Origin of the sequence: Bartonella sp. MU37NMGALS (assembly GCF_042194015.1) — a bacterium.
Lineage (GTDB): Bacteria > Pseudomonadota > Alphaproteobacteria > Rhizobiales > Rhizobiaceae > Bartonella > Bartonella grahamii.
In genome coordinates this window covers 1-57,671 of the sequence record NZ_JBHIML010000009.1, presented here as the reverse complement: position 1 = coordinate 57,671, position 57,671 = coordinate 1, and the positions used below count along the sequence as shown (strand labels likewise).

47 protein-coding genes and 2 pseudogenes (1 of these 49 running past the window's edge) are annotated in these 57,671 nt (G+C 38.5%); 30 read left to right on the top strand and 19 right to left on the bottom strand.

Annotated features, from left to right (window positions below; translation table 11 throughout):
- Positions 1-287 carry the 5' portion of a TlpA disulfide reductase family protein gene (locus ACFIJP_RS06325; protein ID WP_375626344.1) on the bottom strand. It extends 409 nt beyond the left edge of the window, so 287 of the gene's 696 nt are visible here — the first part of the coding sequence; its start codon is at positions 285-287; its stop codon lies off the left edge, out of view.
- A 32-nt stretch (positions 288-319) separates the two neighbouring features.
- On the opposite strand from ACFIJP_RS06325, the gene argH reads away from it, so the two are divergent.
- The 5 genes from argH to ACFIJP_RS06300 all read left to right on the top strand — a co-directional run bounded on the left by argH (position 320) and on the right by ACFIJP_RS06300 (position 6,773).
- Positions 320-1,720: an argininosuccinate lyase gene (gene argH, locus ACFIJP_RS06320; protein ID WP_375626050.1), complete on the top strand. Its 1,401-nt coding sequence runs from the start codon at positions 320-322 to the stop codon at positions 1,718-1,720.
- A 51-nt stretch (positions 1,721-1,771) separates the two neighbouring features.
- The gene (locus tag ACFIJP_RS06315) at positions 1,772-1,951 is read left to right on the top strand and encodes an LPS translocon maturation chaperone LptM (protein WP_375626049.1); all 180 of its coding nucleotides are present in this window, start codon (positions 1,772-1,774) and stop codon (positions 1,949-1,951) included.
- Positions 1,952-1,960: 9 nt separating this feature from the next.
- Positions 1,961-3,235: a diaminopimelate decarboxylase gene (gene lysA, locus ACFIJP_RS06310; RefSeq protein WP_375626342.1), complete on the top strand. Its 1,275-nt coding sequence runs from the start codon at positions 1,961-1,963 to the stop codon at positions 3,233-3,235.
- A gap of 116 nt (positions 3,236-3,351) precedes the next feature.
- A complete protein-coding gene (locus ACFIJP_RS06305) occupies positions 3,352-5,781 on the top strand; it encodes a TIGR02302 family protein (protein ID WP_375626045.1) in 2,430 nt (809 codons plus the stop codon).
- A 221-nt stretch (positions 5,782-6,002) separates the two neighbouring features.
- A complete protein-coding gene (locus tag ACFIJP_RS06300) occupies positions 6,003-6,773 on the top strand; it encodes a class I SAM-dependent methyltransferase (protein ID WP_375626352.1) in 771 nt (256 codons plus the stop codon).
- 144 nt (positions 6,774-6,917) lie between these two features.
- Here the strand turns inward: ACFIJP_RS06300 and ACFIJP_RS06295 are convergent, their stop codons facing one another.
- The 3 genes from ACFIJP_RS06295 to tsaD all read right to left on the bottom strand — a co-directional run bounded on the left by ACFIJP_RS06295 (position 6,918) and on the right by tsaD (position 10,529).
- Complete coding sequence (locus tag ACFIJP_RS06295) at positions 6,918-7,598, bottom strand: response regulator transcription factor (protein ID WP_375626340.1); 681 nt, start codon at positions 7,596-7,598, stop codon at positions 6,918-6,920.
- 787 nt (positions 7,599-8,385) lie between these two features.
- Positions 8,386-8,820 carry an EVE domain-containing protein gene (locus ACFIJP_RS06290; protein ID WP_375626338.1) on the bottom strand — a complete coding sequence of 145 codons (435 nt, stop codon included), beginning with the start codon at positions 8,818-8,820 and terminating at the stop codon, positions 8,386-8,388.
- A gap of 614 nt (positions 8,821-9,434) precedes the next feature.
- Entirely contained in the window at positions 9,435-10,529 is a 1,095-nt protein-coding gene (tsaD, locus tag ACFIJP_RS06285) for a tRNA (adenosine(37)-N6)-threonylcarbamoyltransferase complex transferase subunit TsaD (protein ID WP_375626336.1), read from the bottom strand.
- A 384-nt stretch (positions 10,530-10,913) separates the two neighbouring features.
- Between tsaD and ACFIJP_RS06280 the strand changes: the two genes are divergently transcribed.
- The 4 genes from ACFIJP_RS06280 to ACFIJP_RS06265 all read left to right on the top strand — a co-directional run bounded on the left by ACFIJP_RS06280 (position 10,914) and on the right by ACFIJP_RS06265 (position 16,040).
- Positions 10,914-12,098 (top strand): COG4223 family protein, encoded by a 1,185-nt coding sequence (locus tag ACFIJP_RS06280; protein ID WP_375626334.1) that lies wholly within the window; start codon positions 10,914-10,916, stop codon positions 12,096-12,098.
- A gap of 11 nt (positions 12,099-12,109) precedes the next feature.
- Positions 12,110-13,669 (top strand): heme biosynthesis protein HemY, encoded by a 1,560-nt coding sequence (locus tag ACFIJP_RS06275; protein ID WP_375626332.1) that lies wholly within the window; start codon positions 12,110-12,112, stop codon positions 13,667-13,669.
- A 146-nt stretch (positions 13,670-13,815) separates the two neighbouring features.
- On the top strand, positions 13,816-14,562 hold the full coding sequence (locus tag ACFIJP_RS06270; protein WP_375626031.1) for a glutamine amidotransferase: 747 nt from the start codon (positions 13,816-13,818) through the stop codon (positions 14,560-14,562).
- Positions 14,563-14,984: 422 nt separating this feature from the next.
- Positions 14,985-16,040: a DUF2125 domain-containing protein gene (locus ACFIJP_RS06265; protein WP_375626293.1), complete on the top strand. Its 1,056-nt coding sequence runs from the start codon at positions 14,985-14,987 to the stop codon at positions 16,038-16,040.
- Positions 16,041-17,079: 1,039 nt separating this feature from the next.
- Here the strand turns inward: ACFIJP_RS06265 and ACFIJP_RS06260 are convergent.
- Positions 17,080-21,789 carry an NAD-glutamate dehydrogenase gene (locus ACFIJP_RS06260; RefSeq protein WP_375626029.1) on the bottom strand — a complete coding sequence of 1,570 codons (4,710 nt, stop codon included), beginning with the start codon at positions 21,787-21,789 and terminating at the stop codon, positions 17,080-17,082.
- A gap of 273 nt (positions 21,790-22,062) precedes the next feature.
- On the opposite strand from ACFIJP_RS06260, the gene ACFIJP_RS06255 reads away from it, so the two are divergent.
- From ACFIJP_RS06255 to rpsP, 4 genes and pseudogenes are all read left to right on the top strand, one after another.
- Complete coding sequence (locus tag ACFIJP_RS06255; protein ID WP_375626027.1) at positions 22,063-22,719, top strand: carbonic anhydrase; 657 nt, start codon at positions 22,063-22,065, stop codon at positions 22,717-22,719.
- A gap of 230 nt (positions 22,720-22,949) precedes the next feature.
- Entirely contained in the window at positions 22,950-24,518 is a 1,569-nt protein-coding gene (gene ffh / locus ACFIJP_RS06250) for a signal recognition particle protein (RefSeq protein WP_375626291.1), read from the top strand.
- Positions 24,519-24,542: 24 nt separating this feature from the next.
- Positions 24,543-24,871 (top strand): annotated as a pseudogene (locus ACFIJP_RS06245) (chorismate mutase).
- 16 nt (positions 24,872-24,887) lie between these two features.
- Positions 24,888-25,262: a 30S ribosomal protein S16 gene (gene rpsP, locus ACFIJP_RS06240; protein ID WP_273787601.1), complete on the top strand. Its 375-nt coding sequence runs from the start codon at positions 24,888-24,890 to the stop codon at positions 25,260-25,262.
- Positions 25,263-25,397: 135 nt separating this feature from the next.
- Here the strand turns inward: rpsP and ACFIJP_RS06235 are convergent, their stop codons facing one another.
- Positions 25,398-25,613, bottom strand: coding sequence for a DUF1674 domain-containing protein (locus ACFIJP_RS06235; RefSeq protein WP_375626329.1), 216 nt, complete (start codon positions 25,611-25,613; stop codon positions 25,398-25,400).
- A gap of 83 nt (positions 25,614-25,696) precedes the next feature.
- Between ACFIJP_RS06235 and htpX the strand changes: the two genes are divergently transcribed.
- From htpX to ACFIJP_RS06220, 3 genes are all read left to right on the top strand, one after another.
- Complete coding sequence (gene htpX / locus ACFIJP_RS06230) at positions 25,697-26,743, top strand: zinc metalloprotease HtpX (RefSeq protein WP_375626328.1); 1,047 nt, start codon at positions 25,697-25,699, stop codon at positions 26,741-26,743.
- 47 nt (positions 26,744-26,790) lie between these two features.
- Entirely contained in the window at positions 26,791-28,155 is a 1,365-nt protein-coding gene (locus ACFIJP_RS06225; protein ID WP_375626326.1) for an RsmB/NOP family class I SAM-dependent RNA methyltransferase, read from the top strand.
- 64 nt (positions 28,156-28,219) lie between these two features.
- Complete coding sequence (locus ACFIJP_RS06220) at positions 28,220-29,965, top strand: heparinase II/III family protein (RefSeq protein WP_375626324.1); 1,746 nt, start codon at positions 28,220-28,222, stop codon at positions 29,963-29,965.
- A gap of 914 nt (positions 29,966-30,879) precedes the next feature.
- On the opposite strand, the gene ACFIJP_RS06215 is transcribed toward ACFIJP_RS06220, so the two are convergent.
- From ACFIJP_RS06215 to ACFIJP_RS06205, 3 genes are all read right to left on the bottom strand, one after another.
- A complete protein-coding gene (locus ACFIJP_RS06215; protein ID WP_273787606.1) occupies positions 30,880-31,032 on the bottom strand; it encodes a DUF1127 domain-containing protein in 153 nt (50 codons plus the stop codon).
- A gap of 350 nt (positions 31,033-31,382) precedes the next feature.
- On the bottom strand, positions 31,383-33,002 hold the full coding sequence (purH, locus tag ACFIJP_RS06210) for a bifunctional phosphoribosylaminoimidazolecarboxamide formyltransferase/IMP cyclohydrolase (protein ID WP_375626018.1): 1,620 nt from the start codon (positions 33,000-33,002) through the stop codon (positions 31,383-31,385).
- A gap of 715 nt (positions 33,003-33,717) precedes the next feature.
- On the bottom strand, positions 33,718-34,500 hold the full coding sequence (locus ACFIJP_RS06205; RefSeq protein WP_375626322.1) for an SURF1 family protein: 783 nt from the start codon (positions 34,498-34,500) through the stop codon (positions 33,718-33,720).
- Positions 34,501-34,798: 298 nt separating this feature from the next.
- Here ACFIJP_RS06205 and rpmB point away from each other — a divergent pair, with 298 nt between their 5' ends.
- The 6 genes from rpmB (at position 34,799) to ACFIJP_RS06175 (ending at position 38,232) form a co-directional block, all read left to right on the top strand.
- Positions 34,799-35,116 (top strand): 50S ribosomal protein L28, encoded by a 318-nt coding sequence (gene rpmB / locus ACFIJP_RS06200; protein ID WP_273787609.1) that lies wholly within the window; start codon positions 34,799-34,801, stop codon positions 35,114-35,116.
- 121 nt (positions 35,117-35,237) lie between these two features.
- Positions 35,238-35,921 carry a VUT family protein gene (locus tag ACFIJP_RS06195; RefSeq protein WP_375626320.1) on the top strand — a complete coding sequence of 228 codons (684 nt, stop codon included), beginning with the start codon at positions 35,238-35,240 and terminating at the stop codon, positions 35,919-35,921.
- A 336-nt stretch (positions 35,922-36,257) separates the two neighbouring features.
- Positions 36,258-36,437: a transposase gene (locus ACFIJP_RS06190; RefSeq protein WP_375626350.1), complete on the top strand. Its 180-nt coding sequence runs from the start codon at positions 36,258-36,260 to the stop codon at positions 36,435-36,437.
- A gap of 41 nt (positions 36,438-36,478) precedes the next feature.
- Positions 36,479-36,916: a DNA adenine methylase gene (locus tag ACFIJP_RS06185; RefSeq protein ID WP_375626318.1), complete on the top strand. Its 438-nt coding sequence runs from the start codon at positions 36,479-36,481 to the stop codon at positions 36,914-36,916.
- 35 nt (positions 36,917-36,951) lie between these two features.
- On the top strand, positions 36,952-37,329 hold the full coding sequence (locus tag ACFIJP_RS06180) for a DNA adenine methylase (RefSeq protein ID WP_375626317.1): 378 nt from the start codon (positions 36,952-36,954) through the stop codon (positions 37,327-37,329).
- Positions 37,330-37,353: 24 nt separating this feature from the next.
- Positions 37,354-38,232, top strand: coding sequence for a HaeIII family restriction endonuclease (locus ACFIJP_RS06175; RefSeq protein ID WP_375626315.1), 879 nt, complete (start codon positions 37,354-37,356; stop codon positions 38,230-38,232).
- Between the two features lie 64 nt (positions 38,233-38,296).
- On the opposite strand, the gene cobT is transcribed toward ACFIJP_RS06175, so the two are convergent.
- From cobT to ACFIJP_RS06160, 3 genes are all read right to left on the bottom strand, one after another.
- Positions 38,297-40,192 (bottom strand): cobaltochelatase subunit CobT, encoded by a 1,896-nt coding sequence (gene cobT / locus ACFIJP_RS06170; protein ID WP_375626313.1) that lies wholly within the window; start codon positions 40,190-40,192, stop codon positions 38,297-38,299.
- A gap of 14 nt (positions 40,193-40,206) precedes the next feature.
- Positions 40,207-41,187, bottom strand: coding sequence for a cobaltochelatase subunit CobS (cobS, locus tag ACFIJP_RS06165; RefSeq protein WP_375626311.1), 981 nt, complete (start codon positions 41,185-41,187; stop codon positions 40,207-40,209).
- Positions 41,188-41,387: 200 nt separating this feature from the next.
- Positions 41,388-42,008: a J domain-containing protein gene (locus ACFIJP_RS06160; RefSeq protein ID WP_375626002.1), complete on the bottom strand. Its 621-nt coding sequence runs from the start codon at positions 42,006-42,008 to the stop codon at positions 41,388-41,390.
- Between the two features lie 125 nt (positions 42,009-42,133).
- Here ACFIJP_RS06160 and ACFIJP_RS06155 point away from each other — a divergent pair, with 125 nt between their 5' ends.
- Positions 42,134-42,406, top strand: a complete 273-nt coding sequence (locus ACFIJP_RS06155) for a BolA family transcriptional regulator (protein ID WP_015857043.1) — start codon at positions 42,134-42,136, stop codon at positions 42,404-42,406.
- 18 nt (positions 42,407-42,424) lie between these two features.
- Here ACFIJP_RS06155 and ACFIJP_RS06150 read toward each other — a convergent pair whose 3' ends face one another.
- Positions 42,425-43,393 carry a tyrosine recombinase XerC gene (locus ACFIJP_RS06150; RefSeq protein WP_375626309.1) on the bottom strand — a complete coding sequence of 323 codons (969 nt, stop codon included), beginning with the start codon at positions 43,391-43,393 and terminating at the stop codon, positions 42,425-42,427.
- Positions 43,394-43,396: 3 nt separating this feature from the next.
- Positions 43,397-44,218, bottom strand: coding sequence for a SapC family protein (locus ACFIJP_RS06145; RefSeq protein WP_015857041.1), 822 nt, complete (start codon positions 44,216-44,218; stop codon positions 43,397-43,399).
- Positions 44,219-44,349: 131 nt separating this feature from the next.
- On the opposite strand from ACFIJP_RS06145, the gene rimM reads away from it, so the two are divergent.
- The 7 genes from rimM (at position 44,350) to ACFIJP_RS06110 (ending at position 50,467) form a co-directional block, all read left to right on the top strand.
- A complete protein-coding gene (gene rimM / locus ACFIJP_RS06140; protein WP_375626308.1) occupies positions 44,350-44,907 on the top strand; it encodes a ribosome maturation factor RimM in 558 nt (185 codons plus the stop codon).
- Between the two features lie 285 nt (positions 44,908-45,192).
- The gene (trmD, locus tag ACFIJP_RS06135) at positions 45,193-45,891 is read left to right on the top strand and encodes a tRNA (guanosine(37)-N1)-methyltransferase TrmD (protein ID WP_375626287.1); all 699 of its coding nucleotides are present in this window, start codon (positions 45,193-45,195) and stop codon (positions 45,889-45,891) included.
- A gap of 209 nt (positions 45,892-46,100) precedes the next feature.
- Positions 46,101-46,541 (top strand): 50S ribosomal protein L19, encoded by a 441-nt coding sequence (gene rplS, locus ACFIJP_RS06130; protein ID WP_375626306.1) that lies wholly within the window; start codon positions 46,101-46,103, stop codon positions 46,539-46,541.
- Between the two features lie 473 nt (positions 46,542-47,014).
- Positions 47,015-47,416: a succinate dehydrogenase, cytochrome b556 subunit gene (sdhC, locus tag ACFIJP_RS06125; protein WP_375626305.1), complete on the top strand. Its 402-nt coding sequence runs from the start codon at positions 47,015-47,017 to the stop codon at positions 47,414-47,416.
- Between the two features lie 18 nt (positions 47,417-47,434).
- The gene (gene sdhD, locus ACFIJP_RS06120) at positions 47,435-47,821 is read left to right on the top strand and encodes a succinate dehydrogenase, hydrophobic membrane anchor protein (RefSeq protein WP_375625992.1); all 387 of its coding nucleotides are present in this window, start codon (positions 47,435-47,437) and stop codon (positions 47,819-47,821) included.
- Between the two features lie 6 nt (positions 47,822-47,827).
- Positions 47,828-49,672 (top strand): succinate dehydrogenase flavoprotein subunit, encoded by a 1,845-nt coding sequence (gene sdhA, locus ACFIJP_RS06115; RefSeq protein ID WP_375626304.1) that lies wholly within the window; start codon positions 47,828-47,830, stop codon positions 49,670-49,672.
- Positions 49,673-49,687: 15 nt separating this feature from the next.
- Positions 49,688-50,467: a succinate dehydrogenase iron-sulfur subunit gene (locus ACFIJP_RS06110; RefSeq protein WP_375626303.1), complete on the top strand. Its 780-nt coding sequence runs from the start codon at positions 49,688-49,690 to the stop codon at positions 50,465-50,467.
- Positions 50,468-53,619: 3,152 nt separating this feature from the next.
- Here ACFIJP_RS06110 and virB11 read toward each other — a convergent pair.
- The 5 genes and pseudogenes from virB11 to ACFIJP_RS06085 all read right to left on the bottom strand — a co-directional run bounded on the left by virB11 (position 53,620) and on the right by ACFIJP_RS06085 (position 57,475).
- Positions 53,620-54,681, bottom strand: coding sequence for a P-type DNA transfer ATPase VirB11 (gene virB11, locus ACFIJP_RS06105; protein WP_375625987.1), 1,062 nt, complete (start codon positions 54,679-54,681; stop codon positions 53,620-53,622).
- On the bottom strand, positions 54,656-55,813 hold the full coding sequence (gene virB10 / locus ACFIJP_RS06100; RefSeq protein ID WP_375626301.1) for a type IV secretion system protein VirB10: 1,158 nt from the start codon (positions 55,811-55,813) through the stop codon (positions 54,656-54,658). Before virB10 ends, virB11 begins: the two co-directional genes overlap by 26 nt.
- Positions 55,813-56,619 carry a P-type conjugative transfer protein VirB9 gene (virB9, locus tag ACFIJP_RS06095; protein WP_375626299.1) on the bottom strand — a complete coding sequence of 269 codons (807 nt, stop codon included), beginning with the start codon at positions 56,617-56,619 and terminating at the stop codon, positions 55,813-55,815. Before virB9 ends, virB10 begins: the two co-directional genes overlap by 1 nt.
- Before the next feature lie 13 nt (positions 56,620-56,632).
- On the bottom strand, positions 56,633-57,334 hold the full coding sequence (locus tag ACFIJP_RS06090) for a virB8 family protein (RefSeq protein WP_375626297.1): 702 nt from the start codon (positions 57,332-57,334) through the stop codon (positions 56,633-56,635).
- Positions 57,331-57,475: pseudogene (locus ACFIJP_RS06085) on the bottom strand (TrwH protein). Before ACFIJP_RS06085 ends, ACFIJP_RS06090 begins: the two are co-directional and overlap by 4 nt.
- Between the last annotated feature and the right edge of the window lie 196 nt (positions 57,476-57,671).

The window sequence follows — 57,671 nt, the reverse complement described above, 5'->3', positions numbered from 1 at the left end:
CGAATGTCCTTGAAAGAGAGTTTCTTCATATCTGAGGGCGTATCAGCAAATCTTATGTGGCTAAAAAAGCCTTTTGCTGCTTTTCGGATCGCCACCATTTTTTCTGCTCGTGCTTTATCAATGTTTATTTTTTGTGCTTGTGCTGCTGAAATGAAATTGAAAAGAAAAGACTCTCTTTTGGTATCGTAGTTTATGGTTGCGTATAAACTCAATGCAATGATAAAGAAAGCAAGGGAGAATTGCCTTTTTTTATTGTTTTTTTCGCTGATGAAAATTTGAAAAATCATAATTTTGTCCTTTAAATAGGTGTTTTCAGAATATGACAGATGAGAAGTTAAAGAACCAAATGTGGGGTGGTCGGTTTGCGGCAGGTCCTGCTGCAATTATGGAAGAAATTAATGCCTCTATTGATTTTGATCAAAAACTTTATCGACAAGATATTGAAGGTTCCCTTTCTCATGCGGCTATGTTAGCGCAAACGAAAATCATTTCACAATCAGATTATGAAAAAATTGTTCATGGTTTGAAACTTATTCGCCAAGAAATTGAAGACGGTAAATTTGTTTTTTCACGAAAGCTTGAAGATATTCATATGAATATTGAAGCGCGGCTGAGCGAATTGATTGGTCCTGTAGCAGGGCGTTTGCATACGGCTCGCTCACGCAATGATCAAGTTGCTGTTGATTTTCGCTTGTGGGTGCGTGAAGCAACGCAAAAGATAGCACAAGCTTTAAAAGGATTGATAGAGCAATTGCTTATTCGAGCAGAACAACATGTTGATACCTTTATGCCAGGCTTTACGCATTTACAATCAGCACAACCGGTAACATTTGGCCATTATATGATGGCTTATGTTGAAATGTTTGGTCGCGATTTATCGCGGATGCGTGATGCGATTGAGCGCATGAATGAATCGCCTTTAGGGGCGGCTGCTTTAGCAGGTACAGGCTTTCCAATTGACCGTTTTATGACAGCAAAAGCGTTAGGCTTTCGAGAACCTACACGCAATTCGATTGATAGTGTTTCGGATCGTGATTTTGCCTTAGAATTTTTAAGCGCTGGCGCTCTTTGTGCAACGCATCTTTCACGTTTAGCAGAAGAAATAATTCTTTGGTCAAGTGAACAGTTTTATTTTATTCGTTTATCAGATGCTTTTTCAACGGGTTCGTCTATTATGCCGCAAAAGCGAAATCCTGATGCTGCCGAACTTGTGCGGGCTAAAGTGGGACGGTTGAATGGCGCATTGATGGGGTTGTTAACGGTGATGAAAGGGTTACCCCTTGCTTATTCAAAGGATATGCAAGAAGATAAGGAATATGTGTTTGATGGGGCTTTGAGTTTGGAATTATCACTAGCAGCAATGACAGGGATGATTGCTGATTTGAAAGTTAATAAAGAAGTTATGAAACAAGCCGCTGATTCTGGCTATGCAACAGCTACAGATTTTGCTGATTGGCTTGTACGCAATTTAGGGATTCCTTTTCGCGAAGCACATCATATCACAGGGTGTGCTGTGGCATTGGCAGAAAAAAAACAGTGTCGCCTTCAGGATTTATCATTAGATGAACTTCAAGCAATTTGTCCTGATATCAATGCGACACTTTTTGATGTTTTGACCGTTGAAAAATCTGTTGAAAGTCGCAAAAGCTTTGGGGGAACAGCACCTTCAGAGGTTCTTCGGCAAATTGCGTATTGGAAAAAGTGTCTTGTGAACGCTTGAGTGATTGTATTTTAAAGGTAAAAAAGAGATCGAGATGAGGAAAGAGGACAGATGAAAATTATATTAAAGGGGTTGATGATTGTCCTTTTAGGAGGCGTTTGTGTTGCTGGGTGTGGGCGTAAAGGGTCATTGGAAATGCCTCTTACAAGTGTGGAAAAGTCTGTGCAAGGAACATCTGTTGCTCAAAGTGAAGATGATAAACCTTTTATTCTTGATCGTTTGATAAAGTAGGAGGAAAGTGTGGATTTTTTCTCTTACTATCAAGGTATGCTTCATGCTGAGGGTTGTTCACTTGCTGTTCTTGCGCAGGAGGTGGGGACTCCTTTTTATTGTTATTCCGCCAATGCATTGGTTACACGTTTTAAAGACTATAAAAAGGCTTTTCAAGGGATGCCTAGTCTGCTTGCTTATGCGGTTAAAGCCAATTCTAATCAAGCAGTTTTACGGCTTTTAGCGAACAATGGAGCGGGAGCTGATGTGGTCTCAGAAGGGGAATTACGGCGTGCCCTTGCTGTTGGTATTCCGGCACATCGTATTGTTTATTCTGGTGTTGGTAAAACCATGAGAGAGATAGATTTTGCTCTTGCACAGGATATTTATTGTTTTAACGTTGAATCAGAGCCGGAACTTGAACAGTTATCTCAACGTGCTGTTGCGCTTTCAAAGATAGCACGTGTTTCATTGCGCATTAATCCAGATGTTGATGCAAAGACCCATAAGAAAATTACAACAGGAAAATCTGAAAATAAATTTGGTATTCCATTGTTGTTGGCAAGAGAGGCTTATAAAAAAGCGGACTCTTTACCTGGATTGCAGGTTTGCGGTATTGATATGCATATTGGCAGTCAGATTTGTGATTTAAAGCCATTTGAAGAAGCATTCCTTCTTATTGCAGATTGTGTGCGTCAATTGTGGAGCGATGGCTATGCAATAACGCATATAGATATTGGTGGTGGGCTTGGTATTGCCTATGGTTGTGAACAACATACTGTACCTTCTCCTTTTGATTATGCTGCGCTGGTAAAGAAATATATTGCTCCTTTAGGGATTAATATTGTTGTGGAGCCGGGGCGGAGCATTGTGGGACAAGCTGGTGTACTGATGACATCTGTTCTCTATTTAAAAAGGGGACAAGGGCGGAATTTTGTTATTGTAGATGCGGCGATGAATGATCTGATGCGTCCAACGCTTTATGATGCTTGGCAGAATGTCGTCCTTGTGAAGCAAGCAGCAAAAGATGCTCCCCTTATTCGTGCAGATATTGTTGGTTCTGTTTGTGAGACTGGCGATTATTTAGCACTAGATCGTTACTTGCCGATTTTGGCACCCGGTGATCTTTTAGCAATTACGCAAGCTGGAGCTTATGGTGCTGTGATGGCGAGTACTTATAATAGCCGACTTTTGATCCCAGAAGTTCTTGTTCAAGATACGTGTTATGCGGTTATTCGTCCACGTCTTGATTATGCTCAATTGATGGGATGTGATCATATTCCTGATTGGGTTGAGAATTCTTAAGTGTTTTTGGTCTTATTTTTACTAAACTTTGATGAAACAATTTATTTTCTAGAAATTGTCTTGTATGGGGTTTATGATCTTAATGCACCACGATAAAAGGGGATAAATGCTTGTTTATGAAAAATAAAAACATCAAAGGCTTTGCAATGAAGCTTTTGTGTGTGCGCATTTTGATGTGGGGAATCCTTTCATTTGAACGGATGTGGGTGCGGTTGTTGCCATTTTTCCTCGTTGTTAGTCTCTTTTGTTCGTTTAGCTGGTTGGGACTTTTTGGCATTTTGGGCTATTGGTCACATTTGCTCTTACTTGGGGTTATACTTGTTTGTGCTGGGGCGAGTTTATTTTTTCTTGTTCGTTTTCGGTTTCCCACAATACGGGAAGTGAATTGCCGTCTTGAACGCGTCAATGATCTTAGACATCAGCCTTTGAATATTCAGACAGATCGTTTATGTTCTGAAAATGATGAAGATTTTAGTGCTGTTATTTGGCGTGAACATCAACGCCGAATGGCAAAACAATTATACCATTTAAAAACTGGATTTATCTCTCTTAATAGTGCGGATTATGATCCTTTGGCTTTGAGGGCTTTGTGTGTTCTTCTTTTTGTGTGCGCTTTTAGTTTTTCTTTTGGTTCACAAGGGGGGCGTTTGGCTGATGCCTTTGATTTTCGTCCTGTTGTTGATGAAAAATTCATGCGGATTGATGCTTGGGTAACACCACCTGCTTATACCGGTGTGGCACCGATTTATTTGACAAAAGATGAGAAAACACAACTAGAAATCCCTGAAGGGAGTAATGTTGTTGTGCGTGTTGTCAATGGGGCTGGCGTTACAGTAAAAGCAAAGTCTGTAGAAGATGGGAGGGAAGTTTCGTTTTCAGAGAAAACGGAACAAACAGCTTTGAATGATCCAATCGCTCATTTTGAAACACATTTAAAGCATTCAATGAATTTATTTGTATCATCACGCCGTAAAAAACAGCAGTGGCATTTGCAGATGATTAAGGACACGCTTCCGACAATTCATTGGCTGGAAAAACCAGGGAGGATTTTAACGGGATCATTAGAGTTACGATATGTGGTGGATGATGATTATGGTGTGACAAAGGCTTTTGTTGAAATAGAGCCTTTTCTTTCTCAGAATAAAAGTGCTTCCTCTCTTTATAATGCTCCGGAAATAGAGCTTCTTCTTCCGCGTGGTGGAAAGGGAAAAATGCGGATGGTGCAAGATATATCAGCGCATCCATGGGCAGGTTCGCAAGTCAAAATTACTTTGGTGGCAGAAGATGGTGCGGGGCAGAAAGGGCGTAGCAAAACTTTTGTTATGACATTACCGCAACACGTTTTTTCAAATCCTGTCGCGCGTGCGGTGAGTGAATTGCGTCGTTTATTAGCGCTTGATGCTTCTGCGAGAGAGCGTGTATTGGATATGCTTTCTGCTTTGCTTGTGCGTCCAGAAAAAGGTTTGCAAAATGTAAAGCATTTTCTTGTTCTACAAAGTGCGTGGACAAGACTTTCTTTAGCACAAACAGAAGATGATTTGCGTGGTGTGGTGGATTATTTATGGCAAATTGCTTTGGGTATTGAAGATAATCAGCTTGAATCCGTGCAAAAAAATTTAAAACAAGCTCAAGCTGCTTTACGTGATGCATTGCGTTACGGTGCTTCAGCGGCAGAAATTGAACGGCTTATGGCAGATTTACGTCAAGCTATGGATGAGTATATTCGTGCTTTGGCTGAAAAAGCACAAGATAGTCAAGTTTCTAAAAATTCTAAAAGCTCAAAAAGTCCTAATCTTTCTGAAGCTACATTACAAGAAAAGCTAAATTTAATTGAGGAAATGGCTAAAACGGGCTCTTCTTTAGCAGCTGAACAACTCTTAGCGGAAGTTGAACAGACGCTTGATCATTTGCATGTGCAAAAAGGCAATCAAAATGAGGGAGAAAAAAGCCAATCTGCACAAATGAAAGAAAAGATGGACCAGCTTGGAGATTTAATGCGTCGTCAGCAAGAAATTCTCAATGAAACACATCAGTTAGAGATGGAACAAAAACGCGGAGAAAATGTGCCGGAAACACAGAAAAAATCTTTAAAAAAACGTCAAGCTGAATTGCAGTCTGAATTATCAACATTAGAAAAAGAATTATCAGAACAAGGATTTGAAACAGGGGGCGCATTGAAAAGGGCAGAAGAAAAAATGAATTCTGCGGAGAATGCTCTTGATAATGGAAATCATCAGGTATCTATACAAAATCAGTCTGATGCTTTGGAATCTTTGAGGCAAGGTGCACAAAATGTTTTGAAAAAAATGCGCGAAACACTCAAAGAAACGGGAAATGATCAAAATGCTGATTCTGGTCCTAAAGATCCGTTAGGACGTCCACTTTCTTCAAAAACAGATGAAGAACAAGAAGGTGAGGCACTACCACAAAAAAGTGATCAAATGCGTACGCGGCAGATTTTGGATGAAATTCGCAAACGTCTTGGTAAAGAGCATATTCCAGAAGAAGAAAAAAACTATCTTGAAAGATTGCTTCATTTTAATTAACCAGTGTTGGCTTTTTTCTTAATTGATGTCAGAAATAGTGTATGAAGAATCTCTATGGGGTTCATCTCCAAGAAAATGATTAAAGCGCTTGTAACGCAAAATCATCCTGCTGTACTGATTTTTTGATCATTTAAGTTTAAAATATGAAATATTGAAATGTTCGCTATTGCGGAAAAAGAGCAGAAGTCCATATAAGTTTGGTATATGAAAATCTGTAATGTCTGAAATTTGTTTCTACATGGTATGTTGAGTTGGATATCGTTGCGCTGAAAGATTTTTATGCTTCTGCACTTGGGCTGCGTGTGCAAAAGACGCTGTGTGACCAATTGAATTTATGGTGGCCTGATCTTACGGATAAACGGATTATGGGGTTGGGTTATGCACTTCCTTATCTTTCTACATTGCGTGAACGTGCCCAACAATGTTTTGCTTTTATGCCATCTGCTCAGGGTGCTTCGTCTTGGCCTTGTGCTGAGAAAGTTGCTACAGCGCTTGTTTTTGAAGAAGATTTGCCACTTCCTGATGCGTCAGTTGATTGTATTTTATTGGTACATGCATTAGAATATACAGAAAATTCATTTGAAACATTGAATGAAATATGGCGTGTTTTAGCACCCAATGGCCACTTGATCGTTATTGTACCTAATCGCTCTGGCTTTTGGGCGCGCAATATTACTACGCCCTTTGGTTATGGCGAGCCTTATAGTCGGCAACAAATTACTCGTTTGTTCGAAAAAACAAATTTTGTTTCTGGGTCAATACAAGAAATTGTACATTATATGCCCTCTACGGGTTATGTTTCGCGGTTGTTCTCATTTTTTTATGAGCCATTTGCACGCTATCTTTTGCCTTATTTTGGGGGACTCTTAATGTGTCAGGCACAAAAACGTGTTTATCAGGGGTTGCTGGTACAGCGTCGTCAATCGCGACGTGTTTTTATTCCTGCGTTATCACCACAAGTGCGAAATATTTTAATTTATAAAGATAATTAATCATTTTGCCATTGGCATAAGAACCGCAAATATAGAAGGATTTTCTTATTTTAATTTTTGCACATTATATGTGAAGGTTTTTTTCATCTCGTTTTTGTTTTCATTTAAGATATTAAAATTATTTTTGAAACAGTAAATCTCGAATTAAAGATTTAAACGATAACCATTTTGATCTGTTATGAGAATTTGTGCATTGGAGGGATCTTTTTCGATTTTTTGTCGCAAACGATAGATATGGGTTTCTAAAGTATGGGTGACAATATTTTCATTATAACCCCAAACTTGTTCTAACAATGTTTCACGGCTAACAATTTTATCATTGGCATAATAGAGACACTTAAGAATTGCTGCTTCTTTTTCTGTGAGACAGATTTTAGTGTTGCATTGATCAAGAAGAAGTTTTTGTCTCAGTTTAAAAGTATAGGGGCCAAGATGAAAGGTTGTGTCTTCATTTTGTTCATATTGGCGCAACTGTGCTCGAATTCTTGCTAATAACACTGCAAAGCGAAAGGGTTTTGTCACATAATCATTGGCGCCTGTTTCAAGATCTAAAATATTATCGCAGTCTGTATCATGATTTGTTATCATGATAATGGGGGCACGAAATCCTTGGATGCGTAATTTTTTTACGGCTTTGAAACCATCAAGATCAGGAAATTTAAGTCCCAAAATAGCGAGATCAATATTTTCTTCTTGGATTATTTTCATTCCCTCTTCTACTGTTTTTGCTTGGAAAATTTCAAACTCTTGATGCATTTGCAATTGTTCTACTAAAACGGGGCGTAGATCATCGTCTTCAACGATTAAAAGAGTATAGTGGTTCATGTTTTTCCTTATAGGCATGTTGATGCACTGATTGGTATAGTTTCATGAAAAATAAGATTTCATGCAAGAAAAATTAAAAGAGGAAAATTAAAAAAGAGGGTCTCTAAAAAATAAACTTTTATCATTTCTATGGTTGCTTGCCGAAAAGAAGGTCTTGCTGTCTGCAGAGTATTTTATGTATTGGTTGGAAGCATTTTTTTATGTTCTAGAAGGTGTTTTAGCCATTAGGTATCATCATCTTTACGCTTATGGAGAAACAAGCCGACACTATCATACACTTTGCCAGTTCGTGGGTGTTGCGGACAGTCCTTGGCACTTGAGACGATTCATAAAAGGAATTTTTAGTCCTTTCTTTCACGTTTTTATCCATACGGGACTTTTTCCGCTTGTAATGTGCAAGCAAATAGCTTGTGATTGATTCAATATAAACAGGTTGGGAATGAGAGAATCCTGCGGTATGAGGGGCTCTCATCCAACATGTAAAACAATGAATACTCAATATGATGCATTTTTTAAGTGTGAAGAGAACTGTGCAACACCTTACACATATGCACTATTTAGGAGAATTCCAAGGTCATTTTTATTGTTTTTTATATACGTTCAGTTTTGTTTTTTCGTTGCATTTGTGTGCGAGGGGGTTTTGTGTGCGATTTTTGTGGTGTTGCTTATTATAATCGTTGAGTAAGCTTTGTCTTTAGCAATGCCGAAAAGATGCGTTATAAAGAGGTTTTTTGTGCAATGCTATGACGCATCTTTTTGTATGAGTTAATGAATAAAAATTATTGTTTCAAGATACAAGCATTTCCCTCTTAAGGTTGCCCATCAAACAGACTTCTTTCCATTCATCTTCTGTCACGGGTTGCACTGATAAGCGGCTGGCTTTAACCAGCACCATATTTGCTAGTTTGGGATTGGCTTTAATTTGTTTTAATGAAACAGGTGTTGGCATGTCACAAAGTGCACGGATATCCACACATTCCCAGCGTGGATCAGAGCTTTTAGAATCAGGGTGTGCTTCAGCACATATTTCTACAATACCTACAATTTCTAAACCTTTATTTGAGTGATAAAAAAAACCCTTATCGCCATATTTCATGGCTCGCATATTATTACGGGCTTGATAATTTCGTACACCATCCCATTGTTCGCCATTAACTCCTTTTTTCTTTTGCATCTCCCATGACCATTTGTAGGGTTCAGATTTAAAAAGCCAATAAGCCATGAGTTCTCCTTTTTCATAGACTGTTATGCATTCATAATGTGTATTTTTATAAGCATCTTTGTAACACCATCAACGATGATTTTTAAAATGGGGTAAAGAACTGGTATTATCTGTTTTTTCTTGTTTCAAAATAATATGTAGGAGAGAACCATGATCTATTGATATTTCATGTTGTATAAAGGTATTTTGCTCTTTGATTATCTTTTCAGCTATGGTTTGAAATGCGGTCACTATAAGAGTTTGTTAGAGAAAATTAAGAAAATTGATTCTAAAAAGCTTTAAATTACAACGGCAATGAAACGAATAGATGATCGAAGATGATGAGGTCAAAGAATAGCATTCATATCTATACTTTGTGGGAGAGAGTAGATCTTACTATGCCGTAAAATACTGTCGTTTGAAGTGTAGTGATATAAGGCTGTTTTTTGAAACATAAAGTTTTTTAGAATGTGTGGTGAATATTTAGGCTTGCGTGTTGAGCTTTAGGTTAAGTGAATTGTGTGAGTGCGAAGCAGGTGGAATCCGATCGATAGAGAATTCGGATTATCTACAGACCGGATTGAGTAGAAATCTTCGTTTTTTAAGATGTGTGTGTGGGGGGAACGTCAATTTTATTATGCTTTTGTTCCACGGCGTCCCATTCCGATTAAGGGGGTGGCTTTTTCATCTAATGGCCAGCGTGAGCGGGGTGCAATGTCGAGAGAGCTTGTTTCTCCTCGTACGAGTTTTTGTGCACCGGCAAAAGCAATCATTGCAGCATTATCGGTACATAAGGAAAGAGGAGGGGCTATAAATTCAAAACCATGTTGATGGGCAAGTTCTTGCAACGTAGAACGAATGGCTTGGTTTGCGGCAACACCGCCCGCGACAACCAAAGCAGGAGAACGCTTTCCTTGATTATGAGAGAGAGGATATTGGTGGGTAAAGTGTTGTAGGGCTAGGTGAATACGATCATGTATCGTATCGGTTACGGCGGCTTGAAAACTTGCGGCAATGTCAGCAATATCATTTTCTGTAAGAGGAGCTATGGCTGTTGCGGCTTGTCGAACAGCAGTTTTTAGTCCGGAAAAAGAAAAATCTAACCGTTTTTCACCTTTTAAAGGTCGTGGAAGGGGAAAGCGATTTTTATCACCAAATAAAGCTGCTTTTTCAAGTGCTGGTCCACCAGGATAAGGAAGACCTAAAAGTTTTGCAGTTTTATCAAAGGCTTCTCCTAATGCATCATCAATGGTGGTTCCTAAACGTTGGTAGTTGCCTACTCCATGAACAATGATTGTTTGTGTATGACCCCCTGAAACTAAAAGTAATAAATAAGGAAAGCTGACGCTGTGCGTTAAGACAGCTGTTAAAGCATGTCCCTCTAAGTGATTTACCGCAATAAATGGTTTGCCAGTGGCAAGAGAGAGTGCTTTTGCGCTCATAACGCCTACCAACAATCCTCCTATCAAACCAGGTCCACTGGTGGCTGCAATGCCATCAATATCTTTTAATTTTGTGTTTGCTTCTGTTAGTGCTTGCAGAATTAAATGATCAAGAACTTCAACATGGGCACGAGCAGCAATTTCAGGAACAACACCACCGTAAGGTGCATGGTGATCAATTTGGCTCCAAACAACATTGGAAAGAATTCGGCTGTTTGATTCATTGTTATATTCAATGACAGCCGCTGCCGTTTCATCACAACTTGTTTCTATTCCTAGAAGACGCATTTTAAACAAAACCTTATATTGAAGCTTCTTTCCTGTGTGCGTATCATGAACAGAAAAAGATGCAAAGTATTTCTCTTAGAATTGATTTTTCTATGAAAAATATGTGTTTTGGTATTTTCTTTGAATTTCATGATATTGTTGATTAAAAAATAAAGCTGTATTTTTGAGTACAAAATGCAAATGTGTTTTTAAAAACTTGTCTATTAAAGTCTATAATTGTAAATATTATTGAGAAAAATGAGATTTGGAAAATTTTTATAAAGTTATACTCTTTATAAAAAGAATGTAAAGCAAACGAAGATATTTGAGAAAAGCTTCATTTTTAAAACTTTTTTCATTTTATTATTTTATCATTAAAAAAAGTGTGCACAAAAAGTGACAGAGATGGTCGATTCTTCAAAACCAAAAGTTAAACCACATTATGCTGGTACGCGCCGTAAGAAACCAGTTATTGAACATGAAGCTGTTCTCCATGATTCAGAGGAAAAAATCCACAATTCTGTAGAATCTCATGCGCGAGAAAAACAGAATATGCAAGGTCAGGATAAAAGTACCTCTAGTACAACTTGGCTTTTTTTGTCCCTTTCTGGGATTTTGGGGGGATTCATTGCTTTGGGAATTTTTATGGGGCTTCAATGGGCTGGTCTTTTTCCTTCTCCTTTTGTGGCAAATTCTGTTGGGGGGGGAAAAGCTTTGCAGATTGCTGAAGCCGCAAAAAGTCAAGGTAAAGACACAAAGGAACAATTGAGCCGGGTCTTTAAAGAAATCGATATGTTAAAAACAGAGTTTTCTTCTTTTTCATCACAACAGTTTAAAACAACGAAAAATGATGAACTATCGAAAGAAGAAAGCAAAAAAGCTTTTGCAATTTTAGAGGAAAAAGTAAAAGCTCTTGAAGAAACTGTACAAACTTTTGTTAGAGAGTCGAAAGAGATAGAGACGGCTTTGTCTGTTGGGCAGAGCAATGCAAATGATCTTGCTGCGTTAAAACAACAGTTAGAAACACTACAGGAAGAAACTGCTGTTAAAAATAGTGAGAAAAGAGAAATAGATACCGCGCTTTTTACTGCAATTAGTTCATTAAAAAATGCTGTAGAGCGTGGTGGATCTTATAATAATGAATTAAAGCTGTTACAGCAATTATCGCCTTCGATTGATGGACTTGATGTGTTGCAAAAGACAGCTACTGTGGGTCTTCCAAGTTCAGCACAACTTTCAGTTGATTTTGCTCATGTTGCCGATGCAATTGTTGGTACGCAAAATCTTGTTGCGTCAGATGCTGGTTTTTTTGACCGAATTTTAGCATGGATAAAAGGGCTCATTGTTTCGCGACCGATTGGAAATGTTGAAGGGATGACGCTTGGGGCTATTGCGGCACGCATGGAAGTTGCCATTCAAGCTGGTGATTACGAAAAGGCTTTGAGCGAATGGCAATCATTGCCTCAAAGTGCAAAAGATGTTTCAATGGATTTTGTTAAGCAGCTTGAAAGACATATTGCTATTCAACAGTTGTTGCAGCAATTGTTATTGTCTGTGCAACAAGGATCTTTTAAAGCAACAAAGATGTAAATAGGCCCAAGATGATACGTGTTTTTATTTATATTTTTGTTGTTTGTATCCTCGGTTTAGCTTTCACGTGGGTTGCTAATCACAATGGTATTTTTGTTCTCACATTTTTGCATTTCAGATTTTCTGCTTCATTTCTTACAGTGTTAAGTGTGCTTATTTTGTTTTTTGTAACGCTGGTGCTTTTATGGTGGTTATTGTCTTTCTTTTTTTCTATACCAAGTACTCTTTCCAATTATTTGTATAAACGCCATAAAAAGCGCGGTTATGAAGCTCTTTCAAAGGGGATTCTTGCAACTTTTGCTGGTGATAGTATGGTTGCGCAAAAAATGGAAGCACGGGTTGCTAAATATCTTGCAGGAAAACAAGAGCCATTGGTAAAATTCTTACAAGCGCAAACCTTGTCTTTACAAAATAACTCTGTTCGGGCCATCGGTCTTTATGAGGAGATGAGAAAGGAAGATCCAACAAAACTGGTTGGACTTTATGGTTTGTTTCGTGAAGCGATGAAGAGTAAAGCTTATGAGGCAGCGCAACAATATGCCGAAGAGGCACTGACTTTATCGCCAGCACTTTTATGGGCGCATCAGGCGGTGCTTGATCGGTTAAGTACTGAGGGTAAATGGGATAAGGCACTTACTATTTTTGAGAGAACGCAAAAAGCTCTCCCGCGTTCTGTTCGCGCGACTCCAGAGCGGCAGCATATACAGGTTTTACTATTAAGTGGGCAGGCACTTTCTTTGTTTGATACACATCCTGTACAAGCACGTGAAGCCATTTTGAAAGCCCATAAATTGGCGCCTGATTTTGTTCCAGTAATAGTTATTGCTGCTGATATTCTTTATAAGTTAAATGAAACGCGTAAAGCGGATAAAATGATTATAGCGGCTTGGCAAAAGAATCCTCATCCTGATTTGGGGACGCTTTATCTTGAAAGAGAAGAAGGAGCCATTGGGCGATTAAAAAGGGCTAAGACACTTGCTTCTTATAATAAAGATGCATTTGAATCGGCTTTCCTTATTGCTAAAGCAGCTTTAGATGCTGGTGAGACAGCATTAGCGAGAGAGCAGGCAAAAAAAGCATTACAGTATCATCCACGGGAAAGTGTTTATTTATTGTTGGCAGATATTGAAGAGGCACAGGGAAACAATCAAGGTGCTGTGCGTCAATGGCTTTCTTTAGCACTTCGTGCTGAACGTGATCCAGTATGGATGTGTGATGGGTCCATTTTTTCTTCTTGGTCAGCGGTTTCTCCAATCAGTGGACGTTTGGGCTGTTTTGAATGGAAGGCGCCTCCCTGTATGCCTTCTCTCACATTAGAGGCGGACAATATTGTGCCGAAAAAGCAAGACAAAGAGTATGTTATGGGGAAAAGTGATGGTGTTGAAGATAAGAAGCTTGAAAAATTAACACCTATAGACGATTCTCTTTTGCATAATGCGCAGGTGGAGAAACAAGATATAAAAGAACAAGATGTAAAAATGTTCAGTCAAACTCACTTAAATGTTGATGATCCAGGGGTGAAAACAGAAGAAGAAACATCTTTATCGAGGAAAAAATTTCGTTTATTTTAAATTGCACCAATGTGATAATACAAATGTTTTCTCAGAAGAAACAATTGACCTAGAAGAAAAAATATCGTTAGTCTTGTCCAATAAAATTATTCTCTTATGCTTTAAAAATGAAGTTTTGCTTGGTTGCAGAGGTGATTGGTTAAAAAATGTTTTTACATCAGAGATGTCTTGATAAAAAACAAAAAAATAACAAACCAAGGATTGCTGTTGTTATTCATCGGCGGTCTACCTATACTGGTCGTTTAGGAAAATTTTTACAACAAAATGGTTTTGTTCTTGATATTTATCGTCCTATTTTTGGACAAAAACTCCCTGATACATTAGAGCATTATGCCGGTGTTGTTATTTTAGGGGGGCCGATGAGTGTGAATGACAGCGAAGCCTATATTGGTGAGGAAATTGATTGGATTTCGTTATCACTGAAGGAAAATAAGCCTTTTTTGGGTATTTGTCTTGGAGCGCAAATGTTAGCGCGAAATCTAGGGGGGCGCGTTGGTACAAGAAGTGATGGGACTGTTGAAGTCGGCTGGTATCCACTAGAAGCAACCCCTCAAGGGAAGGAATTGATGAATTGGCCAGAAATGGTCTATCATTTTCATGATGAAGGTATTTATGATTTACCGAAAGAGGCAATGCTTTTGGCAACAGGGCATACATATCCTACACAAGCTTTTCGTTATGGAAACAATGCATGGGGTTTGCAATTTCATGCTGAGTTTACACGTGCTATGATGCGACGGTTAGTCGTGCGTTCGGCACATAAATTGACTGAAAAAGGTGCTCAACCTGCTTGTGCACATTTGAAAGGTCGTTTAATTTATGATCAAGCTTTAAGCCAATGGTTTGAAGGTGCATTACACCAGATTTTTTGTGTACCGACCGCATTTGTGTGAGTGTTAGAAACACTATTTATTATCGTTCTTGTTGTGCTGTAAAACAGTATCGTTTAAGGCAGAGATAGAAAACTCATGTAAAACTTTACACATGAGGTATTTTTTGTTAGAAAGTGTAATGGATTTTCTTAAAAAGATCTTGGTGGGTGGACTTATGAGATACTGTACTTTAGAACGATGTATAGGAACTCCTTGAAGTGATCAGTAGATAAAATCCGGTCGATTAAGAAGTTGGATTGTTTATAAACTGACTGTGGTTAAGAATCTTTGTCCTTTTTAGGGTGGGGAGGAAGTTAAGAGATAAAGAAAGTTTTAATGTTGTCTAAATCCTTTCAAATACCGTCATCACAAAAGAGATTTTCTTTGAGCTATTTAATTTGTGGGCTCCTTTGTCTTGCTCTGATATTTATTTATAGCGCACTCTGGTTTTTTTTTCACGTAAAATAGAAGAGCAAGTTTCTGATATATTTGCAAAAGCGTCTTCCTATAATATGGCGGCGGTATGTGAGAATGTGCGCAAGGATGGTTATCCTTTACGTATCGGTGTTGTTTGCGACAATTTTCAATTTTCTTGGCCTTTACATGGGGTTTCTGTATCGACGGGGCGTTTGACAGCTGGTGCACCAATTTATGCACCTCATTTGGTCGAGTTTAATGTTCATTCTCCTGCATCAATTGTTTTTTCCGGACAAACTTCCATAGTATCGCGTTGGCGCAATTTGGTTATTGAAACAGAACCTTATTGGAAAACGGGTAAAACATTGAAGTTTATAGCTGAAGGGCTTGAAATTTCACCTCTTTCCTCTTCCCTTGAAGATCAAAAGCCTCAAGAAGCATTAGGAGAACAAACAACAGATAAAAAAACGACACAGGAAAATGTAGAAGATCAAGCATCTTTGCAAAATACGCATGACATGATTACTCAGCCGTTAGAGACAAAAGATATGCCTCAAAAAATAACGGCAGAATTTTTGCGCTTTGATCTGAAACATGAAAAGAATGATTTGTTGGGAAATATAACTTTTGACGGTTTTGATGTTTCTCTAGTTTTTACATCTTCTTTTGTTGATGTCCCAAAAATTGATGGTAACTTGAAAGTGATTTTAAATGACATCTCTTTTTTGTCTGAAGATGAAGGGAAAAATTGGCAACAGCGACTGTATGGAAAAAGTGGGCTTTTAAAGCAAGGTGAATTGACTTTTCATACAGGTGGTGGGTTACGTATTAGTGGACCTTTTTCTTTTGATGAAGAAGGATATTTGACAGCAGAATTCGAACTTGTCCATATTCAGCCCATGAAGCTTCTTAACACTTTGCAGCGCTTATTTCCCGCGCAGGACAATAATCTTCAAGCGTTATTTTTTATTTTGGGTGCACTGCCTAAAAATGCCGATGGCGCTCCCGTTCTCCCCTTGCTCATTAATAATGGGTGGGTAAAATTAGGTTTTTTAAAACTTGGTCGTCTCGCTCCACTTTAGGTTTTGTACCCAAGCCTTTTTTCATTTTTACCACCAAATTTCGATTTTTTCTGATTTTTACACTTTTTTTGCAATTTTAGAGTGTCAAAATCTATTTTAACAAAATGCGTATTTAATGGTAAAAAAATAGCTGTAAAAATAAAAAATTACCACTTACTCCTAACTAATCCCACCTCTTTTCACTTAGTACAAAATCTTATGTCAAACTACATATAGCAACAGTGTTTGTGTGGAAAAAGTGGCATTTTAAAGTATGCTGAATTGCCTTTTTATACAGGTAGTGTGGTGCCGTGTTAGGAACCTTTTTTCTTTATGTATGGAATTTTGAGCATATTGCAGATGTCTGTTTAGAGTGACCTTTGAAATAGGTAAAACAGCTTAGTTGGATGAGAATATGAAGTTGTAAAGAGGAGAATGGACGTCCGTTTTTACTGTCGTTTTTTATTCGATTTCACGTATTTCAAAAGCAGTTACAGTCATATCTTTTAAATAATGGATTAAGCATATCCTTTTGTTTCTGATGTTTTTTAATGCAGCCATATGTCTTCCACGTAAAACAGAATATATTTGTATTGCATATTTACGCATTTGTTAAAAAAATATTTCTCAGTGCTTTCTATTTCACGATGTTGCCTATGAATGGTATAATGATAAAGCCATTAAGCACCACCATCTTTTCGTTTATGGAGTAAGAAGCTAGAAGGGGGCATTTAGTTCTTTCTTTAATGTTTTTTATCTATACGCTTTTCTCATTTGCAATATGCAAGGGGCAATGCGTTTAATTGATTGAATATAAACAGACTTGAAATAAGAAAAACTTAGAATATCAGCTTCTCCTTCAACATAAAAATAATAAAACTATGATTGTAAATCAATATATTATATTTTTATGTTGAAGGATATTTGACAGTAAAATTTGAATTTATTTTTTATTTTAAGCGCTTTGTCTCAAAATGCGGGATAGCGCTTCCGTTCTTCCCTTACTAATTAGTCATGTATGGATAGAACGGGAGATTGAATGGGTTGTTTTGTATCTGCTTTAGGTTTTAAAGCCAGTATTTTGAAGTTGAGAAATCAATCCTGCTGCAAAAGTAAAACGAGAAATATTGAGATCATTTTCAATAAGGGCACTAATGCGGTTTGTAATGTTGTGAATATGATTTTCTTCTGTTTTTTTCCAAGTGTCAAAAGGATCTTTTTTCTTTCCATAATTTTTGAGGATTTTCATAACGATTTGCCGTAAGCTTTCAGAAACATTTTCTTTGGCTTGGCTTAAAGCCATACTATCATAATAATCTACTACAGGAATTATACGACTTGCTTCGTTAATGCGGTTTATACGAATGATTTGTGCAAGTGAAAAATAGATCTCTGCGGTTTTAATAAGATCACTGTTGCTTTTTTTTGCAATTAAAGAAATATCACAGATTGTTGAAGCAGCTTCTAAGAGAGCTAATTGCTTCGCTAATGCTTTTGGTGCTCCCTCTTCGCTGTAGTGTAATGCTTTTTCCTCAATCTTTTGCTTAATATCGTTGTCGTGAGAATGCATAAGCTCTTTTTCAATAATGCTACGGGCTTGCTTTATTGTTTTTACGATTTCTTCTAATGGACGTGAGAGATCTATGTTGTGTAAACCCCAACTGGTTGTTTCAAAGAGCATTGGGGTCATTGCTGCGTAGAATTTGTTTTGGACAAGACCGGGTATTTTATTATCAAGCTTATCAATTTGCTCAGACAATTGAGGAATTTCAAAACCATCGCGAATGGCAATGAAAACGCGAATAATATTTTCAGCTTTTTGTTCTGTTGCATCGTGTAGTCTATTAACAAAAGTGGGGCCTCCACGATTTACAATATCGTTGGCAATCAGCGTTGCTATAATATTACGACGCAATTGATGGTTAATGACTTCCTTCTTAAAATTTTCTTGAATTTGTGTTGGAAAATAGTTCAGCAAGGTTGTATTGAAATAGTGATCATCAACAATGGGGCTATTAGCAATTTCTTCTTTTAAGGTTAATTTAGCATATGCAAAAATAACAGCGAGTTCTGGACGGAGAAGACCTTTGCCTTGGGTTGTTCTTTGTCGTAAAATTTGCTCATCAGGGAGTATTTCAACTCTACGATCTAGAAGCTTTTTTTGTTCCAAATCGTGCATAAAGCGTATTTGATAGGGCAAATCAGTAGTGCTTTGATTTTCCGCCAAAGAAAGAGCAAGGGGTTGTAGATAATTGTTGCGCAAAACGAGTTGCTCGACTTGAGGTGTCATTTTTTTCAAGAGCTTATTGCGATCTTCGCGGGTTAACGTTTTGGCACGTAGTGCTGATGCAAGAACAATTTTGAGATTGACCTCAATATCAGAACAATTCACACCAGCAGAATTGTCAATGGCATCCGTATTGCATCGACCACCATTTAAGACATATTCAATCCGTCCGCGTTGTGTAACACCAAGATTAGCCCCTTCGCCAATAATTTTTGCACGCACTTGCTCTCCGGTAATGCGTATCGCATCATTCGCACGATCACCTACTTGGGCATCATTTTCTGTTGCTGCGCGGATATAAGTACCAATGCCGCCGAACCATAAAAGATCAACAGGGGCTTTGAGAAGAGCAGATATAATTTCAAAGGGTGTTCCTGTTTGTTTTTCGAAACCAATGGCTTGTGCTGCTTCAGGTGAGAGAGTAATGGTTTTTTCTTTTCGTGAGAAGATACCACCGCCCTTTGATAATTTGCTTTGATCGTAATCTTGCCAGCTGGAGCGAGGAAGTTTAAAAAGGCGCATACGCTCTGCATAGCTTTCGTCTATGCTTGGATCTGGATCAATAAAGATATCGCGGTGATCAAAAGCGGCAATCAATTTTGTTTGTTTGGAAAGTAGCATCCCATTACCAAAGACATCGCCAGACATGTCTCCAACACCGACACAGGTGAAGGGCGTTGTTTGAATATCCTGATCAAATGTTTCTCTAAAATGTCTTTTGACAGCTTCCCATGCACCTTTGGCTGTAATACCAATGGCTTTGTGGTCGTAACCTGCTGAGCCTCCAGAGGCAAAAGCATCATCGAGCCAAAAGTGATTTGCTTGGCTGATGGCGTTGGCGGTATCAGAAAAAGTTGCTGTTCCTTTGTCTGCTGCGACAACAAAATAGGGGTCAGGGTCATCATGACAGATGACATTGGGGGGAGAACTTATTTTGCCGTTAATTAGATTGTCTGTGATTGAGAGCAAAGCTGTGATAAAGTCTGTATAAGCTTGTTGTGCTGCTTCTATAATGAGAGCACGGTCATTTGTTTGGGGAAGCCGATGGGGATAAAAACCCCCTTTTGCACCTGCAGGAACGATAACTGCATTTTTAACTTGTTGGGCTTTGACTAAGCTGAGGACTTCGGTACGATAATCTAATGCGCGGTCAGACCAACGAATGCCACCACGAGCGATAGGTCCAAAACGCAAATGTACCCCTTCAACTTCCGGTCCATAAACAAAAATTTCTCGGTAAGGGCGTGGTTCAGGCAAATCCTCAATTTGGCGCGGATTTAATTTGGTGGCTAAAATACGCCGTGGACTTCCATCGTCAAGAGGCGTAAAGGCATTCGTTCGTAAACTCGCATCGATAAGGTTGCAATAACGGCGTAAGATGAGATCATCATCTAAACCAGACACTTTCCGTAATTTTTCTCCAATACGCTTTTGAATAACCTGTTGGCTTTTTTCCCGTTCTTTTTCTGTATGGCTTTGGTGAAACTTTAAATGAAATAAAGCATAAAGATCTTGGGTAATGTCAGGATAAGCATTTAAAGTTTGGGCAACGCGATCTTGCGAATAAGGAATACCAGCTTGCTGGAGATAGCGCCCATAATGGCGCAAAATAACAATTTCATGCCAATCAAGTTCAGCTGTTTGGGTGAGTGCATTAAAAGCGTCATTATCAGCATTTTGTGCCCAAATTGCCTCAAAGGTTTCGGCGTGTTTTTGACCGTTTTTTTCAAAATCGATATAGAGCTGGAAAGTACTTTCCAGCTGCATATCATGAAGATACACAGAGTGCCCATAGCCATCTGGTAATTCAAGGGTTTGTTCGGCAATAACGCGAAACCCCATGTTTTCAAGGAGTGGTACGCGTTTGGAAAGGGCAAGAGCTTCATGGCGGTGAAAAAGCCGAAGAGAAATAGTACGTTTTTCTTTATTTTGTGTGTGATAAAAGTTCACGAAAAGGGGCTTCTCATCATGAAGATTTAAAATATGTCCTGCATCGTTAATAGCGTCTTCAGCTGAAAATAAATCACGATAGCTGTTGGGAAATTCGCTGGCTAGACGTGTTTGTTGCTCTGTTGTTTTCTGAGTAAGAGCGATGGCTTGAACGCTGTCTTCCCAACTTCGTGCAATCGAACGTACATGTTGTTCAAGTGTGGAGCGCTCGTGAAGGGGAACAGTCTCGTTTCCTTTGCGATGGATGATATAATAGACACGTATAAGGGTGCTTTCCAAAAATAGCGGATAAGATTCAAAAAAGTCGCCTTTATAGAGCTCAACAAAATGTTCGCCAACTTTTTCACGCAGGCTGCTGCTATATTGGTCACGCGGTACGTAGACAAGGATAGAAACAAAGCGCCCAAAAGAATCAGTGTGGGCAAGAACCCGTAAACGTGGGCGCTCATCTAATTGTAGAATAAGTTTAGTGTTTTCTGTCAATGTATCAACATCAGAGCGAAACATTTCATCTCTTGGATAGGTTTCTAAAGCACTGACGAGTGCTTTTCCTGAATAATCGGCGTGATTGTGTCCAAGACGTTGAATAATAGTTTGGGCTTTTTCTTTTAAGAAAGGAATTTGCAAAATAGAACGTGTATAAGCTGAGGAGGTAAAAAGCCCTACAATGCGTAATTCTCCACAGAGTTGTTTTTCTTTATCAAATATTTTAAGACCAATATAATCGAGCCAGACAGAACGGTGAATTTTGGAGCGACTGTTAGCTTTTGTCACGATAAACAGATTATCGCTTTCCATGAAGGATAAAACTTCTTGAGGAGGTTCTTTCATACTTTCATCGTCAACAATATGAATAGAAGCATCCGTGAGTATACCAAGTTCAATATTACTCGCTGTAAAGGATTTTAGGGGTTTTTGGTCTTTGATGAAGTTGTAAGTGCGCATACCAAGGAAAATGAAATTATCGTCCATTAGCCAGTGAAGAAATTCAATAGCCTTTTCACCTTCTTGTTTGTAGTGCGGGGGAAGGCTTATTTGGTAGGCATGAATATGCTTTTTAACTTCTTCAAGCATAGGTTTCCAGTCTTGTACAGCAGCATTAACCTGTTCAAGAACTAAGATGAGTTCATTTTCAAGTTTTTGTATTTGCTGTTTGTTTAATGACTCGATGTGAATTTGCATCAGACTGATGCGTTTTCCAGAAGTACAATCAAGAATAGGGTGCGCAATTAAATAGATATGGTTTTTGTGTTGATTGAAAACATTTAAAATAGAATCGAGAAGGAAGGGTTTGTTATCATTGACAAGCGTGATGGCGGTTATAGGCTTGTTATTACGGGTCAAATTTTGGTCAAAGTAGATAGTATTTTTTCCCGTCTGATGGAGATTAAAAGCTTTTACTGCGATGGCTGCGGCTTTTTGAAGTTCTTTATTTTCGTAATAAACAATATCTTCTTCATCTGTTTGAGCAAAAAGGATTTCTTCTATTTTATCTTGGGTGTTTTTTGTTTCTGTTTTTTTTTGTTGCAACACATTCACTCTCCCTTTTTGCTCTTAGGGGTCTTCTCTTCTCTTTTTAAAAGCAGACCATTATATTTTTGTATACTGTAACACCTTCTTCTTGAAGAAAATAGCTCTTTATTTGGAAAGAATGAGTTTGTTTTTGCTGTTTTTTAGTAATATTTTGTACTTTAAAGAAATATTTTGCTTCAAGGAAAGGGCACTTTTAGTATTTTTGTATGTTAATAGTTTGTTTTTTAAAATATACAAAATGAAAGTAAAAAAAGAAGCAAAAGTAAAGAGAGAATGGCGCGTTTACCAGAAAGACTTTTAAGTGGTTACCAAAACTTTATAAACAATCATTTTTTATATAAAATAGCAGATTATCAGCAATTGGCGATTGAGGGGCAGAAACCTGAAGTTTTGGTCATTGCTTGTTGTGATTCGCGTGCAGTACCAGAAATGATTTTTGATGCTAAGCCAGGGGAAATTTTCACTTTGCGCAACGTGGCGAATGTGGTTCCTCCTTTTTCTCCTGATGACCAATATCACGCAACATCAGCAGCTCTTGAATATGCTGTGCAATTGCTTAAGGTGAGACATATTGTCGTTTTTGGTCATGCCCATTGTGGAGGCATTCGTACTGCTCTTAATGAGACATATAAATCTTTATCATCAAATGATTTTATTGGTCAATGGATAAGTCTCTTAGCACCAGCAGCAGAAATCGTTTTGAATAATAAGTCGCTGTCGTGGCCAGAAAAACAGACGGCATTAGAGCAGCTTTCTATTCGCCATTCGTTGAGAAATTTAGAGACGTTTCCGTGGATAAAGCTTCGCAAAGATCAAGGTTTTTTGACATTGCATGGGGTTTGGTTTGATATCTCTAGCGGAAAATTATGGAGTATAGAACAGGAAACAGGTTGTTTTATGCGTGTTGAAGTTGAAAGTTTTGAAGTATAGTATTTGCTGTTTTTATTTCTTCGTATAAAAAGACATTTTATGATAAAACTTGACAAAGCTGGGGTTTTATTGTTTGAAGGAGCAAGCTTTCAGTGACAAAATTAACTTGGAGCCACCGACTGAGACCCCAGTTTAAGGGTATAAAGAGATCTCAGAGGTCAACATCCGACGGCGCGATGCGTTCTCGGATGTTATTTTGGTTTGTTTGTTATGCAACAATGAGGTAAATGATGTTTGAATCCTTGCAAGAGCGACTTGGTTCTATTCTGTCTCATTTGACGGGACGTGGCGCTTTATCGGATCAGGATGTTGTAGAGGCGCTGCGTGAAATTCGTCGCGCTTTATTGGAAGCTGATGTTGCTCTTGATGTTGTACGCTCTTTTACCGATAGGGTTCGGGAAAAAGCTGTTGGGGCCGAAATCGTTAAATCAATTAAACCAGGCCAAATGGTGGTTAAAATTGTTCATGATGAATTGGTTCATATTCTTGGAAATGAAAGCGTTCTGAGTGATTTAAATGCACCAGCTCCAGTTGTTATCATGATGACTGGTTTGCAAGGTTCCGGAAAAACAACTACAACAGCAAAGCTTGCAAAACGTTTTACTGATAAGCATAATAAAAAAGTTCTCATGGCGTCATTAGATACACGCCGTCCCGCTGCACAGGAGCAATTGCGCCAATTGGGAGAACAGGCAAAACTTGCAAGCTTGCCTATTATTGCGGGTCAGCTGCCTGTTGATATTGCATCACGTGCCGTGCAGGCTGCTAAATTAGGTGGTTATGACGTGCTTCTTCTTGACACAGCAGGACGTAATCATATTGATGAAGCTTTGATGCTTGAATTGGCTGAAATTAAAGCATGTGCCCTTCCTCATGAGATTATGTTGGTGGCTGATAGTTTGACGGGGCAAGATGCCGTTCATCTTGCTCGTTCTTTTGATGAGCGTGTAGGGATTACAGGGATTATTTTAACACGGATGGATAGTGATGGGCGTGGTGGTGCTGCTCTTTCTATGCGTGCTGTTACAGGTAAACCAATTAAAGCAATTGGAACTGGTGAAAAAATAGATGCCTTAGAAGAATTTCATCCCAGTCGTATTGCTGATCGTATTCTCGGAATGGGGGATATTGTTTCTTTGGTTGAAAAAGCTGCTGAAACAATGGATCATGAGAAAGCTGCTGCTTTTGCAAAAAAAATGCAAGCCGGAAAATTTGATCTGAATGATCTTGCAGAACAGTTGCAGAAAATGAAAAAACTGGGTGGAATGGGCGGTATTATGGGCATGTTGCCAGGAATGGGGAAGGTCAAAGAGCAGATTGCGGCTGCGGGGTTTGATGATCGTTTGTTTGATCGTCAATTGGCCATTATTTCATCTATGACACTGCAAGAGCGGGCGAATCCAGAGCTTTTAAAACATAGCCGCAAACAGAGAATTGCTAAGGGATCTGGTACAACGGCAGCTGATATTAATAAACTTTTAAAGATGTATCGCCAAATGGCTGATATGATGAAAGCCATGGGTGGTAAAGGAAAAAGTGGTTTGATGGGAAAAATGTTGGGAGGACTTGGTTCCAAAATGGGTTTTGGTGGTATGGGAAATTTGGGGGGGGATTCTCCAGCTATGCCTGATTTGTCAGGATTGGATCCAAAGCAATTCTCAACGCTTCAAAAGCAAATTGAAAATGGTAATGGAGAGAAGTTCTTGCCCGGACTTCCCAAGCGTGGACCTATATTTCCTGGTCTTTCCAATGGCATTGCCGATAGGGGAAAATTTCCTCAGCATCCTAAGAAAAAATAAGATGTGAAGAGGGAAAGGAATATGATGCAGGAAACAGTATTAAAAGAATTAGCACATTTACGAGCATCTATTGATAATTTTGATGCAACTTTGATTCATATCTTAGCAGAGCGTTTTCGTTGTACGAAAGCTGTTGGGCGCTTAAAAGCGCGTTATGATTTGCCTAAAGTAGATCCTCTGCGTGAGCAATATCAGGTAGAGCGTTTGCGGCAATTGGCTATGGATAGTGATCTTGATCCTGATTTTGCTGAAAGATTTTTAAAATTTATTATTAAAGAAGTTGTGAGTCATCATGAAGTTATTGCTGAAGAGCAAAAAACAAAAAAGTCAATTTAAACGAAAGCCAGAGCTGACAATAGGAGATAAAATATGGCATTGAAAATTCGTTTGTCCCGTGGAGGTTCAAAAAAACGTCCTTATTATCATATCGTCGTTGCAGATGTTCGTAGTCCGCGCGATGGGCGGTTTCTTGAGCGTGTTGGTGCATGGGATCCAATGTTGCCTAAAGATGGACCGAGGGTAAAACTTAATGAAGAACGTATCCAATATTGGCTTGGGCAAGGGGCTCAACCAACAGATCGCGTTTTACGGTTTTTAGATGCAGCTGGCTTGAAAAAGCGTCCAACTCGTAATAATCCACATAAAGGTGAACCGGGTAAAAAAGCACAAGAACGTATAGCAGCAGCAAAGCAAGCGGCAGAAGAAGCAGCGGCAGCGGCTGAAGCAGAATCTGCTTCAGCATAAGAAGCATGGTTGTTTATCAACGTGTCTTTAAAAGCTTTAGAAAAATAAATATTATCCGTTTTTGTTTATCAAAAACGGATTTTCTTTAAAAAGTGGCTTGTTTAAACAGCGCTGGTTTTTTAAAAATCAATGGTTTTAAAAGTCAATAGCGCGGCCTTTAATTTCCCAGTCTCCATAGCGGGAAGGGTCTTTTCCGCCGCGTCCGCCGTTTTCTGAAGGTTGTTCTTTTTTTGCTGCGCTTTTTCGCCTTTCTTCAGCTTCTTTAAGGGCGCGTTGTGCTGCGGGAGAAAGAGATTGCTGTTTAACGACAGTTGCGTTTTTTTTGCTTGTATTCTCATCTTTTTTATTCATTTTACACCTATTCCATTGAAGAAGCAGAAAGAAAACACCATCATATAATATTGATTGACTTTTATCATGGAGTTTTTTGAGTAATGAATATAATGCGTACAGCCATGCTTTTGGCTTTTTTAACTGCTCTTTTTATGGGAGTTGGTTATCTTGTTGGAGGGGGCGGTGGCATGGTCATTGCTCTTTTGATGGCAAGTGGTTTAAACTTTTTTTCTTATTGGAATTCGGATAAAATCGTTTTACGCATGTACGGGGCGCGTGAAGTTGATCAGCATTCAGCACCAGTTTATTATAAGATTGTAAGCGATTTAGCACAAAGGGCTTCTCTTCCTCAACCAAAGGTTTATGTTATTGAGAATGCACAGCCAAATGCTTTTGCGACGGGACGTAATCCGCAAAATGCTGCTGTTGCTGCAAGTACTGGGTTGTTAGAGCGGTTGAGTTCAGAGGAAATTGCCGGCGTTATGGCGCATGAGCTTGCACACATTGAGCATCGTGATACCTTAACAATGACTCTAACCGCGACGATTGCAGGGGCAATTTCAATGCTTGGTAATTTTGCTTTCTTTATGGGAGGACCGCGGAACTCTTCAGAAGATTCTCATGGCGCTGGGGCAATTGGAGGATTTATTGCATTGCTCGTGGCACCTTTTGCAGCGATGCTGGTGCAAATGGCGATTAGCCGTACGCGGGAATATGCTGCGGATCGGAGAGGGGCTGAAATATGTGGTAATCCTTTATGGTTGGCTTCGGCATTGCGTAAGATTGCTGATGGGGGACGTGGGGTATATAATGAAGAAGCAGAGCATAATCCAGCAACCGCGCATCTGTTTATTATTAATCCTTTGAGCGGTGAGGGAGCGGACAGTCTTTTTTCGACACATCCAGCAACTGCAAATCGTATTGCTGCTCTTTATCAGCAAGCAGAAGAGATGAAAGGGGCTCTTGCCAAAAGTGTGGGATGGAATAAAGAAGACGCTATACATGAAAAAAGCAGCGGGATGAGCTATGCGGATTTTCATAGTGGTCAGGCTCATACATTAGGTGAGCAAGAAAACAGTCCTTTTCAGCGTGTTACAAAGCGTCCTTCTTGGCTCCGTTATGAAAATTCAAAAAGATCTCGTTCATAGAGTTATTGAGGGATTTTTTAAGGAAATAGTGATATAAAGGTGGTGTTTTGAAACACAAAAAAGCGGGGCATGTGTCTGAAAAAAATGTTCCAGGGTTAGCTGTTCGACAGGTGTGTGTGCGTCTTTTGGGGGCAGTAGTTGATAAGTACACGCCTCTGTCTGGTTTGACGGATAATGAACACGGACATCCACAATATTTAAAGCTTTCACAGCGAGATCGTTTGTTATGTCGGGCTATTTTAACAGCTTCATTGCGTCATCGAGGGCAGATTATGGCGGCTCTCTCACGCTTTTTGGCGCGTCCTTTGCCTTCACAAGCACTTTCACTTCAGCATCTTTTGCATATCAGTGTTGCACAAATTCTTTATCTTGATATTCCCGATCATGCGGCTATTGATTTAGCTGTGCGTGTGGCGAAACTTGATCCTCGAATGCGCCGTTTTTCAGGGGTGGTGAATGCTCTTTTGCGCAATGTTGCACGTGAGGCAGAGCCTTTACGTCAACAAGTTCCTACCATTGAAGGTGTGCCAGCGTGGTTTGGACAGCTTTTAATATCAGCTTATGGAACAGAAAAGGCGCATCAGATTATAGCAATTCAAAGTGTGGAACCCCCTTTCGATTTGACAGTGAAATTTGACAGTGTTGGATGGGCTAAAAGGCTTGGCGGTGTGGTGTTGCCCAATGGTTCTGTTCGATTAAATCGTCTGGAGAGTTCTGTTTCTGATTTACCAGGCTATAGTGAAGGAACTTGGTGGGTTCAAGATTTCGCTGCAGCGTTGCCTGCTTGTTTACTAGGAACACTTCGGGGTAAACGAGTTGCTGACCTTTGTGCGAGTCCTGGGGGAAAAACAGCACAATTGGTTTTACAAGGGGCAGAGGTGACAGCAATTGAGCTTTCTGCTAACCGCGTAAAGCGTTTAAAAGAAAATATGGAACGGCTTCGTTTTTCAGTTCACATTTGGCAGGGTGATGTGAGAAATTTCCATCCCACACAGCTTTTTGATGCGGTTCTTCTTGATGCTCCTTGTTCTTCTACTGGAACGATCCGTCGTCATCCAGATATTTTATGGACGAAATCGAGGGATGATATCATCAAGTTAGCGGCGTTGCAAAATGATTTACTTGTCGCAGCAATTTCCTTGGTAAAGGTGGGGGGACGGATTATTTTTTCCAATTGTTCATTGGCAAGAGAAGAAGGTGAAGATCTTATTGAAAAAATTTTATCGACACGCAATGACATTGTTTTAGAACCTATTTATCCAGGGGAAATGGGAGCACTGGCACATTTGCTTTGTGGGGGGATGTTACGTACAACGCCTGCGGATTTTTGTCATAAAAATTTTGATGCTGAGAAAACCGTATTTTTAGGAATGGATGGTTTTTTTGCTGCGCGCTTACGAAAAATTGCTTAATTAACGCTTCATTTACAAAAATGGTCGAAATTGTATTTGATTCAGCATAAATGGAGATGAAATTTTGGCGGTTGCGGTAAAAGCTCCTCAGGTAAAAGTGGCAGCCTGTATCGATACGATACAGAATATTATGCGGCGTTTATGGGTTGGACCATTGTTTCGTTGGCGGTTTTCAGGGTTTCGTCCTCATAAAATTTTAGCGCATCCCATGGATTTGCATGTAGCAGACCCTATGATGGCGCATGAATTTTATCATGGTCGTTTTGCTTTTGCTGGTCACATTGTTCATTCTGGTGCTGTTTCGCCGTTTGCATTGGTTCCACCAACGCTAGAATGGGAAGCAGCTCTACATGATTTTCATTGGTTGCGCCATATGGAGGCAGCAGGAAGTGATTTAGCTTCTGCACATGCACGCTCTCTTTTAGAAGATTGGTTTGACCATGCTGGAAAGAAGGTAAAAGGGCTTGCTTGGAGTGGTCCTGTTGTGGCGCGGCGCTTGATTTCATGGATTTGTCATTCGAAAATGTTGTTAGAAGGGGCAAGTGAACGGTTTGAAAAACGCTTTTTACGTGCGCTTGGTTTGCAATTTCGTTATTTGCGCGTAACAATTTGCAGTATGGAGCATGATGACCGACGTTTACAAGCAGCAGCGGCTTTGACGTTCGCATCTCTTGCTTTGCCTGTTTCTGTGGCAGTGAAAAAAAAGGTACAAACCACACTTATAAAAGAGCTTTCCCGTCAAATCCTAGTTGATGGTGGGCATATTTCTCGTAGTCCTGTTATTTTGCTGAATTTGTTATCGGATTTATTGTCGTTACGGCATCTTTTTATGCGTAGCAATGAAACAGCACCACGTATTTTGATTGATTCTGTTGAGCGTATGTTGCCAGCTTTACGATTCTTTATCCATGAGGATCAAACGTTGGCTCATTTTAATGGGGTTGGTCCCCTTGTGTCGGAACGGTTATCGTCCCTTTTGAAGCTTGATGAAACAGGAGGGCATCCTTTTAGTTATGCCCGTTATTCAGGATTTCAGCGCTTAAAAGCCAATCAAACAACAGTGCTTGCAGATACAGGAAAGTTTCCACCCCGCTTTGTAGCACAGCAGGCTTGTTCGGGGTGTTTGTCTTTTGAAATGTCTTCACAAGGGCACCGTTTTATTATCAATACTGGTGTTAATCCTGATGGTCGGGAAGATTATCGACATTTAGGGCGTGTTACTGCAGCACATTCAACAGCTACGCTTAATGATTGTTCAGTGGGTGCTTTTTATCATAAAAAGAAAAATGGCGCGCCATTTTTGTTTGATGGACCCAGGGAAGTTCAAGTGCGCCGTATAGAGGATTCAGAGAAGACGGGTTTTATTGCGAGTCATAATGGTTATGTGCGACCTTTTAATCTTATTCATGAGCGTGGTGTTATTTTGGCGACAAATGGAGATATGATCGAAGGTTTTGATCGCTTTTTTATGCCAAATAAAGGGGGAAAGAGACACAAGAGTGTGCAAAATGAACAAAATCATGTTGCTGTTCGGTTTCATCTTCATCCACAAGTTGAAGTTAACTATGATGGCAAACGTGTCTGTTTAGCCGTAAAGAACGAGAACGTGAAGAGCGAACAAGTATGGTATTTTATATCGCCTGATGCAGATATTTTTCTTGAAGATTCGATTGATTTTGCAGAATTAACAGGTCCACAACGGACACAACAGATTGTTTTATATTTTCGTCCTGCATTTCAGGAAAAAGTTCGTTGGCGTTTTATCCGTAAAGCGTTTGATAAAAAATCAGAACATTGTTCCAACCCATAGTATATTGCGTTTTATCTTCGTGGCGCAAAACATCATCGTTTATTGTGGTAATATTCTCAAAATTTGAAGATCATATAAATTTTATACATGAAGCATTTTGTTAGAGTATAGGTTGGATGTTTTTAGGCAAGGTTTGCTCATAGAATCTCATGAGGTGATGCTAAGAGAGAGGGATTGGCTCCCGAAAAAAGAGTTTTTAACAGACCATTGTTGACAGATGAGTACTGGTTAAGGATCTTCATTCTTTAAAGATGCGGAGAGAAAATAAAGCTGTTGCTTATCTTCGATAAGTTCTTAAGTGTGCTGTTGGGATCAATATTTCTCTCTGAGAGAGTTGCATTAATAGGGTTACGTTCCTCACAAAAAACAGAGCGCTATTTATTGCATATTCACGGACTTATATTAAAGAAAAATCCCTTAATACTTCCAAGCCTATTTCGCGACGATGTCTGTGATGGGTATAACGGTAAATCCATGAAGCACCTCATCTTTACGCAAGGAGCAATTCGGCACTATCACACTATTTATAGTGCCCAATATTTGTAACAAGCTCTTAGCATTAGAGATGGTTCATAAGAGGCATTTTTAGAATTTTCTTAATAGTTTTTATCCACACAGGACCCCCCGCTTGTAACGTGCAAGCGAATGGTTTTGGTTGATTCAACACACATAGATTTTGAATGGGAGAATCTTCGGTATTCGGGGTTCTAATTCAATATGAATAACGCTAAATTATTAATCAAATATTATACATCACAGAAGCACTGAAAATTCAAGAAACAATACATAGCAGCGCCCGAAAAAGACAGCCCCTCCGCTCTTTGTTATTATACTAAAAATGAAGTCATAATAACAAACCACAAAATGCGTGTTTTTTCATAGCAAAGCACTCTCTCAAATGCTTCAAATAACTTTTATAAAGATTTACGCGAATAACGCCGTGCAATCGAATCAATATCACCTCGACAAATTCCAAGATCGCTGAGTTCATATGTTGAAAGACAACTTAATGCATTAACGGTTCGACGATAACGGCGCCAATTACTATAAAAACGTAGAATATTCATATCCTCTACTCAAACTTTTCATTTCACTCTTTAGGTTTAAGAATAGAGCATATTACTAAAAAGAGTTGTGTTATAATATCATAACAGGTATGCATCTACATACAAAATAATACCCTTTTAACATTTTGCTCATGTGAAAGGGAAACCATTAAAAATATTAACAACGACAATATAGTATCCCTAAATAATGATTAAATTATGTGCATTTTCTGTGGTGATAAACTTCTTCACGAGTAGATTCTTTGGATTGAATAACTGCTTCCATTTCAACAGTTATCAATAGTCATATGATGATTATGAACAGTTCCTTGAAACATTTGTCTCATATGAAGAGGAAATTAGTAAAATTATTAATGGCGGAAGTGTCGTGTTCCTGTAAAAACCATCGCTAAACCCTGCGCATCAGCAGCCGTGATAACTTCTTCATCACGCATGGAGCCTCCTGGTTGAATAACTGCTGTTGCTCCTGCTTCAGCTGCTGCTAATAAACCATCTGCAAAAGGAAAAAATGCATCTGATGCAACAACCGATCCTTTTGTGAGATTTTCTGTTAAGCCTGCTCTTTGGGCACTTTCTGCTGCTTTACTTGCAGCAATTTTTGCTGAATCGATGCGGCTCATTTGTCCGGCTCCAATTCCAACTGTTGCGCTATTTTTCGCGTATACAATAGCATTTGATTTAACGTGTTTTGCTACACGAAAAGCAAATTGAAGATCACGCATTTCATCTTGAGTTGGTGCCCGCTTTGTCACTACTTGCAATTTAAGATCATCAACCACTACGTTATCACGCGATTGCACTAAAATGCCTCCTGCAAGTGTTTTCGCAAGAAGTCCTGCACAGCGTGGATCAGGAACTCCACCTGTAATGAGCAAACGAAGATTTTTTTTCTTGGCAATAATTTCACGTGCCGCCATTGTGGCATCAGGAGCAATAATCACTTCTGTGAAAATTTTAACAATCTCTTCAGCACATTCCTCATCAAGGGGTTGATTTAAAGCAACAATTCCACCAAATGCCGATACATTATCACACATAAGAGCTTTCAAATAAGCTTCTTTCAAATTTTCTCCTTCCGCAACACCACAAGGATTGGCATGTTTAATAAGAGCGACAGCAGCGGTTTTTTGCGGATCAAATTCTGCCACAAGTTCAAAGGCTGCGTCTGTATCATTCAGATTGTTATAAGAAAGCGCTTTGCCTTGTAAAAGTTTTGCTGTTGCAATACCAAAACGTTTTTCATTATTGCGATAAAATGCTGCCTGTTGATGTGGATTTTCTCCATAGCGCATAACACTTTCAAGATGACCAGAAAAACTCTGCCACGATGGAGTTTCAATTTTTAAATCCCGTGCAAACCACGATGCTATTGCCGTATCATAAGCAGCCGTGTGTGCATAAGCGCGCATTGCTAGCTGATGACGCACAGATAAGCTTAAACACCCATTATGCTGCTTTAATTCAGCTAGAATCGAATCATAATCTTTTATCGCTGTTACAACACCGGTATAAGCATAATTTTTTGCCGCGGCGCGAATCATCGCCGGTCCACCGATATCAATATTTTCAAGAATCGTTTGTCCATCGGCTCCCGATAGGATCGTCTCTTCAAAAGGATAAAGATTCACCACCAAAAGATCAATTCCATGAATGCTGTTCTTTTCCATAGCTTCCCTATGGCTAGGATCTTCTCTTACCCCTAACAAAGCACCATGAATCAAAGGATGGAGTGTTTTTACACGCCCATCCATTATTTCAGGAAATCCAGTAACTTCAGCAACATCTTTTACGGGTAAACCAGCCGCTATGAGGGTTTTGGCTGTTCCTCCTGTTGAGATTAATTCAACATTGTAAGTAGCATGGAGGGCTTGTGCAAAAGCAACCACACCCGTTTTATCAGACACAGAAAAGAGAACACGACGAACCCGATGAAGATCAGGTATGGGAAAATTTTTGGCAACAACACCCATAACAGAAGCCTTAAAAATGAAAGAGTTAAAATTCTAGTAAAACACGCTTATACGTTTATAGCATAAGCCTTTAGCAAAATACACTGAAAGGATAAACTGTCTTTTTAGAATATAGGATACTCACCTTTTTCTATTATCCTGTAAAAACCTCTCATTTGAGGTGTGATGATAGGTATAAAAGTCTCGTTGAGAAATTAAATGTTTTTTGTTGCTTATAACTCAACATCTCATCTTCATAGCACTTTTGAAACAAAAAATGCGTCCGTATATTCTCTGCTATATTAGCTTTTATACTATATGAAGGCAAAAGTATTGCGTATATGAATTGGATTAATCTCTGAAATGGGAAACAATCTAATGAAGCAAGAATATAAAATTATAAAGGCAAAAATGAGTGCCTATCTTTCCTATTATTTTTAAATTTGGCTTTATGTTTTTCAAAAGCGTTTATGACAATGTTTTTAAGAGTGAATTTTTTATAGAGTGGAGATAATGCATTGCTTCACATTTTTGGGCATTACATTTTTAATGAATAAACCCTCATTTTATAATGGTTTTTTAAAGAATGTCGCGTAAATCTTTTGTGGATGGTATAAAGTTCATTGTATGCCTATGATCTTTATTTAACAAAGGCGCAAGTTGGTAGATTCTATTCTCTTTATCAGTTTTCAAGATTCTAAAAATTTTTGTTACTTGAGATGGAAAAGGTATTTTTTTAGTTTTTTTGCCGTAGCAGAAAAAGAAAACCTCCTAACACACCAGCAGCTAAAATAAACCACGTGATTGCATAAACGAGATGATTATTTCGAAAATGAATAATCGTAAGACCAACGACGGGAAGATTTGCTTGTGGAGATGTTTTTCTGGCATCAATGAAATAAGGAGCAACAGTGGACAAACCAAGTTTTTGTGCCATAGCGGGGAGATCGCGCGTGTACCATAAATTTTTGTCAGGATTATTTTTACGCGGGAAAAATCCATTTTTTTCACTCATGCGTAATAAACCTATAATCGTTGTTTGTTCTGTGTCCGTGGTAGAATTTTGCTGAGATGAGGCATTTGTATGCGATTTCTCTGAGTTTTGAAAATTATTACGTTCATCCATGGGGATAAAGCCACGGTTGATAAAGATCAGTGTATTATCAGCAGTTTGTAAAGGAGTCAAAACCCAATAGCCTGTAGTATTTTGAGCGGCAGCAGTGACTAAAATATTTTTATCTGTTAAAAATTTTCCTGTGATAACAACAGGTTGATATTCATTTTTTTCAAAAGTAATATCTGACCATTGATTTTTTAGGGGGGCTTTTATGGGGGGCAAATGAATGCGCTGATTGGCACTGGTGATAAGATTTGTTTTCCAGTTTAACCGTTGTACTTGCCATATACCTAATGCACTGAAGAGAAGAAAAAAACAAATACATAAAGTCCCAAACAAAAAAGAAGAAAAACAGCAAGAATTTCCCTGAAGCTTTGTCATGGGGGGCTCTTTTTTGCTCATGATTTATGCTTCCTTTCGGGACAATAGGCTTTTATTCTAACATGGTATGTATTTAAAAAAAACATTTTGTACGCTTTTTGGCAGAATTTGCACGCCTTAATTGAGAAAAAAGATGAAGAATGAGCCCGTAAGAGATGAAAAAGGTTTTATAAAAGACTTGACCTTTTGTTGTCGACCCCCTATTAGAAAGAAACTTCCCAATGATGCCCGTTCAAGGTTGCATTGTGCGTGTTTTGCGTTCATTGTGTCTTTTGGGTATGGGAATTTGAAAGTTTCTTAGAGTTTAAGGGTGAAGTTTATGTCTCGTGCATGTGAATTGACAGGGAAGACGGTTCTGTATGGTAATAATGTTAGCCATGCAAATAATAAGACTCGGCGTCGTTTTTTACCAAATCTTTGCAATGTGACATTGATTTCAGAGGTGTTACAGCAAAGTTATCGCTTGCGTATTTCAGCAAGTGCATTGCGTTCTGTTGAGCATCGTGGTGGCCTTGATGGTTTTTTAGTCAAAGCAGATGATAAAGAGTTGTCGCAACGTGCGCGTTTGCTAAAACGCCAAATCATTAAGAAAAAAGCTGAGCAAGAAGGTGAGCAAAAGGCTGAACAGGCAGCGTAATTGTTAGCGCCATTCTTTTTGGTTTATTAACGCTTTGATTTCGGTTTTCTGTTCTAGAAGTTAAGTTTTTTGCAGGTTGATCGTTTCATTTTATTTGGTTCCATATCCCAGGTTAAAAAAAATGTCTTCAAGCGGTCCTTTATTAGAACAGCAAAAGAAAAGGTATGTTGTTTTTTCTATTTTTGCAATGTGCCTTGCTGTTACGGCTTCTAATATTTTGGTTCAATATCCTGTCTATTGGTTTGATTTAAATGAGCTGTTGACTTATGGGGCTTTTACCTATCCATTTGCTTTTCTGATCAATGATTTGACCAATCGCTTTTATGGTCCATCTGCGGCGCGGCGTGTGGTCTATGCTGGTTTTTTTGCGGGGGTCTTTGTTTCTTGGATATTGGCGACACCACGGCTTGCACTTGCTTCTAGTTTTGCATTTTTATTTGGACAACTCCTTGATATTGTTGTTTTTACTCCTTTACGACGTAAAACATGGTGGAAAGCACCTTTAGCAGCAGCGTTGGTTGGTTCGGCTTTGGATACAGTGCTGTTTTTTGCTCTTGCTTTTTCTAGCTCTTTTGCTGTTCTTGATAAGATAACAGGGTACGCTGATAGTTCACTGGTGGAGAGTACTGTTTTGGGAGGAGTAGGCATGCCAGTTTGGCTCTCGCTTGCTTTTGGTGATTTTTCGGTAAAAATTATTATGAGCCTGTTTATGTTGATTCCCTATGGAACAATTCTTAATATTGTAAAGCTTCCTCTTTATCAAAGTCATTCAAAGAATGATTCTTCTTTTGTTTGTAACAAATAATGATCTTTGTTTTTTTGTTTTGCTAAAGAAGAGAAGGTTGTGCGTTATGCTTCTGCGAACAGAATTTGAGTAGATTCAAAAAAGGGATTTTGATTCTTTTCTCAAGTTGTATTTATCCATACATCATCTATGCTTATGATGTGTAAGGAAGTGCTTTTGACTGATTCAGTATGAGATAAGAGCATCTTATCAGTATTAAAAACAGATAATCAAGCTCTTATAAAGGATCAAAAATGTCTTGTTAAGAATTGTGATTTCTTACTTATGATTATTTGAGTTATAAGAAACTTGGTTCTTATAAAGGAAAAAACATTTCGATAGACATTTGGGTAGTATATAAATAGAAAAATAAATACCAATGGTATCAAGTCCTTTTTGACAGTTTTAAAATTGGGTTATACTGGTATTTATCATTATTTTAGTAACAAATGTTTGTGCAGATATGTTAATGAATTTACAATTTGTTATAATGCGATCTCTGTAGAATTTGGTAAACGCTTCGAGTATTTATTTTAGACAATTGTAGGTTAGAAAATGCGATACTTGGAGCTGATAGTATGAATAAAATGATAAATCAAACAGATCATACAGAGGCTTTATTTGATAATTTTGTATTAAATTCCTTGAAAAAACAGAGAGAGACTAGGGAGTTGCCTATTGTAAAATCACCTCTTCGTTATCCGGGAGGGAAAAGTCGTGCTGTTCCTATGATTATTAATAACTATATAAGGAAACAGAAAACTTTATGTTCTCCTTTTGTAGGAGGCGGTTCAATTGAATTAACCTTAGCAAAAAGAGGAACAAGGGTTTATGCTTATGATGCTTTTAAGCCGCTTGTTATTTTTTGGCAGATGCTTTTGAAAGCTGCTTCAGCTCTTGCAGAAAAAGTAAGAGAATATGAAGATATGACTCCCGTAATGTTTTATAATCTCCAAAAAACTTTTGGGAATATTAAAAATCAATTAGAGATTACTGCTGTTTTTTCTTACTCTTAATTGCTCTTTTTTCCGGAACAATACTTTCTGGCGGTATGTCTCCAGGACATCCTCGATACAATTATCGTTCTATTGAATGGCTTAAAGATTTTAAGATTGAAAATTTCACAATGGAACACAGAGATTTTACAGAAAGTATTCCTAAACACTCTAACGATTTTCTTTATTGTGATCCTCCATATCTTATTAATCAAAAACTTTATGGTCAAAAAGGCGATAAACATAATTCTTTTGATCATCAATTTCTTGCTGAACTTTTGAGAAAGCATCACAGATGGGTTTTATCTTATAATGATTGTGTGGAGGTTAGAGAACTTTATAAAGGACATACAATACTTAATCCTGAATGGACTGACGGTATGGGAAACAATAAAAAATCAAATGAACTCGTAATTTTGAGTAAGGATCTTTAGGAAATTGCCTGAATCAGGTAGAAAATGGAAAAGCCTTTGAATTGCTTTGCCATGGGTTTTAAAAAAGCCACAAAGGCTTCTATAGAGTTTAATTCGTCTTTTCAAATAGCGGAGTCTTTTTATAATTTATTTAATGATACTGAAAAAAGGCTTTTAAATCTTGCTTCTATTGAAGCAGCCGTTTTCTTACAGTTACATGATAAAAATATTAGAAACACGAAAACTATTGTTCTTCAGGAAGATTTTGCGGGGATCAAAGGAGATGTCCGTGATATCATTTTAAAAGTTCCTGAAAATCACATTGGTATTTCTGCAAAACATAATCATAGCGCTATCAAACATCCTCGCCTTTCCAGTAAAATAGATTTTGGTAAAGAATGGACAGGTTATTCTTGTAGCAGCGTTTATTTTAATGAAATTAGACCTATTTTTGATTATTTAGCAGAGCTTAGAGATAAGAAGATGTTCTTTAGAGATATAGAGGATAAAGACAGCAGAGTTTATCTTCCAATCCTAGAAGCTTTTTCTAAAGAACTTCAAAGGCTTTGTTTAGATTATCAAGATAAATTTGTGAAGCTATTGTTTCAGTATGTTATAGGTTCTTATGATTTTTATAAGATTATGATAGATACAAGATCTAAACAAAAACGGGTTATTATTCAGTCTTTTAATTTGAATGGCACTCTGGGATATGGTCGTAAATGGAAAATTCCAAGCAAAATTTTATCAGTTGCACTAAAACCAGAAAGTAAAAACAAACTCATTATAATTTTTGAAGATGGTTGGAGCATTTCTTTTAGGATTCATAATGCATCCAGTAAAGTAGAAGCTTCTTTAAAGTTCGATATTCAGTTTGTGGGATTATCTTCTCAGGTTGTTAGTCATCAAATTCCGATGGTTTAATGCCGATGGTTTAATGATGGAGATAATTTTTTAAGATGTAATTGTTGGCTGTTTCAAGGTAAGTTTATTTCTTATGAATATGAGGCTTTTTATCACTAAAAAGTATTTCTAATTGTTTTGTTATGGCGTCGGCGAGTTCTTCAGCATTCATAATTGTTACAGCACGTTGATAATAACGTGTGACGTCATGACCAATTCCAATGGCAATGAGTTCGATGGGGGAGTGTGTTTGGATTTCTTGAATCACTGCACGTAAGTGTTTTTCTAGATAATTGCTGGAGTTGACCGATAGTGTCGAATCATCAACAGGAGCACCATCAGAAATGACCATGAGGATGCGACGTTGTTCACGCCGTGATAAAAGGCGTTGATGAGCCCAAATTAAAGCTTCTCCGTCGATATTTTCTTTTAATAATCCTTCTTGCATCATTAAACCTAAATTGCGTCGTGCACGACGCCATGGGGTATCAGCACTTTTATAGATGATATGGCATAAATCATTGAGGCGTCCAGGATTATGGAATTTGTTTTGAGTAAGCCATTGTTCGCGCGATTTTCCTCCTTTCCAAGTTTTAGTGGTAAAACCTAAAATTTCAACTTTGACACCACAACGTTCAAGAGTTTGTGCCAAAATATCAGCACAGCTTGCGGCAACGCTAATGGGGCGTCCGCGCATTGAGCCAGAATTATCAATGAGAAGTGAAACAACCGTGTCCCGAAATTTGGTGTTGCTTTCCATTTTAAAAGAAAGGGGTTGCATGGGATCAATAATTAGACGTGGAAGCCGTGCTGTATCAAGATACCCTTCTTCAAGGTCAAAGCTCCAGTTGCGATTTTGTTGCGCCATCAAGCGGCGTTGGAGACGGTTTGCTAAACGTACAACGATGTTTTGAAGATGATTGATTTGCTTATCAAGATAACGGCGTAAGTGATCTAACTCGTTTTCAGAACAAAAATCTGTTGCTTCCAAAATTTCATCAAATTGACGGGTGAAGATTTTATAATTGCCAAGTCTTTCCATTTGTTCCGAATCGGAAAAAAGGCGTTTGGGTCTGCTCGGCTTTTCTTGCCAAGGTCCATTTTTTTGCTCGCCGTCAGCTTGATCGTTGTTGTTTGATTGTGTCGCTCGTGTTTTTCCGTCGTCTTGCACATCACTTTCTTGTTCAGTGCTGGTTTGTTTTTCACTTTGAGCGTGTTTTTTGTTTTTACTCTCTTCTTCTTCTTGGTCTTGAGGTTCATATGCGTTTTTTAATTTTTTATTGTTTTCATTGTCAGAAGTTTTAGCTTGTTGCACTGTCATTTTGAGTGTAGCAAGCATTTGGCAAACAATCTGTGCAAAAGCTTGTTGGTTGTAAATATGATGTGGGAGTTCATTGAGTTCTGCTGCTGCTTTTTGTTCGAGTTCTTGACGCCACAATTCTAAGACAGGACCTGCTTCTCTTGGAGCTGTGCGCTTTGTTATTTTTTCACGCAATAAAAGTGCAATCGCTTCTTGGATGGGGGCTTCACTTTGGTTGCTAATCTTATGATAATGGGCTCTTTTGTATTTATCGGCGAGCATGACATCAAGATTTTTTGCAAGCCCCTCCATGGCTAAAGTACCAATTGCTTCAACACGTGTTTGTTCTAAGGCATCAAAGACAGCACGTGCTTCTGATTCTAGTGGAGAAAATTGCATGTGAATGCGGTTATCATGCCATGCTTTGCGCAGAGCCATGGAATCACCTAATCCGCGGGTAATGGTGATGTCTTTATTCGTTGCGTATTGAGGTAATTCTGGTAAACGCGCACAACTTTCGCTTAAAGATGGTCGGTTATGACTAAAGGAAACTTCAAGGTTTTTTGTGCCTGCAATTGCACGCATACAGGTGGAAAGTGCTTTTTTAAAAGCTTCAATATTAAGAGTGTTGTTGGAAGAGTCCTTTGCCGGATTTTTGTTGTCGCCAATATCGGTAGCCATGAGTGACAGATTCCTTAAGGCGAAACACCATGAATGAGTGATTCGGGAAGCTCTTGTCCAAAGGCGCGTTGATAAAATTCTGCAACAGTGGCACGTTCGAGTTCATCACATTTATTGAGAAAGGTTAATCGGAAGGCAAAGCCGACATCTTGAAAAATTGTTGTATTTTCTGCCCAAGTAATGACGGTACGTGGACTCATGACAGTTGAAAGATCTCCATTGATAAAAGATTGGCGTACCATATCAGCAACATGAACCATTTGTGAAATTGTCTTTTTTCCCTCAGCCGTTTGAAAAGATTTGACCTTTGAACAAATGATATTAACCTCTTTATCATGGGGTAAATAATTGAGTATTGTAACAATAGACCAACGGTCCATTTGAGCTTGATTGATCTGTTGGGTACCATGATAGAGACCGGTTGTATCACCAAGACCAATGGTGTTTGCTGTTGCAAAAAGACGAAAGGCTGGATGTGGAGAGATGACACGGCTTTGATCAAGTAAGCTTAGTTTTCCAGAGGTTTCAAGAACGCGTTGGATGACAAACATAACATCGGGACGCCCCGCGTCATATTCATCGAAAACAAGAGCAATATTATTTTGATAAGCCCATGGCAAAATGCCTTCTTTAAATTCAGTGATTTGTAAGCCATCTTTTAAAACGATAGCGTCTTTTCCTACAAGATCGATACGACTTATATGACTATCGAGATTAATTCGGACACAAGGCCAGTTGAGGCGTGCAGCAACTTGTTCAATATGTGTTGATTTCCCTGTACCGTGATAGCCAGAAACCATTACACGACGGTTAAAGGTAAAACCTGCGAGAATCGCTAAAGTTGTTTGCTGATCAAAAAGATAATCAGGATCAATATCAGGGACATGGGGGGTTTTTGTGCTAAAAGCAGGAACTTTCAGATCTGTTTCAATATGAAATAGATCGCGAGCAAAAAGTGTAATATCGGGCAAATTTTCAACGGTAAGATTTGTCATTGTGTTTCTGGAAGGGAGAGGACGCTATTTATTCATTAGAAACGATACAAGAGTTAGAGTATTTATGCAATGCTTTATAATGAGAGCCTTAGATATTGAAGGAAGATTTTTTGCGTATTCTATAATGTTTTGAAAAAAAGTAATATCTTGCGCAAATAATGGTGGTCTAAATGAAAATAGGCTCATATAAGCGCGTATTTTTAGCACAAACCAGACTTTTTTAGCAAATTATAAGCATGTAAAACATCACGAAAGCGCTCTTCTGAGGCACGATTACCACCATTGGAATCAGGATGGTGCTTTTTTACCAACTCTTTATATTTCATTTTGATGTCTTCTGCTGAAGCGTTTGCCTGTAGTCCCAGTGTATCAAAAGCTTTTGCTTCTAAGGGCTTTAATTTTCGTGAGAAGTTATTGCTTGAATGCCGCTCCGTAAAAAGCGTGAAGGGATCGCGCATGCGATTTTGATAGGCAGCTGTTCCAGAGCGAATTTTTGCATAATTAGCAGCTGTTTTTTTCGTTGTACCATTGCTTAGATCTGTAGGCCATGTCGGGCGATGTCCTGTAAGAGCATCCTTTTGAAATTTTGCGATATCTTTATTGCTAAGACCAGAGAAGTAATTAAAATTTTTATTATAGGCGCGTACGTGTTCAATACAAAAATATAAATATTGTCCTTCGTGATTTCGACCTGCTGGTGCTTTATGGGATCCTGTTTTTTCACAACCTTCCCACTGGCACTGTTGCGCTTCTGGCTCAGCTTTTTGTTTTTTATTTGAGCTTATGCGAATTGAATCGAATAATTTAGATGTTATTGTCATATTCTTGGTTTATGCAAAATTGATTAATTTTACAAGAATTGACTTTTGAAAAATTTGTTTTCACACTTAATTTTATTATGAAAAAGGTGTATTTTTGCACGTTCATTTTGTTTGAGGAATGAAAAATGTTTATAGAAACAATAATCAAGAGAAAGCTTCAGGATGCTTTTCATCCGCAAAAGCTTGAAGTGATTAACGAAAGTCATCTTCATGAGGGGCATCCTCATAATGAACATGCTTTTGATGGTAAAGGAGAAACACATTTTCGAGTGAAAATTTTATCTTCTTCTTTTTCCAATATGACACGCGTAGAAATACATCGAGCGATTTATAAAGTTTTACAAGAAGAGTTAGCTACTTGTGTCCATGCTTTGGCACTTGAGGTTGAAACACTCTAATTTTTTGATGAGACGTTTTTAGGAACGGGGATGGGCCTTTTGATAAATTTTTAACAAATGGTCTGTATCGACATGGGTATAGATTTGTGTGGTGGAAAGACTAGCGTGCCCAAGAAGTTCTTGAATCGTGCGCAAATCTCCTCCCCGTGATAAAAGATGGGTGGCAAAAGAATGGCGCAGTGTGTGAGGCGTTGCAGTTTCTGGTAAACCAAGACTTGCTCGTAAGTTGCGTACAGTTTTCTGAATAATGGCGGGTTGTAGGGGACCGCCTCGCGCTCCGCGAAATATGGGTTGGTTATCTCTTAAAGGATATGGGCAACATTTGAGATAATCTTGTACAGCTTCGTAAACAATTTTGATGAGAGGAACAAGGCGTGTTTTTCCGCCTTTTCCTGTTATAAATAAACTTGTTTTTTTAGGATCAGAAAATTGTTCTGGTGTGAGGCTTAAGGCTTCTGATATTCGCATTCCACAGCCATAGAGAAGCATGAGGACAGCCGCATTACGAGCGCTAATCCAAGGTTCATTTTCTAGCTGGTTTTCTTGTTTGACTATGTGAAGTGCTGATTTGATCGCTAAAGGTTTTGGGAGCGATTTTGGGTGTTTGGGGCTTCGGATAAGTTGAGCCGCAGGGACATTGACGATTCCTTCACGTGATAGGTACTTGAAAAAAGAACGTATGCCTGCCACTCCGCGGCTTAAAGAGCGAGCACTTACATTGTTTGTACGCCGATAAGCAAGATAAGCACGCAAGTCACTGATGCGTAAATGAGTAAGATCCGTAAGGGTTGGTGTATGGCTTAAGTGTTGACAGAGAAAAGACAAAAATTGCCGCGTATCACGTTCATAGGCTTGCACTGTTTGTGCCGACATACGACGTGTTTGGACGAGACACTCTAACCAATTTTTCCTTGCGTTTAAAATTGCATGGTCTGCTGGAATGAGAGGAATATTTTTATCTTTTCTCTTGTCGTTTTTTATAGGCATTATCTAGTTGAGAGTTTCTTTCTTTTTAGATTTTTCATCGTTAGAATGACCATTCTTGTTTTGGGGTTGCTCTTCACGATTGATAAGTTGCTTTTCACCTTTGAGAGAGAGTATTTTTAAGAGATTGTGTGTTGACATCAAATGCGCAAAAATTAATCCTAAAAAGCCATTTTTATGAAGTTTGGCAAGTTGGCTTGCTGATAATTTATTCAATTTTTCTTCATCAACAACCCAAAAATGTTCCAATTGCGCTGAGAGACCTTTATCGTTTTTCACATTGATGGATTTTTGGCTTAGAAGATCCATTTCCACAAGAGCATCAATAAACTCAGAAGTTTTCTCCATGGCGATTTTAAAACTTTCAAGAAAACGAATACGTTCTTCCATAAAAGGAGAAATAGAGCCGTCGGAATTAAAAAGTTCTGTTCCTGCAACTTCATTAAACATACCTGACTGTTGATCAAAGCAAACAGAAAGTTCTTTTTCATTGCTAATTTGTGCTAGAACAAAAGGATAGCGACGGACAAAAGCGGGAACATAAGTATTGGTTTTCCAACTTTTATCAGAAGCGATATAGTCATTTTCGTCATTAGAAAGACCTACAAGAGCCGCGGATGTGTAGTGCCGTTTTTTTTGTTCATCTTCGGCACACATAAATAAAATAGGATAGTCTAGTGCTGCTTGAAAATATTCAGTACTTGCTAAAGGAACCCAGTGAGTATCCTTGGCAAAAGACATATCACTTGGAGGAGCAAATTTTAGATTTTTATGGGAAACTTTGTTGATTGGCGTGATATCTTTGTAAAATAGCATAATATTTGCCATAAGACTTTCTCCTTTATTAATTTGTTTTTGTTACCAAGAAAGGTCTTTTAGAAGATTGTCTCATATGGCAACAAGATTGAATAGAAAACTATAAGATTGAAGGGTTCATTTTTGAGAGATAATATTTTTTCATGAAGTATAATAAAGAAAAGCTTAAAAATAAAGTCTATCTTGCCATTATTGGTATACCTCATGGTATAAAAGGAGATGTTTTTGTTAAAATTCTAAGTGCTGAGCCACAGCGTTTCAAGTCTTACAGCAATCTTTATGATGATATGGGGCGTTCTTATGAAGTTGTAACTCTTCGAATACAAAAAAACAAGGCAATTGTACGTTTTAAGGGGGTAGAAAATCGTAATGTTGCTGAGTCTTTAAAAGGTATTCGCCTTTATGTGATGCGTGATCAATTAATTGATGATTTGAAGGAGGATGAGTTTTATCAAGTTGATTTAATAGGCTTGTGTGTTCAAGATTGTGGGGGAAAAGTCTTGGGTGAAGTGTGTGGTTTCTTTAATTTCGGGGCTGGTGATTTGCTTGAAATACGTTTGAATACGGGTAAAAGAGTTTTTATTCCCTTTAGTAAGGTGGCGGTACCAGAAATTTGTATGGATTCTGGTTTTCTTGTTGTTGATCCCATGGCAGCTGGTTTAAGTGATGGGGGAGACAATGATAAAAAGGAAATAGCTTGAATCTAAAAATAAAGATGAAGGTAAAAAATAACCGATTAATTTCGTCAATAAAAAGTGGAAAGTGTGGAAATATTAAAAATGCACTTTTGAGCAGATATTGTAAGCACTTTATCTCGAGACAGTCCTGAATTTTTAGAGTCTTTTTTTAGTGCAAGTATTTAGAAGGATCGTATTGAATAAAGCGCATATCAAGGAGATTCAATTTAACGTTATAGCGTTAAATATTTTGTTTGTGCTATTTTTGCTATTAAGAGTCTGTTTAAGAAAATAAGGATGAGAAATAAAATGAAGTTTCAGGCGCGCGTTTTAACCCTTTATCCTGAAATGTTTCCTGGTTTTTTAGGGTATTCTTTAGCAGGGCAAGCTTTAGAGCGCGGAATTTGGTCACTGGAGACAGTACAGATTAGGGATTTTGCTATGGATAAACACCATAGCGTTGATGATACACCTGCTGGTGGGGGGGCTGGTATGGTAATGCGGGCGGATGTATTGGCGGCTGCTCTTGACTGTTGTCCACAGGATTCGCCAAGATTGTTGATGAGTCCACGTGGGCGCCCTTTTGACCAAGCTTACGCGCATAGCTTGGCTCGTGATACGGGTGTAACATTAGTTTGTGGACGTTTTGAAGGGGTTGATGAGCGAGTCATAGAAGCACGAGAATTAGAAGAAGTCTCTATTGGTGATTATATTCTTTCAGGGGGTGAAACAGCCGCATTGGTTATCTTAGATGCTGTTATACGTCTTCTTCCTGGAGTGATGGGGAATGCAGCTTCTGCAAAGTGTGAAAGTTTTGAAAATGGCTTACTGGAACATCCGCAATATACACGTCCTTCTCTTTTCGAAGGGCGGGGTATCCCGCCTGTGTTGCTCTCAGGTCATCACAAAGCGATCGCAGATTGGCGTCAAAGGCAAGCCGAATTGTTAACACGTCAACGTCGCCCTGATCTTTATGCGCGTTATGATAAAAATCATCAGAAAACTTGATTCATATGATAAGGTGGTGTATTGCATGGCTCTCTTTTTAGAGAGTTTTTTATAAAAGGTTTTCTGTAGTTCCAAAATTAAAATGAAGGAATGGTGTATTCGCTCCTGTGTAAGGCATAGCCTAAAGAGCTTCTTATTCTTAATAAAGGCTTTTTTGGTAAGAGTTGAGCGCTCTGACTGTTCGATAAAGAACATGAAGGATAAAAGAAATGAATATTATCGCACAACTTGAAGCTGAACAATGTGCAAAAATTGAAGAAAAACGCCAATTTCCAGCCTTTCAGCCAGGGGATACAGTCCGTGTCATGGTGCGTGTGACGGAAGGTACGCGAACGCGTGTTCAGGCTTACGAAGGTGTTTGTATTGCGCGTTCAGGCGGTGGGTTGAATGAGACCTTTACAGTACGCAAGATTTCTTATGGTGAAGGGGTAGAACGGGTGTTTCCTGTTTATTCTCCGTTGGTTGAAGGTGTTGAGCTGGTGCGCCGTGGTAAAGTGCGCCGTGCAAAACTCTATTATCTTCGTGGTTTGAGAGGTAAAGCTGCACGTATCGCTGAAAAGAGAGATTATCGGAAAAAAGCTGAAAAGGTTGTTGCGAAAGTAGAAGCAGCAGCTGTAAGCACAGGTGTTGAAAAGCAAGTTGCTGAGTAAAGATTATATCGGCTAGACTTTATGCAAAAGCGGCTTTTATACCGCTTTTTTGTGTCTTTTGTGATTCGTTTTGTCTTTTAAAAGGCTTGGAGGGGACATAAAAATGTTTAATCTATCAATTTTTGCCTCTTTTTATTCATAATAACGGGTGAATTTAGATATCATTGCATATATCGTGGATACTCAAAAAGATCAGTTTAATCTGAAAAAATGCCTATTTATATCTGAGAAAAGATGTTAGACCTTTGACGTGAAGATAAAATTGTATTAGATTAAAGCAAGTTTTGCGGATTATATCCGTGGAGCAATCGGTTTTTTTATGCGTGACTTTTAATCCGTTATTTGAGACAACCGACCTGTAATATTGGTATCTTGAGATGCCAAACAAGTGAAAACGAGATAATATATTTAGTCGTTTTATGCGGTTTTTCTCGTTCATTGCGGTTGCAGTAAAAACCAGGTCAGGATATTTTATGACAGAGACAACTAGGATAAAAGAGCGCCCTCGTTCCCCTCATATAAGTATTTATCGTTGGACAATTACTATGGCTATGTCCATTGCGCATCGCATTACGGGTATGGTACTGTATGTTGGAATGGTCTTTCTTGCTGTTTGGTTAATTGCTATTGCGTGTGGGGAAGAGGCGTTCAGAACGGTTCACGAGATTTATAGTTCTTGGTTTGGATTGTGCATCTTGTTTCTTTATACTTTGGCAGGGGTTCATCACATAGTTGGTGGTGTTCGCCACATTGTTTGGGATCTGAAGCCTTGCCTTTTGGCAAAAGAAAAGGCAACAGTCACTGCTTGGGCGACAGTGTTTATTTCTCTTATTGTTACTTTTGCGATTTGGATTATTGGATATACCGTTGTTTAGCTGGGGGTGAAAAGAGATATGAAAAAAGATTTTCGAACGGAACTTGGAAAAGTACGGGGGCGTGGCAGTGCTCATGAAGGAACAGAGCATTTTTGGCTAGAACGTTTGACAGGGTTTATCAATCTACCACTTTTGATATTTTTTATTGTTCTTATTCTTTCGCTTGTGGGAAAGGACTATAGCATTGTGCGTGCAAGACTTGCACATCCTATTGTTGCTATTTTGATGGGATTGATGACTTTTTCGGTCCTTTATTATATGAAACTTGGTATGCAGGTGGTGATTGAAGATTATATTCCACGTGAAGGTTTCCGGATATTCTTTTTGACGTTAAATATTTCATTTTGTTTTCTCATAGGTGGTATCATTATTTTTTCTCTTTTGAAAATTGCATTAGGGGGTTAAACAAGTATGGCGGGTACAGGATCATCTCTGGGCGCTAAAGCAGGTAACGCCCCTTATCGCACTGTAGATCATAAATTTGATGTTGTTGTTGTTGGGGCAGGTGGTGCAGGATTACGTGCAACGCTTGGTATGGCGGAACAAGGATTAAAGACAGCTTGTATCACGAAGGTTTTTCCAACTCGCTCGCACACGGTTGCAGCACAAGGGGGGATTGCTGCATCGCTTTCAAATATGGGACCTGACAATTGGCAGTGGCATTTATATGATACCGTGAAAGGTTCTGATTGGTTGGGTGATACCGATGCAATGGAGTATTTGGTGCGTAATGCACCTGCTGCTGTCTACGAATTAGAACATTATGGCGTTCCTTTTTCGCGGACGCAAGAAGGCAAAATTTATCAACGTCCTTTTGGTGGACATACGACACAATTTGGTGAAGGTCCACCTGTTCAGCGTACTTGTGCAGCAGCTGATCGTACAGGCCATGCCATTTTGCATACGCTTTATGGACAAAGCTTAAAGCATAATGCGCAATTTTTTATTGAATATTTTGCACTCGATCTCATCATGACGGATGGGGTTTGTACGGGGGTTGTGGCATGGAATCTCGATGATGGTACAATACATCGTTTTTCTGCCAAAATGGTTGTTCTTGCAACCGGTGGTTATGGACGAGCTTATTTTTCCGCGACATCGGCGCATACCTGTACGGGTGATGGTGGTGGAATGATCGCACGCGCTGGATTGCCACTTCAGGATATGGAGTTTGTACAATTTCATCCTACAGGGATTTACGGTTCTGGCTGCTTAATTACAGAAGGAGCTCGTGGTGAAGGAGGCTATTTAATCAATTCTGAAGGTGAACGCTTTATGGAGCGCTATGCACCCTCCTTTAAGGATTTGGCTTCACGTGACTTGGTTTCGCGTTGTATCACACTTGAAATTCGTGAAGGACGTGGCGTTGGACCTAAGAAGGACCATATTCATTTGGTTCTCAATCATATTGATCCTGCAATCTTGCACGAACGTTTACCGGGAATTTCGGAATCAGCACGGATTTTTGCAGGTGTGGATGTAACAAAAGAGCCTATCCCCATCTTGCCAACGGTTCATTATAATATGGGTGGGATTCCTACCAATTACTATGGGGAAGTTCTCAATCCAACGGCTGATTCGCCTGATCGTATTCAACCAGGGCTGATGGCGGTAGGGGAAGCAGGATGTGCTTCTGTTCATGGAGCTAATCGCTTGGGGTCAAATTCATTAATTGATCTGGTGGTGTTTGGTCGTGCTGCTGCCATTCGCGCGGGTGAAGTTATTGATCGGAATGCAGAAATTCCACCCATCAATGAAGAAGCTGTTGACGAAATTATAGCGCGTTTTGATCGTTTACGTTTTGCGCAAGGGGCGATACCAACAGCTCTATTGCGTGAAAAAATGCAACGTACAATGCAAGAAGACGCGGCAGTATTTCGTACAGAAGATTCTTTGCAACAAGGATGTCAACGGATGAATAAAATCTGGGGGGAATTGTCTGACCTCAAAGTCACAGATCGTTCTCTGATATGGAATTCTGATTTGGTTGAAACATTAGAGCTTGAAAATCTCATGGCGAATGCAATCACGACTGTTCATTCTGCACAAGCCCGTTTAGAAAGCCGTGGCGCTCATGCTCGTGAAGATTATCCAGAGCGTGATGATAAAAACTGGCGTAAACATACGCTTTCACATTTGTCAAAAGAGGGTAAGGTGACGTTATCATATCGACCTGTCCATGTAGACCCGTTAACATCTGAAGCTGATGGTGGGATCGATTTAAAGCGCATTGCACCTAAAAAACGGGTTTATTAAGGGGAGACACGAATTATGGTACAAATTAAGCTTCCCAAAAACTCTCAAGTAAAACCGGGGAAGGTTTGGCCTAAACCTGAAGGTGCGACAAAACTGACAGAATTTCATGTTTACCGTTGGTCGCCTGATGATGAGAATAATCCTCGTCTGGATACTTATTACGTAGATCGTTCTGCTTGTGGTCCAATGATTCTTGATGGGCTTTTGTTTATTAAAAACCATATTGATCCAACTTTGACACTTCGTCGATCTTGCCGTGAAGGCATCTGTGGTTCATGTGCGATGAATATTGATGGAACCAATACATTGGCTTGTACCAAAGGTATGGATGATGTAAAACACCCCATTAAAGTCTATCCTTTGCCTTCCATGCCGGTTGTTAAAGATTTGGTTCCTGACTTGAATCGTTTTTATGCGCAACACCGAGTTATTGAGCCTTGGTTACAAACAGTTTCTCCTGAACCTGCAAAAGAATGGTTGCAAAGTCACTCCGATCGCCAAAAAATCGATGGTCTTTATGAGTGTATTTTGTGTGCGTGTTGTCAGACTTCATGTCCAAGTTATTGGTGGAACGGTGATCGTTATTTGGGCCCCGCTGTTTTGCTTCAAGCTTATCGCTGGATTGCGGATTCACGTGATGAGATGTGTGGTGAACGTCTTGATAATTTAGAAGATCCTTTCCGCCTTTATCGGTGCCATACGATTATGAATTGTGCGCAAACTTGTCCAAAGGGATTAAATCCAGCGAAAGCGATTGCTGAAATTAAAAAACTCATGGTTGAACGCCGCCTTTGAAAATTTACTGATTGATGAAAATAAAGCGCAAGGTAGAAAATTGTATCTCCTTTTAGCAATTAAATCTCTAAAAGAAGATCGGCTGCTTATGGGGGCGCAGTAGCTATAATCATTCTAAAAGCGCAGTAATCTCTAAAAACTAACCAATCCTTGTAGGAGAAATCCTTGCAATGGCTGAGCAGAAAACTCATAGTTGAATATTATCTTTGAAAATTAACCGATTAACGAACAGTAAAAAGAAAAATAGAAAATTGTGCGTGTTTTTCGTGCTTCTCGAAACTTAATCTCTAAAAATTTATTGGCTTCTATGAGGCGGTTAGCATAGTTATTATCACCTTTAATAAAGGCATTAGCCTTTCGGGTAGACGATACTTTAAATAGCGTTCTATATAAAAATAATAAAATCAATATGCCATGTGTTTTTATTTTTATTAAATTCGTATCAGAATTTGCACTTTAATGCAGATTCAATTAATCATTTTTTATAAAAAAGATAACTCTGTATAAATATAGCACAAAAAATAAATGCTGATACAAATATTATAACGCATGTAAATTATTCAAATGAAATACAAAGGAGTAGTCATTATGACAGTTCGTCATTTTACGATACGTTTATTATAATATCGAAAACATTGCTAATATTCAGGGATTAGGAATTTTTGATAACATCATTATATATTTAAAGGTCATATTTTTTCTTTTAAAGATTGGATTGTTAATCGCATTAAAAAACAAAATTTATAGTTCTCAAAATGGAGAACGAAAAATCCCTATCTATTGTAGAGATAGAGCATACAGTTAAAGGGGCAGTAATTTAAAACTATTGTAACATCATAGATTTAAATTCATTAAAGAGCAGATAAGACGTTTTAAAAAATATCAAATTTATAGTTTTTTCTAAAAATTTAGAAAACGGTAGTGAGAATTCTAAGAACACGTGTTGCGAATGTAGAATAAGGGATGTTTATAGGTTAGTTTGAGTTGAATGAATTCAATCATCAAAGCAAATATGTTATATTTTGACGAGTTTCGGAGGTTTTGATTTTATATGTTTTTATCTATAAAAACATAGAGATTTCTAGGTTTAGATCTTATTTATTATGTTTTGGTATTTATTCTGTTGTGCCATAAAACACTATCGTATTTAGGATGTGGTAATTAAAGTGGTTTGAAATCTGCTAGGCGAAGGGGCGGATTGTTTGCATATTAGTTTGTGTGTTAAGAGGCTTCGTCCTTTGAGGTGTGATAGGTGGAGTCTGTTAGCCAATTACGTAAACGAGAGCGAAATCTACGTGGACAGGTTTTTAGTCTAATCTCTCTTATATATTGTGATAGGAAATTCACCTTAATAAGGACCATGACCGGTTACAGAAAAAAGAAATCATTGCGAAAAAACAAGCGTGTTTGTTTTAAAATTTTTAATGCTTCTGATCATAAGGGCACGCGAAATCTCCTGTAGTATCACGCAGACCTTTCATATTCTCGAGCCAAGAATTGTCTATATATCCTCTTCAATCTGATCTTCACGAATTGATGTAAGAGATGGGTACGAGCACCTGTAAGAATAAGCAGACGCAAAGCCAGTTGTATCATTATTTTTGCTTTGCAGAGTGCTTGATAAAAATCTAGAACATTTCTCCAATTCATTGTCGGTTTATTAATGACTTTATGGCGTTGTTTCTCTAAAAGAGCTTTTGCTGTTGCAGCTTTTACCTATCAGATGGGAGTTAAGAGTATTACTTATCTCTCTGTTGGCATAATCTCTGAAACCGGTATACAGTCTCCTAATTTTGGGGGAATATGAAGCTGTAAAGGTGTAAACCAGTTTCCATTTTAGTTCAGTTTTATGACTTTCAAAAGCGTCTAGAGTAATGTCTTTTAAATAATAGAGATTACGCATTGCTTCACGCTTTTGTTTCTCTCGTTCTTTAAAAAGATCACAAATAAGATCACAACCCTTATGCAAAACAGAACGTCCCAAACCAAATACACTTGGCTTGTCAATTTATGCGCTTGTTTTGAAAAAACCTTTCTTTAAGGTTCCCAAGCTCATTTTGCGACAGTGCTTGTAGATGGTATAATGGTAAAGTCCCGATGAACAATATACAATTTATAGAGCATCTCTATATCCACACTTCATAAAAGAACAAGCTGGGCGCCGTTATACACTTTGCTAACTCCCAATGTTGCGACAGTTTTTGGCGTTTGCGACGGTTTATAAGAGGCATTTTTAGTTCTTTTTTATACAGTTTCATTCTATACGGCTTTATTTACTTGTAATGTGCAAGAGACATAAAATGAGAGAATCTTACGGTACTAAGATCTTTTATCCAACATGCAAAACAATGAACACTCTTTATAAATTAATGTGATGCATCTTAAGAAGTGGGATTTTAGATCTGTGCTTTTAGGAGTTTTTGTTTTTTGAGGCGCAGAAAAGAGAACAGGAATATTCAGAGTAGAGCTTACCTTGTGTAATCTATGGATATCGTCTTTAGGATGGGGATATAAACCACGTGATATGGTTAGCAAAGCTTGTTTAAGAGAAACTTGATTGTTTACGAACAGCTGGAGGTTAAAAATCTTTCTTCGTCCGAAGAAGATGTTGATATGCAACTATACTTTTTATTACCAAATAGAATGTGGTTTATAGATGCTAAATCGAAATGATAGTTTATTTCGTATAAGCTTTTCCGTATCTGGAGATTTTTTGGTTAAAAAACATATTTATTAATCACTTGAAAATAGCACTTAGAATTTTTAAACGATAAGTTTTGGTCTTGATGACGATCATTATTTGTGATGATCGAAGTATCTATTTTACGAAGCTTTCATTGATAGGCGAATCAAAATTTATTCTTTTCTTTTGTTGAAATATTTATTTCGCAGCTATTTTTTTTGCATCAAACATACCTTTTCAAAAGATAAATGGAAAAAATGATCAAAGGTAAGAGAATAGAGAGAGCCTTATGTATATTTGGTTTTCTTGTAAAGTTGTTGACTATTAACTTTTTTCTTCTTTTATTCATGAAGAGTGTAGAAAATCCATTGGAGAAGCAAAGAGAATAGGAAGAGTTAAATAAATAGCCGTAACAATTAGTTACGGCTATTTTTTGTTTGCATCATATTATCGAGAGAGGAAGCTCCCCTTAAGCGATTTTTGATTTAGCAAAAATAGGGTCGTAAAAGACTTCAGAGAGTTTTCTATCTTTAAAAAACAACACGACGTCAACTGTTGTATAGAGAACGATTTTTATCATTTCTAACTCGAGTTGCCGACCAACTTCTGATCTTTTAATCAAAGTGGCACATCGTTCAAATGTCTGCAAAGCGCTGTTGGCATGCGTCGTTGTAATCGATCCGGGATGACCCGTGTTTAGTGAATTGAGATATTCCCACGCTTCATTACCTCGCAATTCAGCGAGAAAAATTCGGTCGGGCGACTGACGCATACACGCATCTAGGCATTCTTCAGCTGAAACACGGCCTACATTGTTACCATAAATCATATGTACATGATTGGGATGATTGGGTAGAAAAAGCTCATGAACATCTTCAATTGTGATAATACGCTCCTCTACAGGGACCTTTTCAATTAAAGAGCGAGCAAATGTTGTTTTACCAGATCCTGTCTTGCCTGCAATAATAATGTTGCGTTTATGAAGGACGCATTCTTGTAAAAATTCAAGAATTTTTCCATCACGTTTATGTTGCAAGAGTTCAACTTCAAATGGTTCCAACCTTGTGAAGTCCTGCTTCGATAACAAGTCATTTGCTTCTTTTTTTGAAGGTTTGTTAAAACTTACATCAGAGAAATCATCAAATGCACCTTCTTCTTTGAGTTCTTCTAACGTCTTAACTATAAGAGAATGTTTGCGAATCACAAAGGAAAGAGCACCATCAACGACAGCTGGCGTTTGTATAATTGTACCACGTTGTCCACCAGGCAATAGCACATAATTTATACTTCTGGGAGCCATACCGTTATAAACGATAATAGCTGTAATGAGCGTTTGCAAAAAATTGGTTGTTAACTCTGGTACGCTATGTACTTGCCAACCCTTAAAGCTTTTCGTCCATACTTCGCAGGGGCGGCAAATCGATAATTCAGTGATCGATGGATCTTCTAAGAAACAATCAAGCGGTTGTAGAAGCTGAAAAACTGCTTGATCTTTCTGTATTGGGTTAACGTGTGACAAGACTGTAGACATCGCTGAAATCCAGATCACGAGCAACAAAAATATTTACTCGTTCGCCTTGGTTTTTGTAAAGTGTTGGTGTGATATTGATGGAATTTTGAAGGACATCGATTGCTATAGATTCAGCATTCTGATTACCTTTATTTTGTGAGTTCTCTTTATTTTCTTTGCTGATTTTACTAACTTTTCCTTTTACCCATTCTCCTAAATCACCGATAATGCTTACCATAATTGCACTACCAAATCTCTCCCAAAAGCGTCTATCAACCCAGCCACCAATACCCGCTTCACCCAGAGGACCTGTGCCAGGTGAGTCAAGATTGACAACAACACCAGAAGGTGTTTCGATGCGTGACCATTGCACAAACACACGCGTTTGTCCTTGTTGTATGCCACTTTGGTAAAAACCAACGACTTTAGAACCACGGTCAAGCAAAACAACACGACCACTTGTGGAATAAATATCGCGTGTTAAATGACATGTCGTCATTCCGGGTTGTGATGTAATGATCTTTGTTTCTAACGTGCAATCTATTTGTGTTCCTTGCGTAATCAAAAAGTCACGGTTACGAAGTTGCGCCGCATGTGATTGACCTAAACGCACGGGCTGAAGGTTATCAAATAATCCGCCACTACCTCTATCATTATTCGATGCTTTACTATTTGTATCTGTAGATCCTTCGCTACCACCGCTGTTAAGGCTAGAACTGAGCATACGTTTGCGTGCTAATTCTTCAGAATCTTGGAGCATGTGTGGAGGAATGGCTGTTTGAAGAAGCTTACTCAAGGCCGGTGGAATATCTAGGTTTGAATCTTCAATTTGTGCTGGTTTTTCTGCTTCTTCTACAATCTTTGGCTCTTCTATAATCCGAGGGACGTAGTTTGGTATAATTTGCTGTACTATTTGTTGTGGGTTTTCTTCCTCAACTTCCACGGTATTACGCATTTTAAAAGCTTTCCAAGTCAAGGCAATCGGTATCGTTACTATGACAATAAGTCCTACCACTAACAATGCACGGGTACCTGGAATTGTCGGACGACGTTCAGAACCTAGTTCCGATCCTCCATAGGTACCTTCAATATGTTTTTGCTCGACGTTGTCGATTTTTGTACCTTTCCCCTCTCCTTCCTTATTATCAAACATCATTTTCCTCCTTTATTGATACGATAAACCACCGAAGATACTGTTCCTGTTGTGTTTGGTACGCCATTGGGGTCATAGGCTTCATTAAAAACAGCTAGAGCGCGTTTACCAAGCCGTATGAGCCATTTAGGATTGACCTTATGAACGGCGATAATATCATTAGCACTGCCGATAACGGTGCGTGGTATTAAGCTTTCATTTCCTTCAGCATCTACGACATAAATCGATGGCATATCCATGTTAGCGGGAAATTTAAAGTAAGTAATACGTCCATTGTCCCAAGCATTTATTGGAGCAATGTCTTGGTGACCGCTCATGGTATAACTGAGATTATAGCCATTGACGCTTTGGTAAAAACCACGTTCAATCGCAAGGCGTCGGTTGTTTTCTGCTGACTTTTCATCATTTGAATCGGGATAATGGAAAGCTAATTCATATGTTGATCCCGCACGGTCATTTCGAAATTGCAGTCGGAATTTGTAACTCCGTTTGTCAGTTACAACGATGAGATTGGTATTAGCAAGTTCTGCTTTTGGTTTAATAAAAATATGCCGCCCTTTATGAGCAAAGGCATAGGCTTCTGAATCGCCAAAGGCATGGGTGATATATTGTTCACCTTCTTCAAGAATAATATGTGTTGCCACACCAAGAACTGTTTCAATCTGAACCACATCGGCTTCGTTATATGTTATATAGCGAATGCGGTGATCATATTGTGAATTTGATGGACTTTTGAGCGCCTGCACAGGTAACGTATAAAGAGAAGAAAACGAAGACAATAGAACAATGAACGCAAGTTTTTTCATAACAATCAATTCCTTAATCATTCAACAGTATTTCTGGGTCAGAACGGTAACTTGTTATTTGAAAACCAAGAGGGTTAAGCAATCGATCAGATGATTTCATAGGTGCACCAACATAGGTGTAACCAATTGTTGCAATCTGGTGCTGTTTTGGTCCAGTAGCAGCACCGTTGCTGTCAAGTTGCTGAGTCGTAAAACGTACAGTTGCTTGACCTAGTCCATTAAGCTGAATTGATCGTACTTTAACTGTGATACGTGCTTTGTTGGAAAGCACTTTGTCCCGTGCATTTTCTCCATCATAGATTTTATAATATTCTTGTTGAACAGATGCCGCACTTAAAAGTGCTGTTGTGTCATAGTTCAGTTGAATGGTATCGTAGTCGTAATTTTCGCGGTTAAGCACATATTGGTTTAGCCAATATCTATCTACAACTTCACCATAGCTTTCTTCGTGTTCACGCATGACTGAGATAACATCAACTGCACCCGTCGTATTATCAACGCGCAACACTAAGGGAGTTGGAGCTGGTTGAGAAAATCCAATGACTCCACATATCATACCGAATAAGCCAAAAAGACCAACAGTACTCGCTACACGCCATGCCGTTCTGCGCGACCTTATAAATTCATTGATAAGATCACGTTCTAAGCCGCGGCTTTCTTCGTAATAACTGCTAAGTTTTTCGGCTTTCACTGGTTTTACTTGTTTTGTTTTCATTTGTCTCCTCGCTTGATTTCGGCAGGGATTGTTTTATTAATAGGCACACGGTTCCTATCATTGGGCTGGTTTTAGCTTTGGTGCTAATGCACAAGCTGATAAAAGGTTTGCAATCAAAATTATAAGAATGACAGACTTCATTTTAATATGACTCTTTTTTACTATTATATGCATCCTGATATTTATTATCATTATTATAATTTTGACACTAAAGTAAAGTGTATAGTTTGCGATAATTGATCTTTTCTTAATTTGATTTTTAAATTTATGAAGATCGCTCAATTTCAGTGCGAATATTTTTTACTTTAGGATTGGATATTCTTGTTATTTTGTCATA

Excerpts from the sequence above, each read along its gene's own strand:
- htpX (WP_375626328.1), top strand. The coding sequence starts at position 25,697 with ATGAATATAATGCGTACAGCCATGCTTTTGGCTTTTTTAACTGCTCTT.
- ACFIJP_RS06185 (WP_375626318.1), top strand. The coding sequence starts at position 36,479 with ATGAATAAAATGATAAATCAAACAGATCATACAGAGGCTTTATTTGAT.
- ACFIJP_RS06270 (WP_375626031.1), top strand. The coding sequence starts at position 13,816 with ATGTTTTTACATCAGAGATGTCTTGATAAAAAACAAAAAAATAACAAA.
- ACFIJP_RS06160 (WP_375626002.1), bottom strand. The coding sequence starts at position 42,008 with ATGACAATAACATCTAAATTATTCGATTCAATTCGCATAAGCTCAAAT.
- ACFIJP_RS06205 (WP_375626322.1), bottom strand. The coding sequence starts at position 34,500 with ATGAGCAAAAAAGAGCCCCCCATGACAAAGCTTCAGGGAAATTCTTGC.
- rpsP (WP_273787601.1), top strand. The coding sequence starts at position 24,888 with ATGGCATTGAAAATTCGTTTGTCCCGTGGAGGTTCAAAAAAACGTCCT.
- ACFIJP_RS06180 (WP_375626317.1), top strand. The coding sequence starts at position 36,952 with ATGTCTCCAGGACATCCTCGATACAATTATCGTTCTATTGAATGGCTT.
- argH (WP_375626050.1), top strand. The coding sequence starts at position 320 with ATGACAGATGAGAAGTTAAAGAACCAAATGTGGGGTGGTCGGTTTGCG.
- ACFIJP_RS06215 (WP_273787606.1), bottom strand. The coding sequence starts at position 31,032 with ATGAATATTCTACGTTTTTATAGTAATTGGCGCCGTTATCGTCGAACC.
- tsaD (WP_375626336.1), bottom strand. The coding sequence starts at position 10,529 with ATGCGTCTTCTAGGAATAGAAACAAGTTGTGATGAAACGGCAGCGGCT.
- ACFIJP_RS06150 (WP_375626309.1), bottom strand. The coding sequence starts at position 43,393 with ATGCCTATAAAAAACGACAAGAGAAAAGATAAAAATATTCCTCTCATT.
- sdhC (WP_375626305.1), top strand. The coding sequence starts at position 47,015 with ATGACAGAGACAACTAGGATAAAAGAGCGCCCTCGTTCCCCTCATATA.
- ACFIJP_RS06275 (WP_375626332.1), top strand. The coding sequence starts at position 12,110 with ATGATACGTGTTTTTATTTATATTTTTGTTGTTTGTATCCTCGGTTTA.
- ACFIJP_RS06195 (WP_375626320.1), top strand. The coding sequence starts at position 35,238 with ATGTCTTCAAGCGGTCCTTTATTAGAACAGCAAAAGAAAAGGTATGTT.
- virB11 (WP_375625987.1), bottom strand. The coding sequence starts at position 54,681 with ATGTCTACAGTCTTGTCACACGTTAACCCAATACAGAAAGATCAAGCA.
- rimM (WP_375626308.1), top strand. The coding sequence starts at position 44,350 with ATGAAGTATAATAAAGAAAAGCTTAAAAATAAAGTCTATCTTGCCATT.
- ACFIJP_RS06145 (WP_015857041.1), bottom strand. The coding sequence starts at position 44,218 with ATGGCAAATATTATGCTATTTTACAAAGATATCACGCCAATCAACAAA.
- ACFIJP_RS06280 (WP_375626334.1), top strand. The coding sequence starts at position 10,914 with ATGGTCGATTCTTCAAAACCAAAAGTTAAACCACATTATGCTGGTACG.
- purH (WP_375626018.1), bottom strand. The coding sequence starts at position 33,002 with ATGGGTGTTGTTGCCAAAAATTTTCCCATACCTGATCTTCATCGGGTT.
- virB10 (WP_375626301.1), bottom strand. The coding sequence starts at position 55,813 with ATGTTTGATAATAAGGAAGGAGAGGGGAAAGGTACAAAAATCGACAAC.
- ffh (WP_375626291.1), top strand. The coding sequence starts at position 22,950 with ATGTTTGAATCCTTGCAAGAGCGACTTGGTTCTATTCTGTCTCATTTG.
- rplS (WP_375626306.1), top strand. The coding sequence starts at position 46,101 with ATGAATATTATCGCACAACTTGAAGCTGAACAATGTGCAAAAATTGAA.
- sdhA (WP_375626304.1), top strand. The coding sequence starts at position 47,828 with ATGGCGGGTACAGGATCATCTCTGGGCGCTAAAGCAGGTAACGCCCCT.
- cobT (WP_375626313.1), bottom strand. The coding sequence starts at position 40,192 with ATGGCTACCGATATTGGCGACAACAAAAATCCGGCAAAGGACTCTTCC.
- rpmB (WP_273787609.1), top strand. The coding sequence starts at position 34,799 with ATGTCTCGTGCATGTGAATTGACAGGGAAGACGGTTCTGTATGGTAAT.
- ACFIJP_RS06175 (WP_375626315.1), top strand. The coding sequence starts at position 37,354 with ATGGAAAAGCCTTTGAATTGCTTTGCCATGGGTTTTAAAAAAGCCACA.
- ACFIJP_RS06255 (WP_375626027.1), top strand. The coding sequence starts at position 22,063 with ATGGCGCGTTTACCAGAAAGACTTTTAAGTGGTTACCAAAACTTTATA.
- trmD (WP_375626287.1), top strand. The coding sequence starts at position 45,193 with ATGAAGTTTCAGGCGCGCGTTTTAACCCTTTATCCTGAAATGTTTCCT.
- virB9 (WP_375626299.1), bottom strand. The coding sequence starts at position 56,619 with ATGAAAAAACTTGCGTTCATTGTTCTATTGTCTTCGTTTTCTTCTCTT.
- ACFIJP_RS06110 (WP_375626303.1), top strand. The coding sequence starts at position 49,688 with ATGGTACAAATTAAGCTTCCCAAAAACTCTCAAGTAAAACCGGGGAAG.
- ACFIJP_RS06295 (WP_375626340.1), bottom strand. The coding sequence starts at position 7,598 with ATGAACCACTATACTCTTTTAATCGTTGAAGACGATGATCTACGCCCC.
- ACFIJP_RS06290 (WP_375626338.1), bottom strand. The coding sequence starts at position 8,820 with ATGGCTTATTGGCTTTTTAAATCTGAACCCTACAAATGGTCATGGGAG.
- ACFIJP_RS06155 (WP_015857043.1), top strand. The coding sequence starts at position 42,134 with ATGTTTATAGAAACAATAATCAAGAGAAAGCTTCAGGATGCTTTTCAT.
- cobS (WP_375626311.1), bottom strand. The coding sequence starts at position 41,187 with ATGACAAATCTTACCGTTGAAAATTTGCCCGATATTACACTTTTTGCT.
- ACFIJP_RS06305 (WP_375626045.1), top strand. The coding sequence starts at position 3,352 with ATGAAAAATAAAAACATCAAAGGCTTTGCAATGAAGCTTTTGTGTGTG.
- ACFIJP_RS06090 (WP_375626297.1), bottom strand. The coding sequence starts at position 57,334 with ATGAAAACAAAACAAGTAAAACCAGTGAAAGCCGAAAAACTTAGCAGT.
- sdhD (WP_375625992.1), top strand. The coding sequence starts at position 47,435 with ATGAAAAAAGATTTTCGAACGGAACTTGGAAAAGTACGGGGGCGTGGC.
- ACFIJP_RS06315 (WP_375626049.1), top strand. The coding sequence starts at position 1,772 with ATGAAAATTATATTAAAGGGGTTGATGATTGTCCTTTTAGGAGGCGTT.
- ACFIJP_RS06235 (WP_375626329.1), bottom strand. The coding sequence starts at position 25,613 with ATGAATAAAAAAGATGAGAATACAAGCAAAAAAAACGCAACTGTCGTT.